Origin of the sequence: Notoacmeibacter marinus, assembly GCF_002238045.1 — a bacterium.
GTDB classification, from domain to species: domain Bacteria; phylum Pseudomonadota; class Alphaproteobacteria; order Rhizobiales; family Rhizobiaceae; genus Notoacmeibacter; species Notoacmeibacter marinus.
Map to the genome: position 1 here is coordinate 565,648 of NZ_NBYO01000003.1, position 55,311 is coordinate 620,958.

Annotated in this window: 55 protein-coding genes, 1 tRNA gene, 1 pseudogene and 1 riboswitch (2 of these 58 cut by a window edge); of the genes and pseudogenes, 25 read left to right on the top strand and 32 right to left on the bottom strand. The window is 61.9% G+C overall.

Translation table 11 applies throughout. The annotated features are described in order from the left end of the window. The 9 genes from B7H23_RS15050 to B7H23_RS15090 form a co-directional block, all read right to left on the bottom strand. Positions 1-182: the start of a helix-turn-helix domain-containing protein gene (locus B7H23_RS15050; protein ID WP_240535136.1), read on the bottom strand. It extends 241 nt beyond the left edge of the window; only the first 182 of its 423 coding nucleotides appear in the window; its start codon is at positions 180-182; its stop codon lies off the left edge, out of view. Positions 183-341: 159 nt separating this feature from the next. After that, positions 342-767, bottom strand: coding sequence for a Ros/MucR family transcriptional regulator (locus B7H23_RS15055; RefSeq protein ID WP_094078242.1), 426 nt, complete (start codon positions 765-767; stop codon positions 342-344). Positions 768-957: 190 nt separating this feature from the next. Next, on the bottom strand, positions 958-1,320 hold the full coding sequence (gene mnhG / locus B7H23_RS15060) for a monovalent cation/H(+) antiporter subunit G (protein WP_094078243.1): 363 nt from the start codon (positions 1,318-1,320) through the stop codon (positions 958-960). After that, positions 1,317-1,649, bottom strand: coding sequence for a cation:proton antiporter (locus tag B7H23_RS15065; RefSeq protein WP_240535137.1), 333 nt, complete (start codon positions 1,647-1,649; stop codon positions 1,317-1,319). Before B7H23_RS15065 ends, mnhG begins: the two co-directional genes overlap by 4 nt. Beyond that, positions 1,646-2,119 (bottom strand): Na+/H+ antiporter subunit E, encoded by a 474-nt coding sequence (locus B7H23_RS15070; RefSeq protein WP_094078244.1) that lies wholly within the window; start codon positions 2,117-2,119, stop codon positions 1,646-1,648. The genes B7H23_RS15065 and B7H23_RS15070 overlap by 4 nt, the downstream gene beginning before the upstream one ends. A gap of 3 nt (positions 2,120-2,122) precedes the next feature. Then, positions 2,123-3,682, bottom strand: coding sequence for a Na+/H+ antiporter subunit D (locus B7H23_RS15075; protein WP_094078245.1), 1,560 nt, complete (start codon positions 3,680-3,682; stop codon positions 2,123-2,125). A 3-nt stretch (positions 3,683-3,685) separates the two neighbouring features. Then, positions 3,686-4,063 (bottom strand): Na+/H+ antiporter subunit C, encoded by a 378-nt coding sequence (locus B7H23_RS15080; protein WP_094078246.1) that lies wholly within the window; start codon positions 4,061-4,063, stop codon positions 3,686-3,688. After that, positions 4,063-4,482, bottom strand: coding sequence for a Na(+)/H(+) antiporter subunit B (locus tag B7H23_RS15085; protein WP_094078247.1), 420 nt, complete (start codon positions 4,480-4,482; stop codon positions 4,063-4,065). The genes B7H23_RS15080 and B7H23_RS15085 overlap by 1 nt, the downstream gene beginning before the upstream one ends. Beyond that, on the bottom strand, positions 4,482-6,818 hold the full coding sequence (locus tag B7H23_RS15090; protein ID WP_094078248.1) for a putative monovalent cation/H+ antiporter subunit A: 2,337 nt from the start codon (positions 6,816-6,818) through the stop codon (positions 4,482-4,484). The genes B7H23_RS15085 and B7H23_RS15090 overlap by 1 nt, the downstream gene beginning before the upstream one ends. A 172-nt stretch (positions 6,819-6,990) precedes the next feature. Between B7H23_RS15090 and msrB the strand changes: the two genes are divergently transcribed. Further along, positions 6,991-7,404, top strand: a complete 414-nt coding sequence (gene msrB / locus B7H23_RS15095; protein WP_206608913.1) for a peptide-methionine (R)-S-oxide reductase MsrB — start codon at positions 6,991-6,993, stop codon at positions 7,402-7,404. 30 nt (positions 7,405-7,434) lie between these two features. Here msrB and B7H23_RS15100 read toward each other — a convergent pair whose 3' ends face one another. Beyond that, positions 7,435-8,070, bottom strand: a complete 636-nt coding sequence (locus B7H23_RS15100; RefSeq protein ID WP_094078249.1) for a glutathione S-transferase family protein — start codon at positions 8,068-8,070, stop codon at positions 7,435-7,437. Positions 8,071-8,276: 206 nt separating this feature from the next. Here B7H23_RS15100 and B7H23_RS15105 point away from each other — a divergent pair, with 206 nt between their 5' ends. Continuing rightward, complete coding sequence (locus tag B7H23_RS15105; RefSeq protein ID WP_094078440.1) at positions 8,277-10,397, top strand: S9 family peptidase; 2,121 nt, start codon at positions 8,277-8,279, stop codon at positions 10,395-10,397. On the opposite strand, the gene B7H23_RS15110 is transcribed toward B7H23_RS15105, so the two are convergent. The 3 genes from B7H23_RS15110 to B7H23_RS15120 all read right to left on the bottom strand — a co-directional run bounded on the left by B7H23_RS15110 (position 10,387) and on the right by B7H23_RS15120 (position 11,810). Beyond that, positions 10,387-10,707, bottom strand: a complete 321-nt coding sequence (locus B7H23_RS15110) for a type II toxin-antitoxin system RelE/ParE family toxin (protein WP_094078250.1) — start codon at positions 10,705-10,707, stop codon at positions 10,387-10,389. The genes B7H23_RS15105 and B7H23_RS15110 overlap by 11 nt on opposite strands. Then, entirely contained in the window at positions 10,704-10,982 is a 279-nt protein-coding gene (locus B7H23_RS15115) for a ribbon-helix-helix domain-containing protein (protein WP_094078251.1), read from the bottom strand. The genes B7H23_RS15110 and B7H23_RS15115 overlap by 4 nt, the downstream gene beginning before the upstream one ends. 72 nt (positions 10,983-11,054) lie before the next feature. Next, complete coding sequence (locus tag B7H23_RS15120) at positions 11,055-11,810, bottom strand: sulfite exporter TauE/SafE family protein (RefSeq protein WP_094078252.1); 756 nt, start codon at positions 11,808-11,810, stop codon at positions 11,055-11,057. A gap of 279 nt (positions 11,811-12,089) precedes the next feature. Here B7H23_RS15120 and B7H23_RS15125 point away from each other — a divergent pair, with 279 nt between their 5' ends. Then, positions 12,090-12,671 carry a YceI family protein gene (locus B7H23_RS15125; protein ID WP_206608914.1) on the top strand — a complete coding sequence of 194 codons (582 nt, stop codon included), beginning with the start codon at positions 12,090-12,092 and terminating at the stop codon, positions 12,669-12,671. A gap of 92 nt (positions 12,672-12,763) precedes the next feature. Here B7H23_RS15125 and B7H23_RS15130 read toward each other — a convergent pair whose 3' ends face one another. Continuing rightward, positions 12,764-14,080: a cytochrome b/b6 domain-containing protein gene (locus B7H23_RS15130; protein ID WP_094078253.1), complete on the bottom strand. Its 1,317-nt coding sequence runs from the start codon at positions 14,078-14,080 to the stop codon at positions 12,764-12,766. A gap of 196 nt (positions 14,081-14,276) precedes the next feature. Next, positions 14,277-14,879 (bottom strand): superoxide dismutase, encoded by a 603-nt coding sequence (locus B7H23_RS15135; RefSeq protein ID WP_094078254.1) that lies wholly within the window; start codon positions 14,877-14,879, stop codon positions 14,277-14,279. Between the two features lie 278 nt (positions 14,880-15,157). Here B7H23_RS15135 and B7H23_RS15140 point away from each other — a divergent pair, with 278 nt between their 5' ends. After that, positions 15,158-15,916 carry a L,D-transpeptidase gene (locus tag B7H23_RS15140; protein ID WP_094078255.1) on the top strand — a complete coding sequence of 253 codons (759 nt, stop codon included), beginning with the start codon at positions 15,158-15,160 and terminating at the stop codon, positions 15,914-15,916. A 100-nt stretch (positions 15,917-16,016) separates the two neighbouring features. On the opposite strand, the gene B7H23_RS15145 is transcribed toward B7H23_RS15140, so the two are convergent. The 3 genes from B7H23_RS15145 to B7H23_RS15155 form a co-directional block, all read right to left on the bottom strand. Then, positions 16,017-16,259 (bottom strand): NINE protein, encoded by a 243-nt coding sequence (locus tag B7H23_RS15145; protein WP_094078256.1) that lies wholly within the window; start codon positions 16,257-16,259, stop codon positions 16,017-16,019. 63 nt (positions 16,260-16,322) lie between these two features. Beyond that, a complete protein-coding gene (locus tag B7H23_RS15150; protein WP_094078442.1) occupies positions 16,323-17,900 on the bottom strand; it encodes a helicase HerA-like C-terminal domain-containing protein in 1,578 nt (525 codons plus the stop codon). A 112-nt stretch (positions 17,901-18,012) separates the two neighbouring features. Continuing rightward, positions 18,013-18,771 (bottom strand): hypothetical protein, encoded by a 759-nt coding sequence (locus B7H23_RS15155; RefSeq protein ID WP_143534791.1) that lies wholly within the window; start codon positions 18,769-18,771, stop codon positions 18,013-18,015. A gap of 55 nt (positions 18,772-18,826) precedes the next feature. On the opposite strand from B7H23_RS15155, the gene B7H23_RS15160 reads away from it, so the two are divergent. From B7H23_RS15160 to scpA, 3 genes are all read left to right on the top strand, one after another. Beyond that, positions 18,827-19,033 carry a hypothetical protein gene (locus tag B7H23_RS15160; RefSeq protein ID WP_094078258.1) on the top strand — a complete coding sequence of 69 codons (207 nt, stop codon included), beginning with the start codon at positions 18,827-18,829 and terminating at the stop codon, positions 19,031-19,033. A 196-nt stretch (positions 19,034-19,229) separates the two neighbouring features. Further along, positions 19,230-20,669, top strand: a complete 1,440-nt coding sequence (locus tag B7H23_RS15165) for a methylmalonyl-CoA mutase family protein (protein ID WP_094078259.1) — start codon at positions 19,230-19,232, stop codon at positions 20,667-20,669. Then, on the top strand, positions 20,666-22,801 hold the full coding sequence (gene scpA / locus B7H23_RS15170; RefSeq protein ID WP_094078260.1) for a methylmalonyl-CoA mutase: 2,136 nt from the start codon (positions 20,666-20,668) through the stop codon (positions 22,799-22,801). Before B7H23_RS15165 ends, scpA begins: the two co-directional genes overlap by 4 nt. Positions 22,802-22,837: 36 nt before the next feature. Here the strand turns inward: scpA and B7H23_RS15175 are convergent, their stop codons facing one another. Next, positions 22,838-23,359, bottom strand: a complete 522-nt coding sequence (locus B7H23_RS15175) for a hypothetical protein (protein WP_094078261.1) — start codon at positions 23,357-23,359, stop codon at positions 22,838-22,840. 122 nt (positions 23,360-23,481) lie between these two features. Between B7H23_RS15175 and B7H23_RS15180 the strand changes: the two genes are divergently transcribed. From B7H23_RS15180 to B7H23_RS15190, 3 genes are all read left to right on the top strand, one after another. Further along, on the top strand, positions 23,482-23,703 hold the full coding sequence (locus tag B7H23_RS15180; protein ID WP_094078262.1) for an AbrB/MazE/SpoVT family DNA-binding domain-containing protein: 222 nt from the start codon (positions 23,482-23,484) through the stop codon (positions 23,701-23,703). After that, the gene (locus B7H23_RS15185; protein ID WP_094078263.1) at positions 23,700-24,098 is read left to right on the top strand and encodes a type II toxin-antitoxin system death-on-curing family toxin; all 399 of its coding nucleotides are present in this window, start codon (positions 23,700-23,702) and stop codon (positions 24,096-24,098) included. Before B7H23_RS15180 ends, B7H23_RS15185 begins: the two co-directional genes overlap by 4 nt. Positions 24,099-24,171: 73 nt before the next feature. Beyond that, positions 24,172-25,563 carry a TIGR03808 family TAT-translocated repetitive protein gene (locus B7H23_RS15190; protein ID WP_094078264.1) on the top strand — a complete coding sequence of 464 codons (1,392 nt, stop codon included), beginning with the start codon at positions 24,172-24,174 and terminating at the stop codon, positions 25,561-25,563. 12 nt (positions 25,564-25,575) lie between these two features. Here B7H23_RS15190 and B7H23_RS15195 read toward each other — a convergent pair whose 3' ends face one another. Continuing rightward, the gene (locus tag B7H23_RS15195; protein WP_094078265.1) at positions 25,576-26,586 is read right to left on the bottom strand and encodes an asparaginase; all 1,011 of its coding nucleotides are present in this window, start codon (positions 26,584-26,586) and stop codon (positions 25,576-25,578) included. Positions 26,587-26,720: 134 nt separating this feature from the next. Between B7H23_RS15195 and B7H23_RS15200 the strand changes: the two genes are divergently transcribed. From B7H23_RS15200 to B7H23_RS15210, 3 genes are all read left to right on the top strand, one after another. Then, the gene (locus B7H23_RS15200) at positions 26,721-27,467 is read left to right on the top strand and encodes a DUF3750 domain-containing protein (protein WP_094078266.1); all 747 of its coding nucleotides are present in this window, start codon (positions 26,721-26,723) and stop codon (positions 27,465-27,467) included. Between the two features lie 62 nt (positions 27,468-27,529). Continuing rightward, a complete protein-coding gene (locus B7H23_RS15205; protein ID WP_094078267.1) occupies positions 27,530-28,705 on the top strand; it encodes a DUF3616 domain-containing protein in 1,176 nt (391 codons plus the stop codon). 78 nt (positions 28,706-28,783) lie between these two features. Continuing rightward, positions 28,784-28,860, top strand: a tRNA-Pro gene (locus B7H23_RS15210). Positions 28,861-28,944: 84 nt separating this feature from the next. Here the strand turns inward: B7H23_RS15210 and B7H23_RS15215 are convergent. Continuing rightward, positions 28,945-29,379: a helix-turn-helix domain-containing protein gene (locus B7H23_RS15215; protein WP_094078268.1), complete on the bottom strand. Its 435-nt coding sequence runs from the start codon at positions 29,377-29,379 to the stop codon at positions 28,945-28,947. A 71-nt stretch (positions 29,380-29,450) separates the two neighbouring features. On the opposite strand from B7H23_RS15215, the gene B7H23_RS15220 reads away from it, so the two are divergent. The 3 genes from B7H23_RS15220 to B7H23_RS15230 all read left to right on the top strand — a co-directional run bounded on the left by B7H23_RS15220 (position 29,451) and on the right by B7H23_RS15230 (position 32,520). After that, a complete protein-coding gene (locus B7H23_RS15220; RefSeq protein WP_094078269.1) occupies positions 29,451-30,704 on the top strand; it encodes an MFS transporter in 1,254 nt (417 codons plus the stop codon). 122 nt (positions 30,705-30,826) lie between these two features. Further along, on the top strand, positions 30,827-31,762 hold the full coding sequence (locus B7H23_RS15225) for an ABC transporter ATP-binding protein (RefSeq protein WP_094078270.1): 936 nt from the start codon (positions 30,827-30,829) through the stop codon (positions 31,760-31,762). Next, a complete protein-coding gene (locus B7H23_RS15230; protein WP_094078271.1) occupies positions 31,759-32,520 on the top strand; it encodes an ABC transporter permease in 762 nt (253 codons plus the stop codon). The genes B7H23_RS15225 and B7H23_RS15230 overlap by 4 nt, the downstream gene beginning before the upstream one ends. Here the strand turns inward: B7H23_RS15230 and B7H23_RS15235 are convergent. Then, complete coding sequence (locus tag B7H23_RS15235) at positions 32,517-33,818, bottom strand: amidohydrolase family protein (RefSeq protein WP_094078272.1); 1,302 nt, start codon at positions 33,816-33,818, stop codon at positions 32,517-32,519. The genes B7H23_RS15230 and B7H23_RS15235 overlap by 4 nt on opposite strands. Positions 33,819-33,910: 92 nt before the next feature. Next, a riboswitch (cobalamin riboswitch) is annotated at positions 33,911-34,122 on the top strand. Positions 34,123-34,153: 31 nt separating this feature from the next. Between B7H23_RS15235 and B7H23_RS15240 the strand changes: the two genes are divergently transcribed. Next, on the top strand, positions 34,154-34,339 hold the full coding sequence (locus B7H23_RS15240; protein WP_094078273.1) for a CbtB domain-containing protein: 186 nt from the start codon (positions 34,154-34,156) through the stop codon (positions 34,337-34,339). A 3-nt stretch (positions 34,340-34,342) separates the two neighbouring features. Beyond that, positions 34,343-35,047 (top strand): CbtA family protein, encoded by a 705-nt coding sequence (locus B7H23_RS15245; RefSeq protein WP_094078274.1) that lies wholly within the window; start codon positions 34,343-34,345, stop codon positions 35,045-35,047. A gap of 6 nt (positions 35,048-35,053) precedes the next feature. On the opposite strand, the gene B7H23_RS15250 is transcribed toward B7H23_RS15245, so the two are convergent. Both B7H23_RS15250 and B7H23_RS15255 read right to left on the bottom strand, forming a co-directional pair. Next, positions 35,054-36,157: a cobalt-precorrin-5B (C(1))-methyltransferase gene (locus B7H23_RS15250; RefSeq protein ID WP_094078275.1), complete on the bottom strand. Its 1,104-nt coding sequence runs from the start codon at positions 36,155-36,157 to the stop codon at positions 35,054-35,056. Between the two features lie 40 nt (positions 36,158-36,197). Then, positions 36,198-37,169 carry a D-2-hydroxyacid dehydrogenase gene (locus B7H23_RS15255; protein ID WP_094078276.1) on the bottom strand — a complete coding sequence of 324 codons (972 nt, stop codon included), beginning with the start codon at positions 37,167-37,169 and terminating at the stop codon, positions 36,198-36,200. 177 nt (positions 37,170-37,346) lie between these two features. On the opposite strand from B7H23_RS15255, the gene B7H23_RS15260 reads away from it, so the two are divergent. Then, on the top strand, positions 37,347-38,327 hold the full coding sequence (locus tag B7H23_RS15260; protein WP_094078277.1) for an NAD(P)H-dependent flavin oxidoreductase: 981 nt from the start codon (positions 37,347-37,349) through the stop codon (positions 38,325-38,327). Positions 38,328-38,453: 126 nt separating this feature from the next. Then, complete coding sequence (locus tag B7H23_RS15265; protein WP_094078278.1) at positions 38,454-39,494, top strand: PLP-dependent cysteine synthase family protein; 1,041 nt, start codon at positions 38,454-38,456, stop codon at positions 39,492-39,494. 30 nt (positions 39,495-39,524) lie between these two features. Here the strand turns inward: B7H23_RS15265 and B7H23_RS15270 are convergent, their stop codons facing one another. From B7H23_RS15270 to B7H23_RS15290, 5 genes are all read right to left on the bottom strand, one after another. Then, complete coding sequence (locus tag B7H23_RS15270; protein ID WP_094078279.1) at positions 39,525-40,646, bottom strand: ABC transporter ATP-binding protein; 1,122 nt, start codon at positions 40,644-40,646, stop codon at positions 39,525-39,527. A 23-nt stretch (positions 40,647-40,669) separates the two neighbouring features. Continuing rightward, the gene (locus B7H23_RS15275; protein ID WP_094078280.1) at positions 40,670-42,340 is read right to left on the bottom strand and encodes an alpha-glucosidase; all 1,671 of its coding nucleotides are present in this window, start codon (positions 42,338-42,340) and stop codon (positions 40,670-40,672) included. A 7-nt stretch (positions 42,341-42,347) separates the two neighbouring features. Beyond that, positions 42,348-43,505, bottom strand: a complete 1,158-nt coding sequence (locus B7H23_RS15280; protein ID WP_094078281.1) for a carbohydrate ABC transporter permease — start codon at positions 43,503-43,505, stop codon at positions 42,348-42,350. Further along, positions 43,505-44,737 (bottom strand): carbohydrate ABC transporter permease, encoded by a 1,233-nt coding sequence (locus tag B7H23_RS15285; protein ID WP_094078282.1) that lies wholly within the window; start codon positions 44,735-44,737, stop codon positions 43,505-43,507. The genes B7H23_RS15280 and B7H23_RS15285 overlap by 1 nt, the downstream gene beginning before the upstream one ends. Before the next feature lie 87 nt (positions 44,738-44,824). Further along, positions 44,825-46,183 carry an ABC transporter substrate-binding protein gene (locus B7H23_RS15290; RefSeq protein WP_094078443.1) on the bottom strand — a complete coding sequence of 453 codons (1,359 nt, stop codon included), beginning with the start codon at positions 46,181-46,183 and terminating at the stop codon, positions 44,825-44,827. Between the two features lie 219 nt (positions 46,184-46,402). Here B7H23_RS15290 and B7H23_RS15295 point away from each other — a divergent pair, with 219 nt between their 5' ends. Continuing rightward, positions 46,403-47,431, top strand: a complete 1,029-nt coding sequence (locus B7H23_RS15295) for a substrate-binding domain-containing protein (protein WP_094078444.1) — start codon at positions 46,403-46,405, stop codon at positions 47,429-47,431. 11 nt (positions 47,432-47,442) lie between these two features. After that, positions 47,443-48,750, top strand: a complete 1,308-nt coding sequence (locus tag B7H23_RS15300; RefSeq protein WP_173861922.1) for a GH1 family beta-glucosidase — start codon at positions 47,443-47,445, stop codon at positions 48,748-48,750. Positions 48,751-48,775: 25 nt separating this feature from the next. Here B7H23_RS15300 and B7H23_RS15305 read toward each other — a convergent pair whose 3' ends face one another. The 3 genes from B7H23_RS15305 to B7H23_RS15315 all read right to left on the bottom strand — a co-directional run bounded on the left by B7H23_RS15305 (position 48,776) and on the right by B7H23_RS15315 (position 51,816). Beyond that, the gene (locus tag B7H23_RS15305; protein WP_094078284.1) at positions 48,776-49,729 is read right to left on the bottom strand and encodes a calcium/sodium antiporter; all 954 of its coding nucleotides are present in this window, start codon (positions 49,727-49,729) and stop codon (positions 48,776-48,778) included. A 99-nt stretch (positions 49,730-49,828) separates the two neighbouring features. Next, a complete protein-coding gene (locus tag B7H23_RS15310) occupies positions 49,829-50,692 on the bottom strand; it encodes a class I SAM-dependent DNA methyltransferase (protein WP_338044360.1) in 864 nt (287 codons plus the stop codon). Further along, complete coding sequence (locus tag B7H23_RS15315) at positions 50,689-51,816, bottom strand: DegT/DnrJ/EryC1/StrS family aminotransferase (protein WP_193791516.1); 1,128 nt, start codon at positions 51,814-51,816, stop codon at positions 50,689-50,691. The genes B7H23_RS15310 and B7H23_RS15315 overlap by 4 nt, the downstream gene beginning before the upstream one ends. Positions 51,817-52,155: 339 nt before the next feature. Between B7H23_RS15315 and B7H23_RS15320 the strand changes: the two genes are divergently transcribed. The 3 genes and pseudogenes from B7H23_RS15320 to B7H23_RS15330 form a co-directional block, all read left to right on the top strand. Beyond that, positions 52,156-53,148, top strand: a complete 993-nt coding sequence (locus B7H23_RS15320) for a BMP family lipoprotein (protein WP_094078286.1) — start codon at positions 52,156-52,158, stop codon at positions 53,146-53,148. An 87-nt stretch (positions 53,149-53,235) separates the two neighbouring features. Further along, a pseudogene (locus tag B7H23_RS15325) lies at positions 53,236-54,771 on the top strand (ABC transporter ATP-binding protein); the annotation flags it as partial. A gap of 151 nt (positions 54,772-54,922) precedes the next feature. Then, positions 54,923-55,311: the 5' end (the start) of an ABC transporter permease gene (locus B7H23_RS15330; protein ID WP_094078287.1), read on the top strand. Its footprint extends 736 nt past the window's final position; 389 of the gene's 1,125 nt are visible here — the first part of the coding sequence; it begins with the start codon at positions 54,923-54,925; its stop codon lies off the right edge, out of view.

Consider the following 55,311-nt stretch of genomic DNA (forward strand, 5'->3'; position numbering starts at 1 on the left):
GTTGGCTTGCGAATATCGCGGCCGTCGACGGCGAAGATCGCGGCGATCAGATCGATTGCAGCGTCGCCCTGCTGCATGGCCCAGGCCTTGCGATCACCGGGGTGGCAACGCGTGCCGCGCACTCGGACCTGTTCCACGGTCTGTTCGTCGATCTGATGCAGATGAAGCGGCGCGACAGTCATAAAAACACCCCCTTGAGGAATGTTTTCTTATACCAACTCTCGCTCCCGAGTGGAACAAAAAAAGAACATCTGAGATGTTACGCTGGGGGCATTTTGACCCTCACGACGAAAAAGGGCTGCCGAAGCAGCCCTTTAGAACGTCTGAATATCCAAAGGCGATCAGGACTTCGCCTTGCGACCCAGACCGGTCTTCTTGGCCAGCTTGGACCGTGCGGCCGAGTAGTTCGGCGCGACCATCGGATAATCGGCCGGCAGGCCCCATTTTTCGCGATACTGCTCCGGGGTCATGTTGTAGTGGGCCGAAAGGTGCCGCTTCAAAGACTTGAACTTCTTGCCGTCTTCAAGACAGACAATGTAATCGTCATTGACCGAACGCTTCGGGTTCACGGCAGGCTTGGGCTTCTCGGTTTCGGCTACGGCCTGACCAGTACCCTGAATACGGCTGAACGCACCGTGAATTTCAGAAATCAGGCTCGGCAGCTCAGTTGCCGGCACGGGGTTATTGCCCACATAGGCGGTGACGACTTCCGCCGTAAGGTCAATGAGCTGTGCGTCCTGGGCGGTTTTATTTTCAGACGGTTCCATAACAGTGCCTCAATAAGTCTTGTTATCTTACAATAAACCTGGATTGGTTTTGGGAGCGCCTTTCACACGTAGGATGCCCCGTGTCAAGGTAAAGTTATAAGAATAAATTCTTTGGCGCAAGTTGTCGCACTTTGTCAAAACATTGAAGACTGACGTTATTGGCGCCCGGATGTTACGCCTTGCCCAAATTTTAGTAAAGCTGGTCGCTTTCGCCGTCCGTATCTTTTGCTCTTTTCTCGTCACCGAGCGATTTCGACCAGAGCGGATACCCCATATCGTGGGCGGCCTTGGCAAGAAGATGCGCCGAGATCGGCGCCGTCAGCAGGAAGAAGACGACGCCGGCAAGCGCTCTTGTCGCATCGCCAAGATCGCCCGAATGGATGGCCATCGCAATCAAGGTGAGGCCCGAACCCACGGTGCCGGCCTTGGATGCCGAATGCATGCGGCTGTAGATGTCAGGCAGGCGAAGCAGTCCGATCGACGCGGCGAGCGAGAACAACGCACCCGCCAACAACAGCAGCCCCACAAGAATGTTGAGAATGGCTTCGATCATGGCGCGGTCTCCTGCGCCTGTTCCTGGGCGTCGTCATCGTCACCGATATGGCCCCGCATCATGACGAATCTGGCGAAGGCCACGGTTGCAAGAAATCCGACCAGGCCGAGCGCGATCGCGATGTCGATATAGAGGGTGAAGCCCGAGCGAATCCCGATCACCGCGATGAACCCGATCACCACGGAGACAAGCATGTCGAGCGACAGGATCCTGTCCGGCAGGGTCGGACCCAGAATAACGCGCATGACGGTCAGCAGAAACGATGCGCTGAGCAGATAAAGCGCGATCAGTTCCGCCTGATCGAGGAACATTGCACCGAACTCGCTCATTCGAACGCCTCCATGATGCGTCTCTCAAACATGCGCGCAATATCCTGCCGGGTGGCTTCCGGATCGGAACAGTCCAGCGCATGGACCCACAGGGTGCTGTGATCCTCGGATATGTCGACGGATAGGGTTCCGGGCGTCAGCGTGATCATGTTGGCCAGCAAGGTGATCTGCATGTCGCTGCGAACCCGCAGCGGATAGGCGAAAATACCGGGCTGAACATCAAGCCTGGGCGTCAGAACCAGAGCGGCCACACGCCATGCGCTGAACAGCAACTCGCGCAGAAAGACCAGCATCAGCGTACCGATCCGCCAGAGCCGCCGGAAATAGCCGAGCGAGCCGACCTGCTCGCGAATGAAATACATGACGAGCGCGCCGAGTACGAAGCCGAAGATGAGGTTGGCCAGCGTGAAGGAACCGGTGACCGCTGCCCATGCCAGCGCCAGCAGAATATTCATAAGCTGAAGATTCATGCGTTATCCCTCCGGCAGCACGGCGTTGATATAGGTGGCCGCGTCGAGAAGTCCCGCTGCGGCCTGGCGGGAAGCGGCGAGCCACGGTTCCGGATAGAGCCCGCCGGCAAGCGAAACGATGGCGATAGTCGCGACCGGGACGATACGGCTTTTGGACAGGAGCGGGAATGGCGCCAATTCGGACCGTTCCATCTGCGCCGCACGCCAGAAGCCGAATGCGAACATTCGCCCAAGCGCGATCGTCGTTAGCAAGCCGTTCACGAGAATGATTCCGACCGTCACATAGGCCGCCTTCGACAGGGCGGCTTCGACCAGGATCGCTTTCGGCCACAGGCCCGAAAATGGCGGCAGGCCTGCAGTCGCCAGCACGATCCCGAGGCCGCAGAGAAGAAGCGCTGGGGAATGGACCGCAAGCCCGCCCATTTTGAACAGCGAATCGGTGCCAGCCAGCCAGCTCATCGCTCCTGCCAACAGATAAAGCCCGGCCATGACAACCATCGAATGGATGGCGTAGGCGATCGCGCCGCTCAACGCTGCTGCTTCACCGAGCCCGAGACCGACCAGGATGACGCCGATGCCGGAGATGACGGCCCAGCCCACCATCCGGCGGATATCGTTGGAAGCGAGCAGACCCAGCGCACCGGCGATCATGGTGCTATTGGCGACGATCAGCAGGACGGGCGCGAAGGTTTCTCCAAGTTCGGGAAAGACCAGTACAAGCGTGCGCAACAGCGCGTAGACGCCGACCTTCGTCAGCAACGCCGCGAACAGGGCGGAGGAAGCGGAACGGGTGACATGATAGGAGGCCGGCAGCCAAGCGTTGAGCGGAAAGGCGGCGGCCTTCATCAGGAACGCAAAGGTCAACAGGACGCCGAAACTCATGACAGGCGCCCCAAGGTCGCCGCTTCGCGCCTTGATGGCCAGATCCGCCATGTTGAGCGTGCCGGCAATGCCGTAGATGAGACCGACAGTAATAAGGAACAGCGTCGTGGCGACGAGATTGAGTATGGCGTATTTGAAGGTGCCGTCGAGCTGAATCGGGTTGGACCCGAGCGCCAGAAGGCCAAAGCTCGAAATCAGAAGAACCTCGAACCAGACATAGAGGTTGAAGACGTCGCCTGTCAGAAAGGCGCCCGTCACGCCGGCGAGCATCAGAAGATAGAAGGTGAAGTAGCCGTAGCGATATTCAGTGGTGTCGATCTCCGCGGTCGCATAGACCGCGCAAACGAGCCCGATAAAGGCAGTGATCGTTGCGAAGACCGCGCCAAGCGTGTCGACGGCGAAAATGATACCGAAGGGCGGCAGCCAACTGCCCATCGCCATGTGAACGGGGCCTTCGTTCCAGACCCGAATCAGCAGTCCGACATCGGCAGCCAGCATCAGCAGCATGATGGCGATGGAGGCTGGAGCGTGCCAGGCGATCCGTTTGCGTATGAGTAGAAGCGCGGCGGCGCCCAGAAGCGGCAGCGCGACCGGCGCGATCACCAGCCAGTCCCACGCGCCAAGCGCTTCGGTGACCATTGCGAGGGAACGGTCGACTTTGGTTACGCCGGTCGCGGCCATCGATTAGTATCCCTGCGGTGGCGTGTCGTCTCCCACTGGCTCGGCCAGGCGCATCTTGTCCGAATCGTCGGTGCCAAGATCCTGATAGGCGCGGTAAGCCAGCACGAGCAGGAAGACGAAGAAGGAAAACGAAATTACGATTGCCGTGAGGATGAGAGCCTGCGGCAGCGGATTGGCGACATCCGTGGTCGGCACATAGGAATCGATCGGAATGATGGGCGGCACGTCCGATCTGAACCTGCCCGCCGTGAAGATGAGCAGATTGACGGAATTGCCGAGCAGAACCACGCCAAGCAGGATGCGGATCGTATGCAGCGAAAGCATCAAATAGACTGCCGAGGCGAAAAGGAGGCCCACAACGATGCTTAGAGCGGTTTCCATTACTCCATCTCTCTTTCCTCGAGCGCCAGCCCGATCGATGAGAAGGTGCCCAGCACGACCAGATAGACGCCGATGTCGAAGAACAGCGTGGTCGAAAGATCGATGGTCTGGCCGAACAGATTGACCGTCGTCCAGAGGCCCGTCAGGAAACCGGCCTGGGCGAAGATACTTGCCATACCCGCCAGCGTCGCAATGAACAGACCGGCGGCGGCGATCGTCATGGGGTGGAATTTCAGAGATCGGCGCACCGGCGAGACCCCGCACGCAATGCCGTACACCGCATTGGCGGAAGCGGCGATAAGCCCCCCGATGAAGCCGCCCCCCGGCTCGTTATGGCCACGCAGAAGAATGAAGATCGAAAAGATGATCATCAGCGCCGTCAGAAAGGGCGCGACCGTGCGAAAGATGACAGTGCGCATCAGGAACGGTCTCCGGTTGGCGTTGCGATATCCTCGATTCGGGGCCGCCTGATGCGGATCAGACCAAGCACGGCCAGTCCGGCAACCATCACGACGGCGATCTCGCCAAGCGTATCCAGGCCACGGAAATCGACGATGATGACGTTCACGATGTTGCGGCCATGCGCGATCGTTCGTGAGAACTGTTCGTAGAACTCGCTGAGCCGGCCGTCGAACGGCGTCTGCGTGACCGACAGAAGCAGCGCACCGATACCAATGCCGCAAAGAATCGCGATGCCGCCATCCACCAGCTTCTCCGGATTGGAGCGATGGTCGGTCTTGGCCAGGGGAATGCGTGTCATAACAAGGGCGAGAATGACGACGGAGAGAGTTTCGACCATGAACTGCGTAAAGGACAGATCGGGCGCGCCCTGCAACATGAACAGCACCGCGACCCCGAAACCCTGAATGCCGAGCGAGACGATGGCGGTCAGGCGGTTATGCGCCATGATGACCGTGCCTATGCCCACAACGATGATCAGCAGAATCGTCCATTCATGGATCGCCAGGGCCGGCCATTCCGGCAGCGCCGGGGTTTCGGCGAAAAAGCTGAGCGAGAACAGAACAGTAAAGGCCAGCGCGCAGAAGACCGTCGTCATGTAGATATCGAGACGGCCATTCTGGAAGAAATAGGTGATGCGGTGCGATACGGTCGTCAGTCCCGCAATGGCCTGGTCGAAACCGCGGTCCGGTCCCCAGCCCAGCGCCGTCAGCGTGCGGTCCACGCCGGCGCGCAGACTGTCCTGAAGCAGGTAGATGCCGACGCCGAGCGCAATCGTCAGAAGGGTCAGATAGAAGGCGATGGACAGGTGCGGAATGGGAGAAATCTCGACCGGCACCGGCTGGCCCGCAATGGCGGAGGCCATGGGGATCGAGATCATCTCGTGGAAGAAGCGGTAGAGAATACCGGCACCCAGACCGCAGACCGCCAGAACGGCGGGGCCGATCCAGAGATCGAGCGGGCCCTCATGCGCTTTTTTGGGCGCCTTCATGTCCTTGCCGAGGAAGGGGCGCAGACCGACGATGAAGCCGAGCGCCAGCATCAGCCCGTTGCCGATAACCGCCACGGCAAGCAGGGCCATCGACCACGCATCGTCGCCGACGAGGCCGTAATACAGCTCTTCCTTGGCCAGAAAGCCGACGAAGGGCGGCAGCCCTCCCATCGACAGCGCGCACAGCAGGGCGATGGCGAAGGTGAGCGGCATGCCGTGGCGCAGGCCCGACAGCTGGCGCAGGTCGCGCGATCCGGCCTCGTGATCGATGCCGCCCGCCACCATGAAGAGCCCGCCCTTGAAGAGCGAGTGAGCGACCAGATACAGCACCGCGCCGGCGATGGCGCCCTCCGTTCCGAAGCCCGTCAGCATGACCAGCAGGCCGAGCGAAGCGACGGTCGTGTAGGCCAGAACGAGCTTCAGATCGGTCTGGCGCAGGCCAAGGATCGTGCCGACCAGCAGGGTGATCGCGCCGAAGACGGGCAGCACCGTTTCCCAGAGGATCGTATCGCCCATGGCCGGCTGCAGCCGCATCAGAAGATAGACGCCGGCTTTGACCATGGTGGCCGAATGCAGATAGGCCGAGACCGGCGTCGGCGCTTCCATGGCGTTGGGCAGCCAGAAGTGGAACGGGAACTGCGCGCTCTTGGTGAAGGCGCCGCCAAGAACCAGAATGAAGCAGGCCAGATAGACCGGCAGGTCCCGCAGCCCGTTCTCCATCGCCAGCAGTTCGGACATGCTGGATGCGCCGCTGGCGTACCGGATCAGCAGGAAGCCCGCCAGAAGCGACAGCCCGCCCAGGCCCGTGACGACCAGCGCCTGGATAGCGGCGCGGCGCGAGGCCATCCTCTCCCGCTCGAAGCCGATCAGCAGGAACGAACTGATCGAGGTCAATTCCCAGAAAACAAAGAGCATGATGAGATCGTCGGCCAGCACCAAGCCCTGCATCGCGCCCATGAAGAGGAAGAGATAGCAAAGGAACCGCGGCAGCCGCTCATCGCCCTTTAGATAGGCGCCAGCGAAAAGGACGATCAATGTGCCGATCCCGCTCACCAGAAGCGCGAAGGTCAGCGATAATCCGTCGAGCAGGACGGAAAACTCCACGCCGAAACTGGGTATCCACGGCACGCCGATCGACTCCCTTTCACCGCCCGTGAAGAAGGGAACCAGGCGCAACCAGAAAAGAAACAGGACGAGCGGAAAGAGCGAAAGCACAATCGCCAGCCAGCGACTGAGAAACCGGCCCAGAAGCGGGGCGAGAACAGCAGCGACAAATGGAACCGCAAGAGCGACGAGCGCGATCAAAGCCGAATTCCCCTCTGTGCGTCCATCAAAGCCCGCTCAAATTTTCGTGTATTTGTGCGCTTTCCGTATAAGATCGCACCGGGCCGGGTCAATTGCCACAAGGGCCGCTTTTCGGTCATCCTCTCCATTTTAGCCGCCATTGGACTATATTTGCGAAGAGCAAAAGGAGCCGATGATGAGTCAGACCAAACCGCCCGCCGAGCGCACCGAGAAAGAGTGGAAGGACCTTCTGAGCCCGGAAGAGTTTCGCGTTCTGCGGAAGCACGGCACCGAGCGCGCCGGCTCTTCGCCGCTCAATCATGAGAAGCGCCACGGCGTCTTCGTTTGCGCCGGTTGCGGCAAGGAACTCTTCTCGTCCGATGCGAAATATGAGAGCGGTACGGGTTGGCCGAGCTTCTACCAGCCGGTTGGCGAAGGCGCCGTGACCACACACAAGGACCGTTCGCTCTTCATGGTGCGCACCGAAGTACGCTGCGCGCAATGCGACGGCCATCTCGGCCATGTGTTTCCCGACGGGCCGCAGCCGACCGGCTTGCGATACTGCATGAACGGTGTCGCCATGAATTTCGAGCCGGAGGATGAATAGGCGGGAAGGCTAAAAGCTCGACCCTAAGCTCTATCCGCCTTTCTGCATCTGCTCGATCAGTGCCTGATCGCGCGCTTTGGCTTTTCGATAGGCTTCCCGCTTCCGCAGGCGCTGCTGATAGGTCTTGAAGGCCGCGCGCTCCGGGATCGTGCCGAAGGCGATGCCCCAGTCTATATGGCTGCCGACATAGCAATCGGCCATGGTGAAGCGGTCGCCGCAAACATAATGCCGGCCGTTCAAATGGTCTTCGAGCGCGTCGATGGTCCGCTCATAACTGCCGAAGCCGAGCGTGCCCTGCTTCTGGGGATCGTCCGGAACATCCCAGCCCATGGCGCGGCTCGTAATGGCCTGTTCGAGCGGTCCGGCGCTGAACAGCACCCAGCGATAATAGGCGGCGCGCTCATCGTCGGTCGGCCCGAGTCGCCGGTCGGCAAAGACATCGGCGAGGTAGAGACCGATGGCTGCCGCTTCCGTCACCACCCGCCCGTCATGAACAATGGCCGGCACCTTCGCCATTGGATTGATCTTGCGGTAGGTTTCACCCGCCATGCCAGCCGGCCCGTAAGCCAGAATCTGCTCGTTATAATCGACGCCCGCCTCTTCCAGCATCCAGCGCGCGATCTGCCCACGGCTCATTGGATTGGTATAAAAGACGATCTTCGACATGGCCGACATCCTTAGAACATAAATGGAACACTAGTGCCGCTCCCCTACCGGCGTCAAGGCGATCGCATTTTCGCCAGCCCGCAGTCCGATGGGTCAGCGTCACCGTTCCCGGTTCGGTTTGTCGTTTCGGTACCACTACGCCCTTGCCGCGCGGCGCAAAGCACCGCACATGAACGGCCATGACCCATCAGGACCGATCCGAAACCATGAACCGACCGAACCCTTTCCCGTCCGCAGATGCCACGCCGCCGGAAGCGCAGAAGTCGCCGCAGACCGAGACGCGGCATGGCGTCGCGCGCACCGACGATTACGCTTGGATGCGAGCCGACAACTGGCAGGAAATGTTCCACGATCCGAGCCTTCTGGACCCGGCGATCCGCACCCATCTGGAAGCGGAGAACACCTACGCGCTGAGCCTGATGGCGGATACGGAAGAGCTGCGGCAGACGCTGTTCGCCGAAATGAAGGGGCGCATCAAGGAAGACGATTCCTCGGTTCCGTTGCCAGACGGCCCCTATGCCTACGGCACGAAATATGTGACCGGCGGCGAGCACCCGAAATTTCTGCGCACCGCGCGCGATGGCGGCGAAGAGACCATCCTGATCGACGGCGACGCCGAAGCGGACGGGAAGGCCTATTTCCGCCTCGGTGGCGTCGACCATTCGCCGAACCATCGGCGCATTCTCTGGGGCCAGGACAGCAAGGGCTCGGAGTTCTACAGCCTCGCCGTGCGTTCGGTCGGACGAGACGACGATACCGACCGGATCGAAAAGACGGGCGGCTCCGGCACCTGGGCTGCTAGGTCGAACGGCTTTTTCTACACCCGCCTCGACGACAATCACCGACCGAAGGAGATCCTGCTGCACCGGCTCGGTGATCCAGCGTCCGAGGACGTCTCGATCTATACCGAGGACGATGACGGCATGTTCATGAGCGTTGACGGCACCCGCCTGAACGACTGGATCATGATCTCGGTCCACGACCACGAGACCACCGAATATCGGCTACTGCCCGCCGATCTCTCCGACCTGACGCCGAAGATCGTGCATCCCCGTGAGGAGGGCCTGCAATATGATCTTGAGGAAGGCGGCGACGTCTTCTTCGTGCTGACCAATGCCGATGGCGCGAAAGACTTCAAGATCATGGAAGCGCCGGTCTCCGATCCGTCGAAGGCGAACTGGCGCGAGATCGTGCCGCATGAATCCGGACGGCTGATCCTCTCCATCGCGTCCTTCTCCGGCCACCTGGTTCGCCTTGAGCGAAAGGACGGACTGCCGCGCATCGTCATTCGCGATCGCAAAACCGGCGACGAACACGCCATCGCTTTCGACGAGGAAGCCTATGCGCTCGGCCTCGGCGGTTCCTACGAGTACGACACGACGAAAATCCGCTTTTCCTATTCGTCGATGACGACGCCTAGCCAGCTCTACGAATACGATATGGCGACCCGTGAGCGCCGGCTGCTGAAAGAGCAGGAAGTGCCCTCCGGCCATGACTCGTCCCACTATGTCACGCGGCGCCTGCAAGCGCGCAGCCATGATGGGGAGATGGTGCCGGTCTCGATCCTCTACCACAGGGACACCCCGCTCGACGGCACCGCGCCATGCCTTCTCTATGGCTACGGCTCCTATGGCATCTCGATTCCGGCCGGCTTCAACACCAATGTGTTCAGCCTGGTCGATCGCGGCTTCGTCTTCGCCATCGCGCATGTTCGCGGCGGCAAGGACAAGGGCTGGGACTGGTACGAGACCGGCAAGCGGGCGCAAAAATCCAACACGTTCCACGATTTCATCGCCGCGGCGGCGCATCTCGTCAGCCATGAATTCACGTCTCACGACCGGATCGTCGCGCAGGGCGGGTCGGCCGGCGGCATGCTGATGGGCGCGGTGGCCAATATGGCGCCGGAAAGCTTCGGCGGCATCGTCGCCGAGGTGCCGTTCGTCGACGTGCTGACCACCATGCTGGACGACACGCTGCCACTGACGCCGCCGGAATGGCCCGAATGGGGCAATCCCATCGCAAGCGCCGACGACTATGCCACCATCGCGGCCTATTCGCCGGTCGATAATGTCGCGGCCCTGCCCTACCCGCCGATCCTGGCGCTGGCCGGGCTGACCGATCCGCGCGTGACCTATTGGGAGCCGGCAAAATGGGTCACGAAATTGCGCGAATATTCAACGTCGGACGCGCCGGTGCTGTTCAAGATCAACATGGATGCGGGCCATGCCGGCGCGTCGGGCCGGTTTTCGCGGCTGGAAGAAGTCGCCTTCTCCTACGCCTTCGCGCTGAAAGTGGCGGAGAAAATGGATACGGAACTCAAGGGCTAGGCGGGGTGCCGATCAGCGCGGCGTAGTCCCTTCCGCCATAAATGACCGTCTCGATCAGCACCTGATCGTCCTCGATTCGATAGAGGATCACGGCGGAACGCTCGAACGGCACGAGGCGAATGCCTTCGCCGAGATCGGACCGTTCCACGCCGCCTCGCGGTGCATCACCGATTGTCCGGCAACGCGCGCGAATTCGCTGAAGATACCGCACTGCTACGAGCGGATCGGCACCGTTATCGATTATCAGATGGCCGATTGCAGCCAGATCGTCTTCGGCTGTACGCGCCAGAAAGACAGGTAGCCGTCTCATTCGTCAGGCATTGTCCCGGCTATGCCAGCAAACTCGGCTTCAAGCCTGTCGAACGCTTCATCGATAGGCACGGCCGGCCGGGGATCGACGCGAGAAATTTGGACCCGTTCGCGTATGACAGCGAGACGTTCTTCATGTTCGGCCTCGTTGCGCATCCACATGCGCATGGCTTCACGCAGAACTTCGCTCGTCGAAGCATAGGCTCCCGACGCGACCCGCTCCTTGATGGTGGTTACCATTTCCGGCGGCAAGGTGATGCTCAGCTTTTCGGCCATCAATCCATCCGATCCTGTCTGCCGGCTAAAGTAGGATAAAATCCCACCAGCGACAATGTGGTCAAGCTTCGATCACCCCCGCCAGAAGTAATAGCCTGCCAGAAACAGCCCCACGGCGATGACGAACAGGCGGACGGCCGTCTGTGGCACGCGCTTCGCCGCCCAGACGCCTCCATAGCCACCGAGCGCAACACCGGGGATCATGGCCAGCGCGCCGGGCCAGGAAATTACCCCGCCGGAGACGAACACCACGATGGCGACGATGGCGATGACGTTGGAGAGGAGATTCTTCAGCGCGTTGAGACGGTGGTAGTCGCCGCCTTCCGTCAGGCCCAGCGTCGCCAGCATCATAATCCCCATGCCAGCGCCGAAGAAGCCGCCATAGATCGAGGTTACGAACTGCACGGCCGCGCTCGCCAGGCTGTTTCGTTCCGGTTCCGCACCCGGCTCAACAGGCTGCGGCTTCAACCATGGACCGGCGGCGAACAGAGCGGTCGCCGCCAGGAGCAGCCAGGGCACTAGGGCCGCGAAACGGTTGTTGGACAGCCAGAGCAGGAAGAGCGCACCGCAGAGGGAACCGACCACCGACACGGCGGCAAGGATCGTGGCGCTGCGCAGCACCTTTCGGATCGACGACCAATAGGCCAGCGTCGAAGTGAAATAGCCCGGCAGTTGCGCGATGGACGAGGTCGCATTGGCGGAGATCGGCGGTACGCCCAGCAGCGATAGCGCCCCGAACGCTATGAAGGTGCCGCCGCCCGCCACGGCGTTGATCGCACCGGACAAAAACCCTGCCACAAACAGCAGGGCGATCTCGATCGCACCCATAAGCTTGTCCCCACCCCTTTCAAACGAAGGGGAGTTAGCGGGGCAATGGCCCTTCTGACAAGCCGGCCGGTGCGATTAGCCGAAGCGCCGCATCCCGGAAATGTGAACGGATTGTCATCAAATGCGTGCTTGTGGTGAACGATGCCAGCCTTAGTCTTTATGGCGATGAGAGACCGGCGGTTTGTCAGCGCCGTTCAATTCCCAACGCCTGGACGGAATTCTTGTCCGATTTGGCCATTTCGATCGTCGATCCCACGAGCCTTAGAAAGGAACACGCCAATGATACGTTCGCTCAGCCTCGCCGCCGCAGCTTCCCTGCTCCTTGCCACCGCCGCCACTGCCGAGCCGGTGAAATACACGCTCGATCCGAGCCACAGCCAGGTCGTCTTCACCTATGACCATCTGGGCTTTTCCCAAACAACCGGCATGTTCAGCGGCTTCGAGGGCGAGATCATGTTCGATGTGGAGAACCCCGAGAGCTCCTCGGTCAATGTCGAAATTCCCGCATCCTCCATCCTCACCGGCTGGGACAAGCGCGACGAACATTTCAGCAGCGACGATTTTCTCGGCATGGAAGCCAATCCGGTCGTGACTTTTACATCGACAGAGATCAAGACGACCGGCGAAGACACAGCCGAGATCACAGGCGATCTGACCATGAATGGCGTGACCAAGCCGGTGACGCTGGACGCCAAGCTGAACAAGACCGGCGACCACCCGATGGCCAACAAGCCCTGGGCCGGTTTCGATGCAACCGCCACGATCATGCGCAGCGAATGGGATATGGGCAAATTCGCCCCGAATGTCTCTGACGAAGTGGAACTGAAGATTTCCATCGAGGCTCAGCAGGCCGACAGTTAAAGCGTCGCCCCAACCTTCACCTAGAAAAACGAAGAACCCGCCGGCAGATGCTGGCGGGTTCTTTTTATACGGCAACGAAGCTCGCCCGGTGTTCAATTCTGGCGGGTCGCCGTCAGTTCGATTTCAAGCGTGACATTCAGACCAACGGTTCCGCCATCGGGGTAGTCGCTTGCTCCGACGCCCCAGTCCAGACGCTGAATAACCATCTGCGATTGCATGGTCGCCCGGTCGCCGTCGATTTCCAGCGTGAAAGGCAGCGTCAGCGGGGCGCTCTGGCCGGCGAGTTCCAGCATACCCGACGCCTCATAGCCATTATCCGCGACGTTCCTGAATTCATCGGCAGACCAGATGGCCGTCGGCTGTTCGCCGGCTTTCAGCAAACCCAGCGCGGTGGAGCTGACATCCCCCATAGAGAGGCTGCCCACCGCCACCTCAACCCGGACCGAGGAGCGGTCGAGCGCCTCCGGGTCGAACCGGATCGTCGCCGCCCAGTCCTGGAAAACGCCGCTGGCGGGCGAGCCGTTCTGATCGACGACAATGGACAGTTCGCTGGCCTGTCGATCCACAGTCCAAAGCGGGGTTGCGCCATTGGGCCCATCGCCAAGCGCCGCATTGTCGGCGGTCGGCGCGGGAGACGTCACCGCATCCAATGCGACTGCCCCTTCAGCCGCATTCTCATCGGTGACAGCGAGGGGCGCATGATCGTGATCGTTATAGTTCTTGACGATGAATGCCGCGCTGGCGGTAATGACCAGAACGACCAGCCCCGATAGGAACGCCGGTACGTGGCGGCGGCCGGATCGACCCGACACGCGGGCGCGGGCTGCGCTCTCGCTGCCCATCGACCAGCCCGGCACCATGCGCGCCAGTGTTCCGTCGCGGTCGATCGCCGTATGTTTGAGGGCACCGGCGACATGCAGGCCGATCAGCCCGGCCATGGTGACGGCAAGACCTCCATGAACCGTTTTCAGAATGTCCGCCAGCGCCGCATCATTGCTCGGAATAAAAGGCAGGTCCTGACCGAAGGGCCACCAAATCGGGGCAAAACCTTCTGTCGCTACATGATAGAGCCAGCCTGCAGAAGGCGTCGCCAGAATGGCTGCGTAAAGCGCCCAGTGCACCGTTTCGGCAAGAAAGGTCTCCCCGCGCCGTTCGGGATGCAGGGGCGCAGGTCGTCGGTTGAAGACGGCCCAGACGATCCGCAGGACAGCAAGACCGAGGACCGAAATGCCAAGCGTTTTGTGCAGGCTGTAGAGCCAGATCTTCTGCTCCACTTCCGCGCCTGTCACCTGCGGCAAACCGTGCATATAGACGCCGAGCGGAAGCAATGTGAGGATCAGCAGCGCCATGATCCAGTGCAGCAGCGCGGCGACAAGCCCGTAGCGCTCTACCGTATTGAAAACCCGCATCGATATCCGCCCCAATTGTTCGTCTGCCGGGTATTATGACGCATTGCACCGTTATGGACAGTGAACAGGCTGTCATGCATTCGGGTCACAATATCCGCCTTCTGGCCTGTCGCCAGGACGGCAATTGCGCAGCTGGAATAAAAAAACCCGCCCGGCTGTCTGGCCGGACGGGCGGAGTATACGAAAGTGCCTTCGCTCAGCTCGTCGCTACCTCGTAACGTTCCAGCACGTAATCCCAGTTGATGAGATGGTCGACGAAGGCCTCCAGATATTTCGGCCGCGCGTTGCGGTAGTCGATGTAATAGGAATGCTCCCAGACATCGACGCCGAGAATAGGCGTGCCGCCCATGATCAGTGGGTTCTCGCCATTCAGGCCGTTATCGATGTGCAGCTTGCCGTCCTTGACGAAAACCCAGGCCCAGCCGGAGCCGAACTGGGTCTTGCCGGCATTGATGAAATCCTCGCGGAATTTGTCATAGCCGCCAAGATCGCTTTCGAAGGCCTGCTGCAGCTTTTCAGGCAGCTGCTTGCCGCCGCCCTCCGGCTTCATCCACTTCCAGAAATGGACGTGATTGTAGAACTGAGCAGACTGGTTGAAGAGCTTGGAATCGTCCTTGTGGCTCTTCTTGACGATCTCCTCCAGCTCCATCGATTCGTAATCGGTGCCTTCGATGATGCCGTTCATCGTCTCCAGATAGGCGTTGTGGTGCTTGTCGTGGTGATACTCCAGCGTCTCGGCGCTCATATGCGGCGCCAGAGCGTCATAGGCATAGGGAAGATCGGGAAGTGAAAAGGCCATAAGTGTCTCCTTCATTGGCAATAGATTGTCGCACGGCTGCGAAGCCGAACTCTCGATGAACACAACGTCCGGGGGCCTGGTTCGTTCACCGCGCCTCACATCGCAAACATGCGCTTTCGCCTTCGACCTAGGGTCTGACGCGCGCGCTGCAAGACGCCGACGGCTGTAACAAATGGGCCACTATGAGCGAGATCTGAAGGAAGACCGGAACGCAGTGACTATTCGGGCGTTAGGGTTTGCAAGTAAGTAGGGGCCTTCCAGTATATGCGCGGGGAATCATGCTGACCAAGACTAACAACAAAACCGATGGCCGCTCACGGCGCGCCGTCCTCACCGGTCTTGTCGCGACGGGCGCGGCTGTCGGCCTTGCCGGCTGCTCGATGAGCGGCGGAGGTACTACCGGTACACGCACCTCATTTCGCGACCGGCTGGTTGGCCGTGCCGGCGCCTTTGGACGCAACCGTGTCGACTATGCGAGCGCCTACAGCTCCGTGGTGGATGAAGGCTATGTTTTGCCCGCCGTACCGTGGCAGCAGATCGATAAGCGTTATCTTCGCAGCTATGTGAAGAACACGACTGGCGAAGGCCCGAACAATCTCATCGTCGATACGGACAATCACTTTGTGTATTTCACCCGCCCCGATGGCATGGCCTGGCGCTATGGCGTCGGTCTAGGCCGCGAGGGATTCGCATGGGCCGGCCGCGCCGAAATGCGCTGGAAGCGCAAATGGCCGACCTGGACGCCGCCGGCCGAAATGATCGCCCGTGAGCCGGAACTGGCGAAATATAGCGCCGACAATGGCGGCATGCCGCCCGGTCTGACCAATCCGCTCGGTGCGCGCGCCCTCTACATTTTCCAGGGCGGCAAGGACACGCTTTATCGCCTGCATGGCTCGCCGGAATGGCGATCCATCGGTCGGAACGTATCGTCCGGCTGCGTCCGCCTGATGAATCAGGACATCATCCACCTTTACGATCAGGTGCCGAACGGCACGCCGATCCTCGTAACTTCGGGCCTGCGCACGCCGGTCGCGTAACAGCGGTATCGTTTGGTAATTCGCACAAAAAAGGGGCTCTCATCCGGATGGATGAGGGCCCCTTTTCCCTTGTGCGGAAACAGGCGGGCTATACTGTCGATCAGTCCAGCCGCTCACGGACTCGCTTTTCGGTTTCAAGCGCTTCCATCCGATCGTCCAGATTGGCGGCGCGGACCTGACCCGGAATGAGGAACAGGTCGACGATCTGTCCAATACCCAGCAGCCCCACCGTGAAGAACCATATAAGGCCGGTGACCCAACGTCCCGTATAAAAGCGGTGCGCGCCACATATGCCGAGAAGGCACAGCGCCCATAGCAGATAAGCGATACCCTTGGTTTTCATCGATTTTCCCTGCAGTTGCCGTTGGCTTTCATATGGGGAGTCGATGGCGTCATGGCAAACGCGTTACCGCCGAAGGCCACCCAGAATACCCCGCACCACGGCCCGGCCGATCTGCCGGCCGACCTGACTGGAGACCGACCGGATGACGCTTTTTGCCGCGGCTTCCGCGTAGCCTTGCCGCTTGTAACCACTACGTTTGGACGAACGGGTGCCGAACACGTTCTCGAACCAACCCGTTTTTTCCTCGCGCTGCTCTTTGCGCAGTTCGTCGTCTCGGTCATTTTCGGCTTCGTCGCGTCGCGCGGCTTCCGCTTCGTCGAGGGCAGCCTTTTTCGCCCGCTCTTCAAGGATTTCATAGGCGCTCTGCCGATCGATCGGTTGATCGTAGAGGCCGGCGACGGGGCTGCCGCCCATCGCCATGGCGCGCTCCTGATCGCTCAACGGCCCGATCCGCGACGAGGGCGGGCGAATCAGCGTCCGCTGGACAACGGACGGCACGCCCTTGCTTTCCAGCGTGGAGACCAGCGCCTCGCCGACGCCTAGTTGGGTGATCGCTTCGTAGCAGTCGAAATCGGGATTGGGACGGAACGTCTCAGCGGCCACCTTCACCGCCTTCTGCTCGCGCGGCGTATAAGCGCGCAGTGCATGCTGAATGCGATTGCCGAGCTGCGACAGAACCGTGTCGGGCACATCCAGCGGGTTCTGCGTGACGAAAAAGACGCCGACGCCCTTGGAGCGGATCAGCCGCACCACCTGCTCGATCCGTTCGATCAGAATGTCCGGCGCGTCGTCGAACAGCAGATGCGCCTCGTCGAAGAAGAAGACGAGCTTCGGCTTGTCCGGATCGCCGACCTCGGGCAGTTCCTCGAACAGTTCGGAGAGCAGCCAGAGCAGGAAGGTGCCGTAGAGGCGCGGATTCATCATCAGCCGGTCGGCCGCCAGAATGTTGATCATGCCACGGCCGTCGCGGTCGGTGCGCATCAGATCGGCGATCTTCAGCGCCGGCTCGCCGAAGAAATGCTCGGCACCCTGGCGCTCCAGGACGAGCAGCGAGCGCTGGATAGCGCCGACGCTCTGGGCGGCCACATTGCCGTACTGCGCCGACAGTTCCTTTCGGCGTTCGGACACCACGGTCAGAAGCGATTGCAGATCCTTCAGGTCCAGAAGAAGCAGGCCTTCCTCATCGGCCAGTTCGAAGGCGATATTGAGAACGCCTTCCTGGGCATCGGTCAGGTTCATCAGCCGTGACAGAAGGAGCGGCCCCATCTCGGAGACCGTTGCGCGGATCGGATGGCCCTGCTCTCCGAACAGGTCCCAGAAGACGGTCGGGAACCGCTCGAAACTCAGGCCGCCCTGCTCCTCCATGCGAATATCGGCGACGCGCCGGTCGATGAACGCTTTCGCTTCGCCCGGCGCCGCAATGCCGGACAGATCGCCCTTGATGTCGGCTGCGAAAACCGGCACGCCAGCCCGTGAAAACCCTTCCGCGAGCACCTGAAGCGAAACGGTCTTGCCGGTGCCAGTCGCGCCGGTGATCAGCCCGTGGCGATTGGCATAGCCGAGCTTTAGCACCTCCGGTTTCTGATAGGCGTCGTCGGCCGTTCGGCTGGCGCCGAGAAAGAGTTCGTCCGGTGCGATCATGAAATGAAGTCCCCTGCCCGATTGACCGATAGCGCCCATCGGTCTTTTCAAAGGCTATAGCACCGCCAGCACCGCTCTCTCAATGCGCGCGTTCGGGACACTGAAAGATCATTCATAGATCGCGGAGGGCAGAGCCGTCCTTCAGCGGCGGCGCCGGACATGACGGTGTCGCCTCCAGCACGAAGTCCAGATCGCGGCGCGCGATCGCAGCGTCGAGTTCGGCGATCCGTTCTTCGGACAGTTCGGGCAGAAGGTGGCCGACGGGCCAGTCGGCGTGGAAATCGCCGGACTGCCGCAATGCCGTGCGCAGAAAGTATTCGACGTCCGCATTCAGCCGAACCGCGTTCACCTTGGCCACTGTCAGGAAGTGGAAAAGCATGTCGGAACGCATCGTTTCGACATAGGGCAGGCCCCATTCGACCGCTGCCTGAAAACGTTTCTCAGCAGGGGAAATGGCCGGACGCGACCAGCGCCCGCAATAGAAGAAGCCGCCGAAATTGCTTGTCCAATACCGCCTCAGAAGCGCAGAGCTCCAATCCCGTACAACGCAGCTGAACAAGGGGTAGGGATAGGTGGCGATTGCCTCGATCTGCCAAAGCTGCAACCGTTCGCGCCTGTCCGGCACCGCTTTTTCGAACTCGGGATAGCGGCGCTCGTAAATGCCGAAGTAGAGTTCGCTGTCGCTTTTACAGTCGAAAGGGCCATTCATTCTCTTCTTGTCCTCGAGTAGCGCCCATTCCTCCTCAGCAAACTGCATTCGCGCTGGCACCGTATTCTCTTCGAAAGACCAGCTTGCGCCCAGCGCTTGGCTACCGAATGCGCTGAAGAGAAACCCCATCGCTGTCGTCAACGCTACTGTCGCCGTCCGCAAATTATTCCCGCCTCCTGGTCCGAAGGTATGATTTTCTTCCATTGAGGAGACAATCATGAATGAAAGCAACCCGGCACGATGTCGCGATCTCCGTCAAATCGAGCATGGTATTCGACAGTCTCAACAAGAAAACCGCTCGAAACGGCAGCGCTTTCGTCAGGACATCGAACGGCTCCGCCGCGAGATCGGACCGGTGTTCACTGGCGTTCAGAACTTCAAAGACACTGGCGAGATGACATCGCTGAACTGCGTGCGGCCGTGAACGCCGGTTCCTGACGCTCTGCATCACTTCGATAGCGCGGTCGCCGGAAGCGGCGCCTCTCCCCACCAGGCGGCAAGCCGGACTTTCAATTTTATCCTTTGAGACCAAATATAGTCTTGCCGGATCTGATGCGGCACGCGAAAACGGCGCGCCGAACACAATCAGGCCAATGCCGTTCCAGCATGGTGGGAGACATATGGACGCCGCACTTCTTCGCAAAGCCGAATTTCCATCCGTCGACATGGAAGCGTGGCGTTCGCTGGCCGAGAAGGCCCTGCGCGGCGGATCGTTCGAAGACGAGCTGATCAATCGGAGCGATGACGGGATCGCACTCGGCCCGCTCTTCGAACCGGCCGAGCCGCGGCTCCTCACACGCGCGAAGCCGAACCGGAACTGGTCGATCGTCCAGCGTGTCGACGATCCGGACGTCAAACGCGCAAGACAGCAGATCGAAACCGACCTGAAGGGCGGCGCCACTGGGCTCGCTCTCGTCTTCGAAGGCGCGCCAAATGCGTTCGGCTATGGCCTGCCGGCGTCCGAAGAGACGCTCGCGACACTGCTCGAAGGCCTGCCGGTCAACGATATCGCGCTGCGGATCGACGTGCATCCGGCCTCGCGCAAATCGATGGACTGGCTGGTTTCCAACCTCACCGGCCGCCCGATCGACCCGACAAAGCTGGATCTGTCTTTCGGCATCGATTCCGCCGCCGTCTTCGGCGGCACGGGCCGCCTTCGCATGAGCCTGGAAGCGCTGGCCGCCAGCCTGCCGCAGTCGCTCGCCCATTTCTTCGCCATGCAGGTGCCGGGCGTGTTGCTGGAGGCCGATGGCCGGGTCTATCACAATGCCGGGGCGACCGAGGCGCAGGAACTGGGAGCGATGGCGGCAACGGCCATCGCCCATCTCGGGCTGTTCGAGGAAGCCCGCCAGCCGGTCGCCCATGCCGCGCCGCATATCGGTTTCGCGCTGTCGGCCACGCATGATCAATATCTGACCATCGCCAAGATCCGCGCGCTGCGCCTCATTTGGGCGCGGCTTCTGGAAGAATGCGGCGTGGCGCCGATCCCGGCGCATATCCATGCCGAGACCTCGTTCCGGACACTCGCGACGAAGGATCCCGAAACGAACATTCTGCGTAATACGGTGGCAGCCTTTTCGGCTGCGGTGGGCGGCGCGGACAGCGTCTCGATCCTGCCGCACACGATCACCCACGGCCTGCCCGATGCGTTCGCGCGCCGGTTGGCGCGGAACACGCAGCTTCTGCTGCGCGACGAGAGCCATCTCGGCTTCGTCTCCGATCCGGCGGCCGGCTCCGGCGGCATGGAGCGTTTGACGGACGAACTGGCGGAAGCCGGGTGGGACGAGATGCGCAAATTGCAGAGCGAAGGTGGTTTGTTGTTCTCGCTGCGCGACGGCGTCTTCCAGAAGCGCGTTATCGAAGCCCGCGACGAGCGGGCAGCGGCCTACCGGCAAGGCGAGCAGACCGTTGTCGGCACGACGCTTCACCCGCTCAAGGAGGAACGGTCCGTTCAGACCCTCTCCGCCGAACGCCAACCCGTGCCGGAGGATGGTGCCGTGTTCTGCGAACGGCTGATGCCGCTTCGTATCGCCGAAACGCTGGAGGGGAACGCAGCATGAAACCCGATTTCTCGAAGATCGCATGGTCCAAGCCATCGAACCTGCCGGAGCGCGAACTGGAAGGCAAATGGACGACGCCCGAAGGCATCGCGGTCGAACGCGCCTATGGCGCGGAAGCGCGGGAGGGCCTGTCCTTCTTGAACACGATGCCCGGTACCGCACCGTTCCTGCGCGGCCCCTATCCGACCATGTATGTTCAGCGGCCCTGGACGATCCGGCAATATGCCGGCTTCTCGACAGCAGAAGAGTCCAATGCCTTCTATCGCCGCAACCTCGCCGCCGGGCAAAAGGGTCTGTCCGTCGCCTTCGATCTGGCGACCCATCGCGGCTATGATTCCGACAGCCCCCGCGCGGCAGGCGATGTCGGCATGGCGGGCGTCGCCATCGATTCCATTCTCGACATGCAGACGCTGTTCGACGGCATTCCGCTGGACGAGATGACCGTATCGATGACCATGAACGGCGCGGTGCTGCCGATCATGGCGCTCTATATCGTCGCGGCGGAAGAACAGGGCGTCAGTCAGGACAAGCTGGCAGGCACCATCCAGAACGACATTCTGAAGGAGTTCATGGTCCGCAACACCTATATCTATCCGCCGAAACCCTCGATGCGGATCGTCTCGGACATCTTTGCCTATACGGCGGAGAACATGCCGCGCTACAACTCCATCTCGATTTCCGGCTATCACATGCAGGAAGCCGGGGCGACGGCGGACCTGGAACTGGCCTACACGATCGCCGACGGCATCGAATATGCCCGCGCCGGCGTCGCTGCCGGTCTGGACATCGACAAATTCGCGCCGCGCCTCTCCTTCTTCTGGGCCGTCGGCATGAACTTCTTCATGGAGGTCGCCAAGATGCGGGCCGCGCGGCTGCTCTGGGCGACGCTGATGAAGAAGAATTTCTCTCCGAAGAGCGACAAGTCGCTGAGCCTGCGCACCCATTGCCAGACCTCCGGCTGGTCGCTGACCGCTCAAGATCCCTACAACAACATCATGCGCACCATGATCGAGGCGATGGCGGCGACGCAGGGCCATACCCAGAGCCTGCACACCAACAGCTTCGACGAGGCGCTGGCCCTGCCGACCGATCATTCGGCGCGCATTGCCCGCAACACGCAGCTTCTGCTTGCCGAGGAAAGCCGAACCACGGCGATGATCGATCCGTGGGGCGGCTCGGCCTATGTGGAGAGCCTGACGCACGATCTGGCGGCCCGCGCGCTCGCCCATATCGAAGAGGTCGAGCAGCTGGGCGGCATGGCCGCCGCCAACGAAAAGGGCATTCCGAAAATGCGGATCGAGGAGGCCGCTGCCCGCACCCAGGCGCGGATCGACTCCGGTCAGCAGGCGGTCATCGGTGTCAATGTTCACGCGCCGGAGAACGATATCGAAGTCGATGTTCTCAAGGTCGACAATGCAGAGGTTCGCGCCCGCCAGCTCTCCAAGCTACAGGAGCTGAAGGGCACGCGCGATGTCGCGGCGGTGGAAGGCGCGCTCGATGCGCTGACCAGGGCCGCCGAGGGCGACGCCAACCTTCTGGAATACGCCGTCAGGGCTGCGCGGGCACGCGCCACTGTCGGCGAAATCTCAATGGCGCTCGAAAAGGTCTTCGGCCGGCACATGGCGGAGATCCAGACCATTTCCGGCGTCTATCGCAAGGAAGCAGAGGCCGATCCGGCGTTCGACAAGGCGGCAGAACGCGTTCTCGCCTTTACCGAGCACCATGGCAGCAAGCCGCGTATTCTCGTCGCGAAGATGGGCCAGGACGGCCATGATCGCGGCCAGAAGGTCGTCGCCACGGCCTTCGGCGATCTCGGCTTCGACGTCGTTGTCGGCGCCATGTTCCAGACGCCGGAAGAGGTCGCCGAACTCGCCATCAGCCACAATGTCCATATTATCGGCGCCTCGTCACTCGCCGCCGGGCACCTGACGCTGGTGCCGGAACTGCGCAAGGCGCTCGACCGTGGCGGGCGAAGCGACATTCTGATCATTGCCGGTGGTGTCATTCCGCCGGGCGATTACGATGCCGTGCGCAAGGCCGGGGCGTCGGCGATTTTCGGACCGGGTACGAAGATCTCCGCCGCGGCAACGGATCTGATCGACATGCTGGAAGACCGCGAAAAAGCCGCCTGACGTCGGGCTGCGTCTTTCGGAGAAAAGGCTCTTTCGTCAGGTTGGCTGATAGGCGGCGGGATCGGTCAGTTCGCGTTCCAGAAGGCCAGCCAGCCGCGACGCTTCAGCGCGAACCGTCATGTCGCCACCGACTTCGCTGCTGGTGCCGTCGGCAAAACGCAGCAGGACATGGAACGTCTCCAAGCCTTCCATCCAAGGGCGGGGGACGACATCCGCCCGCACGACGTCGCCGCGTTTAATCCAGTCGAAATGCCTTTGAAACGGCGTGCTGTGTTCGATCACGGCGCGGTGATGCCACAGTTCGAGGTTCGAGACCGGCACGAACCAGAACTGGCGGACGACGAATGCGATGAAGAAGCATCCGCCCAGCACGATGCCAAGGGTGGTGATTGCGACATAGGGCCGAACGGATTCCGGCACCATCGCCAGATCGTGCCCCCAGAACCATGGCAGACCGGCTATGACGCTGACGCCGATGGCAAGCGGAACCAGCCCGATAATGAAGTGCAGCAGCCTGGTCAGCGCCAGATTGGATTGCTGATAGATCGGCTGTTCCATAGCCAATGCCAGTGCCGTTTCCGAGTACCTCTTATATTAGCGCAATCGGCGGCCGTTACAACGTCCGTTGCAACAAGGCCGAACCGATGTTATATCATGCGTTATAACATCGGGAGCCCACTATGAACGTCACCATCCGCAAGATCGGCAATTCGGAAGGCATCATCATCCCGCGCGAGGTGCTGGCTGAACTTGGACTAACCGCCGGGGACGAATTAAGCCTTGTTCGCAACGGTGACGGCGTCCGTCTGGAACCCGTCAAAGCTGATCTCGATAGACAACTCGAAGTGGCTCGCGAAGCCATGGCGAAATACCGGATCGCCTTGCGCGAACTGGCAAAATGACCGACTGGCAATGGCTTTCCAGACAGGCCATCGAAATCGTTCATGACGAGCAGCTTCGCGAGCATGGAGGCCTGCCAGGGCTGAAGGACGAAAACGCACTGGAAGCGTCGCTCGCCCGGCCGATCAACAAGGCAGCCTATCGCGACCCCGACGCTTTCGAACTGGCGGCCTCCTATCTCTATGGCCTTGCGAAGAACCATCCGTTTTCGGATGGCAACAAGCGCATCGCCTTTTTGGCGGCCTACATGTTTCTTCGGTTGCACGGCTATCGAATCGAGGCCAGCCAAGCGGTTGTCATCGCGTTCGTTCTCGGCGTCGCCGCCGGAGAGATCGACGAGGAGGGGGCGATGCGTTTTCTGCGCGATCACGCCGTGACGGTGGAAGAGAGCGAATAGCATCCGACATTAAAGGCGGCACGTTTCGTGCAGCGCATTCTCCAAACCGGTGAAACCGACGGAGACTGTGCCAATGCTGAACAGGCGACGTTTCATTGCGGGGTTTGGTGGCCTTTCGGCCGCGGCCCTTGGCGGAATGAACAGCGCCCGATCCGCAACCGGCCCGATGCTGACGAATGCCGGTCTGCGCGGCGGGATCGATGCCGGCGAATTCGGCGTTCGCCCTGATGCCACCGACGATCAGAGCGGCGTCTTTCAGCGCATGATCGACGAGGCGAGCCGGCGCAACCTGCCGATCTCCCTGCCGCCGGGCCATTATCCTCTGTCCGATATCCGCCTGCCGGAGCGCCTTCGCCTGTCCGGCACGCCTGGCGCGACCCGGATACGCTATACGGGGCGCGGCTTTCTGATGCGCGCCGAGAACACCGAACGGATCGAACTGGACGGCCTTTCCATCGACGGCGAGAACCGCTGGCTGTCCGACGATAGCGAAGCGTTGCTCGAACTGCGCCAGCCCGGGCGGATCGCCATCACCGATTGCGAAATTGCGGGTGCGCGCAAAACCGCCCTGCAACTGGACGGCGCGGAAGGCCTCGTCCGGGACAATCGCATCAGCGGTGCGGGCGCCGTTGGCCTGTTCGCCCGGCAATCGCGCGGCCTCTCCATCCATGCCAACATGGTCGAGCGCTGCGGCGATGGCGGCATTCTGGTGCATCGTTGGCAGAATAGCGAAGACGGAACGCAAATCCTCGCCAATCGCATCTCGCAGATCAGCGCAGTATCGGGCGGAACCGGACAGAACGGCAATGGGATCAACGTCTTCCGCGCCGAAAACGTAACCATCGCCGACAATCTGATTGCCGATTGCGCCTTTTCGGCCATTCGCGGCAATGGCGCGTCAGGCCTGATCGCCCGCGGCAATCAATGCCTGCGTTCCGGCGAAACCGCACTTTACGCCGAATTCGCCACGACCGGCTCGGTCATCACCGGCAATCTGATCGATCGGGCAGCCAACGGCATCTCGGTCGTCAATTTCGATTCCGGCGGCAGACTGTCGACGGTTTCGGCCAATATCGTTCGCAACCTTGTCGACTCCGGGCCTTACGCGCCCGAAAGCGGTGGATTCGGGCTCGGCATCAGTGTGGAGGCCGACACCGCCGTGACCGGTAATGTCGTCGAGAGCGCGGCCCGATTCGGCATGATCGTCGGTTGGGGCCCTTACCTTCGAGCGGTAACGGTCAGCAACAATGTTATCCGCCAGGCGCCGGTTGGGCTCGCCGTCAGCATCGCAGAAGGAGCGCGCGATGCGCTCATCACCGGCAATTTGTTCGATGCGGTGCCGGAAGGCGCGATCCTTGGCTATCGCTGGCTGGAACGGGCGACGGACGATCTGGCCTTAATGGATGAGAACGGAGTGCGCGCCCGCCATGCCCATCTGACGGTCGCGCGGAACCGGGTCAGCTAGAGCAGGAACGCCTTAGCCGAGCGGACCTGTCGGCCGAACGTCGCCAACCACCGCGCCGATCCGAGTTTTGATAGGCGTCCTCGCCATGGTCGCCATTTCGTCGGCGAGCCAATCTGAGGGCAGCAGTTTCGCAACAAGCCCGGCCGCCATAGCCTCAGCGGCGCGGGTCGTGCCATCATCGCATTTCAGCGCGAAGCCGATGCCCAGTTCCGGGATCGCGCCGCAATAGACGCCCTCCGCCCCGGTCTTGGCGTAGAGGCGGCCCGCGGCGGCCTTCATCATCGCCGTGCAGGCCCTGTCCGTGCCGGCGACATACCAGGGCTCGGCCATCGCGGCCTTCATCAGCCGGGCGGCGGCTCCGGCGCGCTGCGGCTCCAGTCCATGGCCGCTCGCCATCTTCGCCATGCCGCGCGCCATGGCCGTGAGGCCGATCGCGTAAGTGGGGATCGAGCAGCCGTCGATGGCCATGTTGTCCGGTCCGTGCGCCGCGCCTGTCACTTCCGTCATCACGTCGCGGATCGCCGCCTGCATCGGATGGTCCGGCTGCACGTAATTTTCGGTCGGCCAGCCCTGCTTGCCGCAGGTGCAGAGAAAACCGGCATGTTTGCCCGAGCAATTGTTGTGCAGCACATTCGGCTGGACGCCCTCGCAGAAAAGCCGGCGGGCAGCATCTTCGCCCATGGGCCAATGGCATCCGCATTCCAGCGCGGCGGGTGCAATACCGGCCTTGGTCAGGATGGAGGAGGCCGCCTCGACATGGCCGGGTTCGCCCGAATGGGACGCGCCGGTGATCGCCAATTCGCTATCGCCCAGCCCGCAATCGTCGGCTGCGCCGGTTTCGATCAGCGGCAACGCCTGGATCAGCTTGATCGCCGAGCGTGGAAAGATGGGACGGTCCACATCGCCAGCCATCATGACGACCGTGCCATCGGCGTCAACTGCAACGAAAGCTCCGCGGTGAAGACTCTCGACACGTTCGCCGCGCGTCACTTCCACCAGGACCGGATTGTCGACCGACGCCATCTCACACTCTCCCATCGCACGGCACGCCTGGCCGCTCATCCTCAGGCGGCCCGTCTCGTATCACGCTCACTCCCTATCCGCATTCTCGCCAAAAAGACATGCGCTAACCGATCATCCCCTCTCTCGATCGAGACATCCGTTTGATCCGCTTTCTTCTGGTCTTCGTCCTGCTCGTCTTCGCACTGCCTGCAGGCGCATCGCTCCTTCACTGGCAGTTCAGCGAGCGGCCCGGCAGTTGGCGGCAGGCCGATTGGGGCAGTTCCGGCCTTTTGCCACCGGCAAGCGAGGCGGAGGATGCGGCGATCTACATTCTGGCGGCGCGAACCGGCGGCCTGAAAGGTGCGCTCGCCGTCCATAGCTGGCTGGTGACGAAGGCGCCGGACGCAACTCGCTACGACCGGTATGAGAAGGTCGGATGGGGCCAGCCGGTCCGGCGCAACAGCTATCCGGCGGATGGCCGCTGGTACTCCAACGATCCATTCATCGTCGCTTCCTTTCACGGTGAAACAGCGGCGCGCCTTCTGCCACGGATCGAAGCGGCCATCGCCGCCTATCCCTATCGCAATCGCGGCGATTACCGGATCTGGCCGGGGCCGAACTCCAACTCCTTCATCGCCCACGTACTGGATACGGTGCCGGACCTTCAAACCGCCCTGCCGTCCAATGCAGTAGGACGAGATTTCCGCCCGGGCCTCTTTGCATTCGACATCGCGCCGGACCATCGCGATCTGCACGTGACGCTTGGCGGACTGGCCGGGTTCGCTATCGGAGCCCGTTACGGGCTGGAGCTTCAGTTTCTCGGTTTGGTCGCCGGCTTCGACTTCGCCCAACCCGCCATCAAGGTGCCGGGCTGGGGGCGGCTCCCGCTCTCGGCCTCCTGATCCGCCCTTCTTTGCGATCGCCCGCGCCCTACCCTCTTCATTCTGATGGGAAAGGCGCAACAATGAACGACAAAGCGACGACGACCGCCGAGGACGACACGCCCCATCGCGACGATCCCGCCGACGATCCGGCGACCGGCCAATCATTGCCCCTGTCGGGACCGCCGGACGAGCGCCTGCCGTTGATCTTCCAGAATCAGGACAGGCTGGCCCATGTCGACGATCCCATCCACCGGGACGTGTCCGCGCTGGCCGTTTCGGGCCGCACGCTCTTCGCCACCTGCGACGAGACGGCATCGATCGAACGGCTCGTCTTCGACGCCGATAAAGGCGCGTTCACCGACCATGTCTCCTTCCCGCTCGGTGCGATCTTCGACCTGCCGGACGGCGTCGATGGCGAGATGGACATTGAAGGGCTGGAAATCGCCGATGGATGGCTCTGGATCTGCGGCAGCCACAGCCTCAAGCGCGATGGACCGGACGGCGAGGGCCTTGCCGGCCTCGACGATATCGACTGGGACCCGAACCGCGCCTTTCTGGGCCGGCTGCCGCTGCTCGACCGGGGCGACGGCGTGTTCGAACCTGTCGCCCTCGTCGAGCCGGTGGGCGGTGAACGGCGCGAAGCAGCCGCGCTGAAAATGAACGATAAGGGCGGGCCGATGCGGCGGCGGCTGGAGGACGATCCGCTGCTCGGGCCGTTCATGTCGCTGCCCTGCAAGGAAAACGGCTTCGACATCGAAGGGTTCGCCGCCCATGGCGAGACCGTCTGGATCGGCCTGCGCGGGCCGGTGATCGGCAGCCACGCTATCATCATCGAACTGCAGTTGAAGGAAAAGAAATCCAAGGGCCGGCGCCTCAAACCCCAAAAGATCGATGGCCGGCGGTATCGGCTCTATGGAATCGATCTCGATGGCCAGGCCATTCGCGATCTGCGGTTCCGCGAGGGCGTGCTTTATCTTCTGTCCGGCGCGACAACCGATCTGGAGGCCATGCAGTCGGTCTATCGCATCGAGCAATGGCCGCCGGAAACCGATATCGTACCGGCCCACAAGGTCGAGCGGGTTCTCGACCTGCCCGTACTTCGCGGATCGGACCATGCCGAGGGACTTTGCTTCTTTCGGCGACAGGAAGGCTGGGACATGCTGATCGCCTATGATTCGCCAGATGACGACCGCATCGACGACGACAACTGCATGGTCGAGGTCGACGTCTATCCGATGCCGTCCGCCGGGAAATGATCGCGGGGCGCATAAAGGCTCTTCGGCCCTCTTGCAGCGGCTGGGCCGCAAAGCTATACAGCCGCCCGAACTGGTCCACGGAGTGTAGCGCAGCCTGGTAGCGCACCTCGTTCGGGACGAGGGGGTCGCAGGTTCGAATCCTGCCACTCCGACCAGTGTTCAGCGCATTTTCAGCGCCTCTTCTCCCGTCCGCCTTTATCCGTCGCTGCCTAGGCAGGGTGGCAGTGAGCGCCATGCCATCACTCCGACGATGCCCGTTCTTTCGATTGCTGCGACGGGTCGCGCCGGCGCTTCGCAAGGCGCAGGAGCTTCTGGAAGGACGGGCATTCCATATGCGAGGGTGCCCGGCACTCGGCGACATGGCGCAGCGCATCGCGCAACGTTGTCAGATTGCCGATCTGCCTGTCGATCTCATCGGCACGAACCAGAAGATCGCCTCGCGGCAGATCGGGCTGGCCATCCGCGCCGAACATGCCGGCGATGTCCTGAAGCGAGAAACCGGCCGACTTGCCGAGCGCCACCAGTGAGAGCTGCGTCAGGGCGAGAGGCTCGAACTGACGCCGAAGACCGTGACGCGCAACCGATCTGATCAGTCCGATCTCGTCATAATAGCGCAGGGTGGAGGGCGGCACGCCGCTGCGCTGCGACACTTCGCCGATATCCAGCAATTTCATGGTTGACCTCAAGTTGACTTGAATTCGTAGGCTGCGGCCAATCGAGATGAATTGCAAGGAACCAAACGGTCATGAACAGCAACAGAGTGGCGGCGTCCCGACCCGTCATCAACGATCCGCGCGCCATCGCCCTGCTTCTGGCGGCCAGCCTCACGACGATGGCCAATGCCACGATCAGTCCGGCGCTCGCGGGACTGGCAGAGGAATTCGCGGCCGATCCGAACGCCCTTTACCTGACGCGACTTTTGGTTCCCGCACCATCGATCAGCGTCATTGTCTGCGCGCCGCTGGCAGGCATGGCGGTCGACCGTATCGGACGACGCTCAGTGCTTCTGCTCGGGGTCGCGATCTTCGTTCTGGCGGGGGTCGCCGGGGGGCTTCTGCCAAGCCTGAATGCCATCTTCGCCAGCCGGCTGGCGCTCGGTGTCGCGGTCGCGTTCATCATGACGGCCCAGACGGCGCTCATCGGCGACTATTTCACCGGGCGGCAGCGCAGCGACATGATGGGGCTGCAAATATCGGCGCGCAATTTCGGCGGTTTCGCCTTCATCTCGCTGGCCGGACTGCTTGCGACCTATTCGGCGCGCTGGCCCTTTGCCATCTACGGTCTGGCGGGCCTGTTTATGCCCTTCATCTGGTTCGCCATCGTGGAATCGAAGCCGATGAAGAGCGCGGGCAGCACATCCTCGACCGCGGTGGCAGGCGACGGCATCGCCAATTGGAAGCCCGTTCTCGCCGCCATCGCCTTTCTGCAAATGGCCACCAGCCTGATCTTCTTCATCATGCCGACGCAGCTGCCGTTCTTCTTCGACGCGGCCGGCTATTCCAGCGCCTCCATGACCGGGCTCGGGCTCGGCACGTTGACGCTGGCAGGCGGCTGCACCGCGCTTCTTTACGGACAGTTGAACCGGCAGATCGGCGCTGGTGGAGCCTTTGCCGCCGGCTACGGCGCGATGGGTGCCGGTTTTGTCGTGCTGGCCTTTAACGGGCCATCCACCGCCCTTCTCGTCGGCACCAGCCTCATCGGTATCGGTTTCGCCATGGCCATGCCGAATTTCGTCGCCATCGCGCTTCATATCGTGACGCCGAACCGGCGTGGCCTGGCCGGCAGCATTCTGACCAGCTCGGTCTTTCTCGGCCAGATCCTTTCGCCTTTCCTCAGTATTCCGATCATCGAAGCCTTCGGCTTCGCGGCGCTCTTCGCCGGCGTCGCTCTGGTGCTGGCAGGAGCTTCGGTCACCGCTCTTATCATAGCAGTTCGCACGGCTCTTCGTACCCGTAGGGAGGCAGCTATTGCGGAGGGGAGCAGCGCCGCTGACCTTTAGAACCGGGTGCGTCGGAGCAGACTTGGCGGCCCTTCGACACTGACAGCACCGTTCGCGGCGCTTGAGCCCGGCCCGGCGCACCATACATACCAGCCCTCACAACCACGGGACCGACGGAGCGCATGCAGGACCCCATCATTTCCATAGAGGGCCTGCACAAGGTCTACGATTCGGGTTTCACCGCTCTGGCCGATGTCGATCTGGAGATCCAGCGCGGCGAAATCTTCGCGCTGCTCGGCCCGAACGGCGCGGGCAAGACCACGCTGATCTCCGCGATCTGCGGGCTGGTGCGCCAGACCAGCGGCAAGATCGCCGTCGACGGGCACGACACGCTGGAGGATTTTCGCAAGGCGCGCGGCATGATCGGCCTCGTGCCGCAGGAGGTCTCGCTGGAGCCCTTCGAGAAGGTACTGAACACGATCCGCTTCTCGCGCGGGCTCTTCGGCAAGCCGGCAGATGAAAGCCATCTGGAAAGCATTCTTCGCGAACTTTCGCTGTGGGACAAACGCGATTCGCGGACCAGCCAACTTTCCGGCGGGATGCAACGGCGCGTCCTGATCGCGAAAGCCTTGGCGCACGAGCCGGAGATCCTGTTTCTGGACGAGCCGACCGCCGGCGTCGATGTCGAACTGCGCAAGGCGATGTGGGACACGGTGAACCGCCTGCGCGAACGGGGCGTCACCATCATTCTGACGACGCACTATATCGAGGAAGCCGAGGCGATGGCCGACCGCATCGGCATCATTTCCAAGGGTCGCATTCTTTTAGTAGAGAACAAGAAGGATCTGATGGCGCGGCTTGGCGGCAAGCAGATGACCATCGAACTCGTCGAGCCGGTCGACACGATCCCGGACAACCTTGCGCCCTTCGGCCTCGGGCGAAGCGAAGACGGCCACGAACTAATCTACGATTACGATACCACCGCCGATCGCTCCGGCATCGCCTCACTCCTGTCCGCTATTTCTTCGGAGGGGCTGAAGGTCAAGGACGTGCACACCCGCCAATCGTCGCTCGAAGATATTTTCGTCGGTCTGCTGCATGAGGATGGCGCATCATGAATTTCCACGCCATCGCATCGATCTACCGCTTCGAAATGAGCCGGTTCTTCCGGACGATCGGCCAGTCCGTCGTGTCGCCCGTTCTTTCAACCTCGCTCTATTTCGTGGTGTTCGGCGCGGCCATCGGCAGCCGCATCCAGGAGGTCGACGGCCTGGATTACGGCGCGTTCATCGTGCCGGGCCTCATCATGCTGACTATCCTGACGCAAAGCGTTTCCAACGCGGCGTTCGGCATCTATTTCCCGAAATTCATCGGCACGATCTACGAGGTGCTGTCGGCGCCGATCTCCTTCGTCGAGATCGTGATCGGCTATGTCGGCGCGGCGGCGACGAAGTCGTTCCTCATTGGGGTCATCATCTACATCACCGCCAATTTCTTCGTCGATCTGCCGGTCAGCCACCCCTTCTGGATGCTGGCCTTCATGCTGCTGACCTGCATCAGCTTCGCGTTGTTCGGCTTCATCATCGGCATTTGGGCGGAGAATTTCGAGCAGTTGCAGCTCGTACCGCTTCTGGTCATCACGCCACTCGCCTTTCTGGGCGGCGCGTTTTATTCGCTCTCCATGCTGCCGCCGGTCTGGCAGACGATCAGCCTTTTCAACCCGGTGGTCTATCTGATTTCCGGCTTCCGGTGGGCGTTCTTCGACCAGGCGGACGTGCCGGTCGTCGCGAGCCTTCTGGCGGTCGCCGCGTTCATGCTGCTGTGCCTCGGCGCAATCGCCCTGATCTTCCGCACCGGGTGGAAGATCCGCGCCTAGGCCACGTTGCTCCGGCCCTCCACGGTGTGGCGGCGGCTGACGGAGGCCGGGCGACCGGGCAGCGCGAGCGTGGTGCCGCCCCTCTTTCGCCGGGCGACGATGCGGCCATTCGAGATCACCAGCAGCCGGTCGGGCCGCAGGCGGATCGCCTCGATGGGATCACCGGCATCGAGCACGACGAGGCTGGCGCGCCGGCCCTTCTCCAGGCCGAGATCGTCGAGGCCCATGATCGCCGCGCTTTCGCTCGTCACCATGTCGAAGCATCGGCGCATATCCCCCGGGCTCGTCATCTGCGCCACGTGCAGGCCCATGAAGGCGACGTCCAGCATGTCGGCGGTGCCCAGCGAATACCAGGGATCGAGCACGCAGTCCTGGCCCCAGGCCACGCGAATGCCGTGACCCAGCATTTCCGGCACGCGCGTCAGGCCCCGGCGCTTGGGATAGGTGTCGTGCCGCCCCTGCAGCGTGATGTTGATGAGCGGATTGGGAATGGCCGCAACCTCCGCCTCGGCGATCAGCGGCAAGAGCTTGGAGACGTAGTAATTGTCCATCGAGTGCATGGAGGTCAGGTGCGATCCCGTCACCCGGCCCTGCAATCCGAGGCGTTGGGTTTCATAGGCCAGTTGTTCGATGTGGCGCGACATCGGATCGTCGGTCTCATCGCAATGCATATCGACCATCAGGCCGCGTTCGGCGGCGATTTCGCAGAGTTCGGTGACACTTGCCCGCCCGTCCGCCATGGTGCGCTCGAAATGCGGAATGCCGCCGACGACATCGACGCCCATATCGAGCGCGGCCAGCGTGTTTTCCTTGGCTTTCGGCGCGCGATAAAAGCCGTCCTGCGGAAAAGCGACCAGTTGCAGGTCGAGATATGGCCTGACCGTTTCGCGAACCGCCAGTAACGCGCGGACGCCCTTCATCGCATCGTCATCGCTGGTGTCGACATGGGAACGGATGGCCAGAAGACCCATCGAGACGGCCCAGTCGCAATAGCGTAGCGCCCGCTCGGCGATTTCCTCCTCGGTCTGCTGCGCCTTCAACTCCCCCCAAAGCGCGATGCCTTCCAGAAGAGTGCCGGAGGCGTTGATGCGCGGATGGCCATAAGAAAGCGTCGCATCCATGTGGAAATGCGGATCGATGAAGGGCGGCGAAACCAGATCGCCCGATATGTCGACCACTTCGCCCGCCTCGGCATCGATCGATGGTTCGATGGCGGCGATCCTGCCATTCGCTATGGCGATGTCGGTGGTCCGGCCATCGGGCAGAATCCCGCCTTTCAAGAGAATATCGACGCTCATTTGCCTACCGCCCGTCCGATGAAGATCAGCCAGCGTAATCGCTGACTGCCGGATTCGGCCATTGGTATTTCTTGCGCCAGGCGCGCCGCTCCTCTACACAGATCGCGTTCGGTTCTCTTCCGGCCCCGTTCGGCCGAAGAGCGAAGAGGGAATGCAGCGGAAGTTCAGACTTTCGAATGCAGCCGCCCCCGCGACTGTGAGCGGTGAGCGAAGGCCAACTATACCACTCGATCTGAGAATCGGGGAAGGTGGGCCGGAGCTTCGATCCGCGAGCCAGGAGACCTGCCGGACATTATTGCAACCAATCGCCCGTCGGGTGGACGGGCCAAGGAGACATGATGATCAAAAGCAACACCCTCGCCGCGCCTGTAACGGCATCCAGCAAAACCGGTCTTGCTGCGTTACTGCTTTCGGCCGTTTTCGGCTTCGGCGTCATCTTCGCGGTGGGTCTGGCCCAGGCCGATGCGCTGCACGATGCGGCGCACGACGTCCGCCACGCCAACGGCTTTCCCTGCCACTAAACCATGTTCACACGTTTGATCACCAGCGCCCTGTTCGCTGGTGCTGCAGCCGGTCTGATCGCGGCCCTGCTGCAGCTCGTCTTCGTGCAACCGGTTCTGCTACACGCCGAACTCTACGAATCGGGACAGCTGGTCCATTTCGGCGCCGCTGAAATCAGCGCCCATCAGGATGTCGGCGGGCTCGATCCCATGAGGGACGGGCTGAGCGTCGTGTTCAGCATGCTGCTCTATAGCGGCTACGCTTTGATCCTGCTTCCACTGATGAGCTTTGCCGAACAGCGCGGCCAATCGCTTTCCGGCAAGAACGGCCTGATCTGGGGCGCTGTCGGCTTTCTGGTGATCCAGTTCGCGCCGGGCTTCTCGCTCGCGCCAGAGGTGCCGGGCGTTGCCGCGGCCGATGTCGGTATACGCCAGATCTGGTGGGCAGGGACGGTCATCGCAGCCGGAATTGCCGCCGGTTTGATCGCATTTACACGAAGCTGGATAGCCTGGGTCGGCGCCGCCGCGTTGCTGCTCGCGCCGCATTTGATCGGAGCCCCCGAACCGGAGAGCTTTGTCGGCCCCGTGCCGCCGGAAATCGCCGCGCTGTTCGCCGTGCGGGCTCTCGGCGTCGGCCTTATCGGCTGGTCGCTGCTCGGCGCGTTCGCCGCCTATTTCTGGCGGACGAGCGGCGTCACGGCGTCCGCGCCGCAGACCAGCAAGGCCTAGAAAACCCTACGACATGGCCGGATCGATTTCGGCCATGTCCGCCTTGCCCCGCAGCCGCCCTTCCCGATCGAAGATCAGAAGCTGAAGCTGCCCCTGCCGCAGGATTTTCGCGGCCGTTCTCCACGCCTGCGCCGCCAGATGATCGCCGAGCGGTAGGCCCGCCTTCGTTGAATGATCAAAAGCTTCAGCCACCGTGTTGGAGCCGGCAATACGGACCGCCAGCTCGTCATCGCCGCCCAGATCGCGCGCCGCTATGGCCAGCGCGTCCAGATCGGCGCGGCCATGCTTGGAGTGGAGGTCGCGCCGGCCCTGCGCCAGTTTCGTCATCTTAGCGACACCCCCGGCAACCGTCACTTTCGGGACCGGATGAACGCGCAGATATTTCAACATGCCGCCGACGAAATCGCCCATATCGATCAATTGCTGCTCGGCGAAACCGCAATGGGCCGCCATCGCCTTCTCCGAGGCATCGCCAGTGGCTCCTCCGACATGATCGAAGCCGGCGGCGCGGGCCACGTCGATGCCGCGATGGATGGAGTGAATCCAGGCCGCGCAACTATAGGGCACCACGATGCCGGTGGTGCCGAGAACAGAGAGGCCGCCGACAATGCCGAGGCGCGGGTTCATCGTCTTTAACGCCAGCTCCTGCCCGCCATCGATACCGACGGTCACGTCGAAATCCGCCGCGACGCCATGCGCCCGGGCGACCTCCTCCAGCGCGGCAGCGATCATCTTGCGGGGGACGGGATTGATGGCGGGTTCGCCCGGCGGAACAGGCAGACCAGCCAGTGTCACGGTGCCGACGCCGGCGCCCGCATGAAAGCGGACGCCGGCTCCAGATTCGCCACGCCGAACGGTCGCGCGCACCAGCGCGCCATGGGTCACGTCGGGATCGTCGCCGGCATCCTTGACGATGGCGACCTCGGCGAAGTCAGGGCCGGACCGTTCTTCGGCAAGCGCGAAGGCGGGCGTTTGTCCGCCCGGCAGCGTAATCGTCACCGGGTCGGGAAAGTCGCTACCGAGGAGGGCGGTGGCGGCGGCCTTGGCCGCAGCGGTCGCGCAGGCGCCCGTGGTCCAGCCTCGGCGAAGGTTCGTCCGGTCACTCGGGATCTGATCGGGTTGCGAGCCGATGGTTTTGCCTCCCCGTGATCTACGTCACCACCCGGATCGGCGATCCGTCCAGAAACGCCTGGATGTTCTCGATGGTCTGCCGCCAGACTTCACTTTGCGCACTCTCCGAAGCCCAGGCAATATGCGGCGTGATGATGACATTCGGCCGATCCGCGATAGCCAGAAGCGGATTGCCGTTCTTCGGCGGCTCCTCGCTCAGCACATCGAAACCGAGACCGGAAACATGGCCCTGCTTGACCGCCCGCACCGCCGCATCCTCATCGACGACACCGCCGCGCGCCGTGTTGATCAGGATGGGCTTGCGGTCCATCGCGGCAAATTCCGCGTCGCCGATCAGGCCCCTGGTCCCGTCGGTCAGCGGACAATGCAGACTGATCACATCAGAGCGGGCGATCAGATCGTCGAACGCCACCCTGCCCTCGCCCGGTTCGCTATCGTTCTTCCGACCGCCATGGATCACCTCCATCCCGAAGGCTTCGCCGAGTCGGCCAACGGCCCTGCCAAGCGTACCCGAGCCGACAATGCCAAGCGTCGAGCCGGCCAGATCGTGGATCGGGTGGTCGAAGAAGCAGAACTGCCCGGCTTCTTGCCACCGTCCGGCGATCAAGTCCTGCCGGTACGGCACCAAACTGCGCCGAAGCGCCAGCATCAGCGCGAAGACATGCTCCGGCAGAGTTTCGGTTGCATAGCCCTGAACGTTCGAGACGGTAATATCCGCCTCGCGACAGGCTTCCAGATCGATGACGTTATAACCCGTTGCGGCCACGGCGATCATCTTCAGATCGGGCAGGTTCCAGATCGCCTCACGCCCGATCGGGACTTTATTGGTCACGGCAATGGATGCGCCTTCGAGGCGCTCGGCGATGTTCCGCTTGTCGGTCGCGGCATGTTCGACCCATTCATGATCGACCGATGGCCGGCGGCGTTCGATGGAGCTTGCGAAAGTGTCGCTATCGAGGAAGACGATCTTCGGGGTCTGTCGATCACTCATTCGTCCAGCGCCTGTTCTGTTCTCCACAAGTGGCGGTACGGCAATTCGCCCGCTACGACAAGCAATTGACTGTTCTGGCCGCAGGCTACACCCTCTCGCAAGCGATCTCCTGTATTGACGTTTACGTCAAAATCGATCAGGTCGTTTCACGCTCAATTTTCGGGAAGAGGAAATTTCATGGCCCTGCCGTCCGTTCTGCAGAATCTGCGCCTGCCGATTATCGGTTCTCCGATGTTCATCGTCTCCGGACCGGAGATGGTCATCGCGCAGTGCAAGGCCGGTATCGTCGGCTCCTTCCCGGCGCTGAACGCACGGCCCGCCGAAGTGCTGGACGAATGGCTCGACCGCATCACGACCGAACTGGCCGAACATGACGAGAAGCACCCGGACCGGCCGTCGGCGCCCTTCGCTGTCAACCAGATCGTCCATAAGAGCAATGACCGGCTGATGGCCGATGTTCAGATGTGCGTGAAGCATAAGGCGCCCATCGTCATCACCTCGCTCGGTGCGGTGCCGGAGGTGAACGACGCCATCCATTCCTATGGCGGCATCGTCTTGCACGACGTCATCAATACGCGCTTTGCCAAAAAGGCGCTGGAAAAGGGCGCCGATGGTCTGATCGCCGTCGCAGCCGGTGCGGGTGGTCATGCCGGCACGCTGTCGCCCTTGGCGCTTATTCAGGAGATCCGCGAATTCTTCGATGGACCGGTGGCGCTTTCCGGCGCGATTTCGACGGGACAAGCGGTCGCCGCAGCGCAGGCCATGGGCGCCGATTTCGGCTATATCGGCAGCGCCTTCATCGCCACCGACGAAGCCAATGCCGTCGACGGCTATAAGGATATGATCGTCGACAGCAGCGGCGAGGAGATCGTCTACACCAACCTCTTCACCGGCATCCACGGCAACTATCTGCGCGGATCGATCGAAAAGGCAGGTATGAACCCGGACGATCTGCCCGAAAGCGATCCATCGACCATGAACTTCGCCTCTGGCGGCGGCTCCAAGGCGAAGGCCTGGAAGGACATCTGGGGCTCCGGCCAGGGCATCGGCGCGGTCAAATCACGCGGGCCGGTTTCGGCCTATGTCGACCGGCTCGAAGCGGAGTACCATGCCGCGCTGGATAAGCTGGAAGCCGGACGGCCGAAGCGCTGGAGCTGAAGGCTTCCATAGCACTGCGGTATCGGCCTGTCGGGTGAGATGCGATAGGCCGGCTGGCGCCACTTATGGACAGGCCGGCTGCGCCGATGATACTGCCTCTGCCTTCGGAGTGACGGGAGGCGGAAGATGGGCCGTTGGGTGTTCGATGCAATCGGCAAGATCGAAGCGGACCATCAGCGGTCCGCCGATACCCATCTGTTCAAGCTGACGGTACCGCAGCTGGAGGGTGTCGATCTTTACCTGAAAGATGAAAGCACCCATCCGACCGGCAGCCTGAAACACCGGCTGGCGCGGTCGTTGTTTCTCTACGCGCTGTGCAATGGCAAGCTCGATGAGGGCATCCCCGTGATCGAGGCCTCTTCCGGCAGCACGGCGGTGTCGGAAGCCTATTTCGCAAAGATGCTTGGGCTACCCTTCATCGCGGTGATGCCGCGTTCGACCGCGCAGAGCAAGATCGACACGATCACGCATTATGGCGGACGCTGCCATTTCGTGGATTCAGCGCCCGACATGCACGACGCCGCCACTCGGCTTGCCGGGCAAACCGGCGGTTATTTCATGGATCAGTTCCTCTATGCGGAGCGGGCGACCGACTGGCGAGGCAACAACAACATCGCCGAAAGCATCTTCGAACAAATGCAAAAGGAGCCCCACCGCGTGCCGCATACGCTGGTCATGAGCGCCGGCACGGGCGGCACTTCGGCAACGCTTGGCCGCTATATCCGCTACAAAGGCTATGAAACGCGCCTGATGGTGGTCGATCCGGACAATTCGGTTTTCTATGACAGCTTCATGCGGAACGATCCGACGCTGACGGCAAACTGCTCCAGCCGGATCGAGGGGATCGGACGGCCACGCGTGGAGAAGTCGTTTCAGCCCGACGTGATCGACGACATGATGAAAGTGCCCGATGGCGCCAGCATTGCCTGCATGCAATGGCTGGCACGGCTGATCGGCCGCAAAGCCGGCCCCTCCACCGGGACCAATCTTTGGGGTGCGCTCCATGTCGCGCGAGGGATGGCGGAACGGGGCGAACGCGGTTCGATCGTCACGCTGATGTGCGATAGCGGCGAACGATACCTCAATACCTATTACAACCCCGAATGGGTCCGCAGCACGTTCGGCGATATCAGCACTTATGAAAAACAACTGCGCGTCTTTGCCTGAGCGTCGAACCTGCCGTGCGGCTCCCGACCCTCAGTGTGTGCCGACGGCGATCTTCTTGATGGGCTGATCGCGATAGAGCAGCGACTGCGTGTTGTGGAACAGGTGCACCTTCGAAGGATCGGCGGTTAGCGCGACCTCCCGGCGCTTCACGTCCGCATGAACGCCGGGCAGTTTGGCGATCACGGGATCGCGCTCGCCTTCAGGCGCGAAATAGAGCAGCGTCACCTCACCGAGCGCTTCGGTGATTTCGACCTTGCCCTTGTAAATGAATTCGCCCTGGGCTTCGACGAAATCCTCTGGGCGCACGCCGACATTGACGGCCTTGTTCTTGTCGCCTGGCTGGGATGGTATGGTTGAAACCGCCGTTCCGCCGCCATCGAGGGCGACCGTGGTCGTTTCGCCCGTGCCGGTGATCCGTCCCGGCAGCAGGTTCATGGCGGGCGAGCCGATGAACTGTGCGACAAACTCATTTTCCGGCCGTTCGTAAAGCTCCAGAGGCGTTCCGACCTGGGCGATGCCGCCCCCAGCCAGGACAACGATGCGCGAGGCCAGCGTCATCGCTTCCACCTGATCGTGGGTGACGTAGATCATGGTGCTTTCCGGCATCGCTTCCTTCAATTGCGCGATCTCGATGCGAGTGGCCACACGCAGCGCGGCGTCGAGATTGGAAAGCGGTTCGTCGAAGAGATAGACCTTAGGATCGCGGACGATCGCCCGGCCAATGGCGACGCGCTGGCGCTGGCCGCCCGAAAGCGCTTTCGGCAGGCGATCAAGAAGATTGTGCAGTTGGAGGATCTTCGCCGCCCGGTCCACACGTTCGTCTATCTCGCTCTGGCTCATCTTCGCAATCTTCAGGGCAAAGGCCATATTGTCGCGCACGGTCATATGCGGGTAGAGCGCATAGGACTGGAACACCATCGCGATGCCCCGCTCCGAAGGCGGTATGTCGTTCACCCGAACCCCGTCGATCTCCAGATCGCCGCCGGTGATGCGCTCCAGGCCAGCGATCATGCGCAGCAGAGTGGATTTACCGCAGCCGGATGGACCGACAAAGACGATCAGTTCGCCCTGCTCGATTTTCAGATCGATATCGCGAAGCACTTCGACATCGCCATAGGCCTTGGCGATGTCCGTCAGATTCAGGTCTGCCATTTCGTCCTCCCTGCCCTCGCTCCTCAGCGCGGGTTTGTCACAATCCCGAGCGCCACCTGCCATGGTCCCAGATGCAATGTTTCACCGGCAGCGAGCACCACTCCTCCGAGCGCTTCTCCCAAAGGCTGCCAATTCCCATCCGGCAGCGTCATTTCTGACGTGGTATCCGAAAGGTTGAAAGCGCAGAAGATGCGCTCGGCCTCATTCTCTCTCGTGAACCACAGCACGTCGCCCTCGGCCCGAACGACCGATTGATCACCCGTGCGCAGCGCATCGTGCCGGGATCGAAACGCGATGGCCCGGCGGTAATGGTGAAGCAGCGCCGACGGGTCCGTTTCCTGCGAGGAAACGGCCATCTCCCTATGCCCATCCAGCACCGGCAACCAGGGCTGCGTCAGGGAAAAGCCGGCATGGGGCGCGTCCCGATCCCAGATCATCGGCGTGCGGCAGCCATCCCGCCCACGATATTCGGGCCAGAACGCTATGCCATAGGGGTCCCGCAAATCTTCGAAGGCCAGTTCCGCTTCCGGCAGTCCCAATTCCTCGCCCTGATAAAGGCAGACCGAACCGCGCAGGCATAGCAAAAGCAGGCTGTAACAGCGCTGTGCGGCCAGTTGCAGATCCCAGCGGCTCGAATGGCGCATGACATCGTGGTTGGAGAACGCCCAGCAGGCCCAGCCGTCTGCCGCCACCTTGTCCAGTTGCGCGAACACTTTAGCGACCTTCTCGGCTGGCAGGCTTTCGCCCGACAGGAACTCGAAGGCATAGCACATGTGAACGCCCTCTGTGCCGCGCGTATATTCGCCCAGAAGAGAAAGGCCGCTTTGCGCGTCGCCGATCTCACCGACGGCCGCCGCGCCGTATTCGTCCAGCAAAGCGCGGAACCGGGCCAGGAATTCCAAATTCTCCGGCTGGTTCTTGGAATGAATGTGCCGTTGGTGGTTGTAGGGGTTCACCGCCGGCGCAATCGACGCATCGCGCTCTTCCGGCGGCAGCGCTGGATTGTCGCGCAGATGGCGGTCGGCGAAATAGAAATTGATCGTATCCAGACGGAAGCCGTCGACGCCCCGGTCCAGCCAGAACCGCGTCACGTCGAGAAGCGCGTCCTGCACATCCGGGTTCCAAAAGTTTAGATCCGGCTGCTCGGCCAGAAAATTATGCAGGTAATATTGACAGCGCCGGCTGTCCCAGTGCCATGCCGGGCCGCCGAAGATGGAGAGCCAGTTGTTTGGCGGCGTACCATCGGGCTTCGGATCGGCCCAGACGTACCAGTCGGCTTTGAGATTGTCGCGCGACCGACGGCTCTCCACGAACCAGGGATGCTCGTCCGAGGTGTGCGAAAGCACCAGATCGATCATGACCTTGAGGCCGAGATCGTGCGCCCTGGCGATCAGAAGATCGAAATCTTCGAGCGAGCCGAACAAGGGATCGACATCGCGATAGTCCGAGACATCGTAGCCGAAATCCTTCATCGGCGACGTGAAGAAGGGCGAAATCCAGACAGCATCGACACCGAGCGACGCGACATAGCCCAGCTTGTCGACGATCCCCAGAAGATCGCCGCAGCCATCGCCGCTGGAATCGTGGAAGGAGCGTGGATAGATCTGATAGATTACCGCGCCACGCCACCAATCGGCTTCGGATTTGCGCCGTGCGATCTTGTCGCTCAGCGGTGTGTGAATATGCACGTTCATGAGTGTCCTATTTAACGGAGCCGGCCAGCAGGCCGCGCACGAGGTAGCGTTGCATTGCGAAGAAGACGATGAGCGGCACCGCGATCGACACAAAGGCGGCGGTGGCCAGAATTTCCCAGTTCCCGCCGCGCGTGCCCAGAAGCTCCACGATCTGGTTGGTCATCACCGTGGTTTCGCCCGTCGCATCGATGAGGAAAACCTTTGCGACAAGAAGGTCGTTCCAGGTCCACAGGAACTGGAAGATGGCGAATGAGGCGAGCGCGGGGAAGCTGAGCGGCAGGATGAGCCGCGTGAAGATTTGAAACTCGGTCGCCCCGTCAACGCGGGCATTCTCGATCAGGTCGCGTGGCAGGCCGACCATATAATTGCGCAGCAGATAGATCGCGAGCGGCAGGCCGAAGCCGGTATGGGCGAGCCATGTGCCGAGATAACCCTTGCCGATGCCGATTCCGAGATGCAGCTTCAGCAGCGGTATCAGCGCAAGTTGGAGCGGCACGACGAGTAGCGCCACCACCGTCGCAATCAGCAGCGCGCGGCCCGGAAACTCCATCCAGGCCAGCGCGTAAGCCGCAAACGCCGCGATCACGATCGGGATGATGGTTGCCGGAATGGTTACCGTCAGCGTGTTGAAAAATGCCTTGGTCATGCCGTCGGTCGCGTTGCCGGACAAAAGCACGTTCTCGTAATTGTCGAGCGTGAACTCCGGCGGGGCGGTCACGGTGGCGAAAATGCGCTGGCCGCGGCCGGAGATCTGGTCGTCATTGCCGCGCCATTCATAGGCGCCACCTTCGCCAAGCGTCAGGGTTTCGCCGTCGCCGAGATCGGCGGTCTCCCCGGCTTCATAAGCGCTGATCTCACGGGAGGACGTGCCCCAGACCGATATCGTCTTTTCCGATGCGCCAGCCTCTTCGAACACATTGCCGGACACCACGAAAACGTCGCCATCCGCCACGCGGTTATCGTCCGGATCGGCGGCGCGGTAGACCTCGTTCTGCTCGGTCGGAAAGAGCGCCGCCCACCAGCCGGACGACGAAATCTGATCGGCCGTGCGGAAGGACGAGACGAACAGCCCCACGGTCGGAAACAGCCAGGCGAGGACGAGGATCAGCACCGAGATATGAACCGCCCATGTGAGCGCGGGCTTGTGGCCGGCAATATTATCCATCAGCGCATCTCCTTTCTGGCCGTGTAGACGTTCCAGACCAGGATGGGCGAAACGAGCAGCATGATGATGATGGCGGAGGCCGAACCGACGCCCCAATCATTGGCGCGGAAGAGCTTGTCGAACATGTAGTTGGCCAGAACCTGGGTCTCCCACTGGCCGTTCGTCATCGCGTAGACGATGTCGAACACTTTCAGCACAACGAGCGTGATCGTTGTCCAGACCACCACGATGGTCGGCATGATCTGCGGCACCTTGATCTGGAAGAAGATTTCGAACGGGCTTGCGCCGTCGACGATGGCCGCCTCGATGGTCTCCTCGGGAATACCACGGAGCGCGGCCGACAGGATCACCATGGCAAAGCCGGTCTGAATCCAGATCAGCACCACCATCAGGAAGAAATTGTTGTAGAAGGTCAGCGTCAGCCATTGCTGCGGCTCGCCGTAGTCGAGTTCGGTCGTCAACACCGTCGCGATCGTCGTTACCGCCTCCCAGACCAGCCATGCGGCGACAAGGGCCACGAAGACACGCCCGACGACAACGAGCGCACCGCCCGTCCGACTGCCCTTCACAAGCGGGCGGATGAAAATCCAGCCCGTATAGGCCACGATGCCGGCAAAGCCGAGAACGATGATGGCGGGCAGGATCTTCAGCAGAAGGAGCGAGCCGAAGCCGCCCTCGAACTGCATCCAGACCGCATTCAACACGCCAATCTGTGCGCTTTCTGCGGGGCGCGCATCGTAGATCAGCTTGAAGATCACGGACGCGCCGACGAAGGAGATCGCCATCGGCATGAAAATCAGTGACTTGGCGATATTGCCCCAGGCGATACGGTCGGTCAGCTGCGCGGCGAGCAGGCCGAACGCCGTGGACGCCGCCGGCACCACGATCAGCCAGAGCATGTTGTTGCGCATCGCTTCGCGGAATTTCGGTTCGCCGAACATCTGCCAGTAATTGTCGAGGCCGACGAATGCCCCGCCGGCGAAACGGTCGGTCAGCGACAGGCGCAGCGTTTCGACGACCGGATAGCCGAGATAGAGGCCGAGCGCGGCGATGGCCGGAAATAGAAAGAGCCAGGGGCGCACCATATTGGCGCGGTTGATGTTGCGTCCGGCATTCTCACCCTTCGCCGGAAAGATGAAGCGGTCCAGAACGACGTTGGAAAAGTAGAAATAGGCGAGGCAGCCGCCCACGCCCAAAACGATCGTCACCAGTCCCAGTAATGCCGGATGCATGGCCGTCCCCTCCTACCGGTTTGGAAGAGCGCCCCGCGAGAGACGGGACGCCCAGGCTCTATGCGAGGCGCGGTTGCACCCCGAACGCTATTTCAGCGAATCCCAGCTGTTCTGGATTTCCTGCGCGACCTTGCCGGCATCTTCGCCTCCGGCATAGTCGACCATGCCGGTCCAGAACGAGCCCGCGCCGACGCCGCCCGGCATCAGGTCGGACCCATCGAAACGGAAGGTCGTCGCGTTGAGCAGAATGTCGCCGAGCGCTGCGCGGGTCTTGTCGACATAGGCCTCGGTATTCACGCCGGTATGTGGCGTCAGAAAGCCGCCCGCCTGCTGCGCCATGAACACCTCGTGGGCGATGGGCGTCTGCAGGAAGTCGATCAGCGCATGGGCGCCCGGGCTGTCATTGGTGATCGCGAAGAGAGTGCCTGCGCCAAGCACCGGCGATCCCAGATCCTTGTCCGCATAGGACGGAAGATAGAAGAAATCGGCATCGACGCCGACCTCGATCCCGTCCGGGAAGAAGGCCGGGATGAAGGATGCCTGGCGATGCAGATAGCATTGCGGCGGCGACTGGAAGAGGCCTTTCGGGCTATCGCGAAAATCGGTCGAGGCGACCGCGCCGGCCCCGCCTGCGACATAATCGTCGTTGCGCGCGAAATGGCCGAACTCCTCGATTGCACCGACAACACGCTCATCGGTGAACGGAATCTCGTTCTTCACCCACTGGTCATAGACTTCCGGCGGCTGAGTGCGCAGCATCATGTCTTCGACCCAGTCGGTTGCCGGCCAGCCGGTCGCACCGCCGGAACCGAGGCCGATGCACCAAGGCGTTTCGCCATCGGCAACGATCTGATCGGTCAGTTCCTTCAGCGCTTCCATCGTCTCCGGCACTTCATAGCCGGCATCCTCGAAATTCTCCGGCACGTACCAGACTAAGCTCTTCACATCGGCCTTGTAAGGAAAGGCGTAGAAGGCCGTCTCGCCCTTGTCGTTTTCGTAGGAACCAAGATCGACCCAGGATTGCCCCGCCGCATAATTCTCGGCCATCCAGGAGGCGGTGTCTTCGCCGAGCGGCGTCAAAAAGCCACGCTTTGCCATATCGGACGCCAGGCCCGGCTGGGGAAACACCGCAATATTCGGCGCGGAGCCCGCCTCGGCATCGACCACGATCTGCTGCTCGAAACTGTCAGACCCGGTGTAGCGAACATCGGCGCCGGTCGCTTCGGCGAAATAGGCCAGCACTTTCTCGACCGCCGCCTGGTCCGGCCCAAGCCATGGACCGAAGACGGTAACCTGCTCGCCGGACAAATCGTTGGCCTCGGCAAATGCCTCGTAACTATCCCAACTAAACGGACCTTCGCCCGGTGGGAACGCCAGATGATTGTCCGCCTGCGCGCCCAACGTCATGGCGAGCGCAGCGACGCCGCCTAGAAGCAGAGTTTTCATTGTTTCCTCCCAGAAAACCACCGCGTATTCGCGGCTCAGTCGCGCTTCGAACAATTGCCCAAAGCGCTTTCAATATCTCAACCATACGATCATTGTCGGACGTGTCAAGTTGGGATCGACGAACCGGGAAGATCGTAAATAGTCTCCTCAAAGCGAATCGAACGGGAAAGCAGAACCCCGCGGTTGACCGTTAAAGCGCTTTCGAGTTTTGTCGCAGATATGAACCTGAAAGAGTTTGCCCGGACGCTCGGGCTCAGCCAGACCACGGTCAGCCGCGCACTGGGCGGTTACCCGGAAGTCAGCGCAGCCACGCGCAAACGTGTTCAAGCCGAAGCCGTGCGGCTTGGCTATGCGCCGAACCGTGGTGCGCAGCGACTTGCGACCGGTCGCGCCATGGCGATCGGTCACGTCGTGCCGCTCGGCCCCAATCCGGATATCGTCAACCCGATATTCGCGGACTTCCTGGCTGGGGCTGGCGAGACCTGCGCGGCGGCGAAGTACGAAATGGTTATCGCCGTCACCCGCCACGGCGAAGAGGCCGACGCCTACCGCGAGATGGCAATGAAGGGTTCGGTCGATGGCGTCATCGTCCACTCGCCGCAGATCGAGGATGGCCGGATCGCGCTTCTTCGCGACATCGGCCTGCCGTTTCTGGTTCACGGCCGGTCGAGCGGCGTGGATGCGCCCTATTCCTGGTTCGACGTGAACAATCGCCGGGCCTTTTTTCGCGCCACCCGCTTTCTGACCGATCTCGGTCATGAGCGCATTGCACTCATCAACGGACCGGAGGAGATGGATTTTGCCCATCGCCGCCGCCTCGGTTACGAGGAGGCGTTGCTGGAAGTCGGCCTGACGGTCGATGAAACCATCATGACGAGCGACGAGATGACGGAGCCCTATGGCTACCGGGCCGCCTGCGCTGCGCTTCAGACAGCCGTCCGCCCGACAGCCTTTCTCGTGTCCTCGATCATCTCCGCCATGGGCGTGCGGCGCGCTATCGTCGATGCCGGCCTCGCGCCTGGTCGCGACGTCTCCATCGTCACTCATGACGACGATCTCAGCTATCTGTCGAACCGCGGCGACGTGCCGCTCTTTACCGCTACCCGCTCCTCCATCCGCGCAGCCGGGCGCCGCTGCGGCGAATTGCTGATCCGCATGATTGCTGCGGGAGAAGGCGCGCCGCCCGTCACCGAACTCTGGGAATCGGAACTGACACTCGGCGTCAGCACCGGCCCCGCGCCGCAATAGGAACTTCGATCTTGGACCACAAACGCAGCGATTTTCCCGGCGATTTTCTCTTCGCGACGGCAACGTCCGCCTATCAGATCGAGGGGCATTCCTTCGGTGGCGCAGGTCCCTGCCAGTGGGACAGTTTTGCCGCGACGCCCGGCAATGTTGTCCGGCAGGAGAACGGGGCCGTCGCCTGCGACCATTACCACCGATACGAAGCCGATCTCGATCTTGTGGCGGCTGCGGGCCTCGACGCCTACCGCTTTTCGACCTCCTGGGCGCGTGTTTTGCCGGAAGGCACCGGTGCGCCCAATCAGGAGGGTCTGGATTTCTACGACCGGCTGGTCGACGCGATGGCGGCGCGCGGCATCAAACCGATGGCGACGCTCTATCACTGGGAACTGCCGCAGGCGCTGCGCGACCGTGGTGGCTGGACCAATCGCGACATTGCCGGCTGGTTCGCCGATTTCGCCGAGACCGTGATGGGTCGGATCGGCGACCGGGTGCACATGACGGCGACGATCAACGAGCCGTGGTGCGTCGCCTGGCTCAGCCATTTCATGGGCCATCATGCGCCGGGCCTGCGCGACATCCGCGCCGCCGCGCGGGCGATGCATCACGTCCTGCTGGCGCATGGGAGCGCCATCGAGGCGATGCGGGCCATGGGCCTGTCCAATCTCGGCGCGGTCTGCAACCATGAATATGCCGAACCGGCGGATGACAGCAAAGAAAGCCGCGCGGCTGCCGAAACCTACAATGCCATCTACAATCAGTGGTTCCTGTCCGGCCTTTTCGGCAAGCGCTACCCCGACGCCGCGCTCGAGGGGCTGGAGCCGCATCTGCCGGCGGGCTGGCAGGACGATTTCGCGATCATCGGCGCGCCGCTCGACTGGATCGGCGTCAATTACTACACGCGCAAGCTGATCGCCCATGAGGACGGCGCATGGCCGAACCTGAAGGAAGTCGACGGCCCCCTTCCGAAAACCCAGATGGGCTGGGAGATCTATCCGGACGGGCTTCTCCATTTCCTGCGCCTTGCCGCAAGCTATGCCGGCGACACGCCGATCTACGTCACCGAGAACGGCATGGCCAATCCCGATCTGCCGGGCAAGCCGGATGAGGCCCGGATCGACTATCTCAACGCGCATCTCGCCCGCGTCCGCCAGGCGCTCGATGACGGCATCGACGTGCGCGGCTATACGGTCTGGTCGCTGCTCGACAATTACGAATGGGCGCTCGGCTACGAGAAGCGCTTCGGCCTCGTTCATGTCGATTTCGACACGCTGGAGCGCACTCCGAAAGCATCCTACGAAGCGCTGAAACAGATGCTGGGCTGAGGAAGCTGTGGTGGCGCGAGACCTTTCAGACCAGCAGCCATGTCAGATACGCCCCATAGCATAGCAGCATGACGCCGCCTTCGCGCCGGCCGATCCGCCAGCCCGTCCGCGCGAACAGCACAAGCAGCGCCGTCGCCGCGCCCATCACCCAGATATCGAGGCGCAAGATCTGCGCGGGAACGTCCATCGGCTGCACGATGGCAGTGGCGCCCAGAATACAGAGAATGTTGAAGATGTTGCTGCCGAGCACGTTGCCGAGCGCCACCTCGCCCTGCCCCTTCCGAACCGCGATGACCGACGTCACCAATTCGGGCATCGATGTGCCGATGGCCACGATCGTCAGGCCAATCACCGTTTCCGACATTCCGACAAGTTCGGCGGCGGAAATGGCGCCGGACACCAGATACCGTGCGCCGACAATCGTCAGGATCAAGCCGGCGACCGTCAGCATCAGGGAAACACCCAGCGCGTGATCGGGACCGGGTACGGCCCCCGCTTCGGCCTCGTACATCGCGGAGGCCGGAGAATTTGTGGTGTGCTTTTCTGAAACGAAGGTGTAGGTCAGGTAGGCAATCAGAAAGGCGATGAAGACGGCGCCGGTGATGCGCCCGACTTCGCCCATCAGAACGATCGCGACACACAGGCCGGTCGCCAGCACCATGACGGCGCCATCCCGTCTGAACGCTTTCGGATCGACGGCGATGGGCGCTAAAAGCACGGCGATCCCCATAATTAGCAGGATATTGCTGATATTGCTGCCTACCACGTTGCCGATTGCAATGCCCGGCGAGCCGGAAAGCGCAGCCTGCAGACTGGTAACGAGTTCCGGCGTCGATGTGCCGAACCCGACTATGGTCAGTCCGATGACCATGGGTGAAATGTGAAAGGCACTGGCAGTCGAGACCGCGCCCCGAACGAGGAGTTCACCCCCGATAATCAGACCGGCCAACCCGAAAACGATGAAGCCGAATACCGCCACTTTCGCCGCCCTTCAGTATGAGGTCGGCATTAGATCATGAGCGGCTCGATACCCTGCAAGTGGCCGGCCCATCAATATTTTCGATTTGCTCGGTCTTTGCTAAGATTTCCGCGCAAGAAACAGATAGCCCGGCGCGGGGTTGCCTTGCTCCATGCGCACGGTGATGACAGGGTTGTAGAGAAGGTTCAGCCCCGCCTTTTCAAGCTCTTCGGCGATATAGTCCGGATCGTGCGCATAACGGTGGGTGGGCAAAACGCGATAGCCCGGCTCGTCCTCGCCCGCTTCGAAGCTTTCCGTCGAAAAGCCGATAATTGCGCCGGCCGCGGCCTTGCCGGCCATGGCGGAGAACAGTCGCGACGGATCGCCGATATAGGGCAGGACGTCGGTGGCGACGATCAGGCCGAAATCGTCCTCGGCCTCGCCGATATTTTCCAGAAAATCCTCCGCTTCGGCGACGTAGAGCCCGTCATAGACGTCGCGCTCGTCGGCTTCGGCGACCATGGCTTCCGAAATATCGAGGCCAATAAAAGTCTCGACGAACTCGGCCAGCGCGCCGCCCGTCAGACCCGTGCCGCACCCGAGATCGAGTCCGCGCGCATAGGGTCCCGGCGCCGCCTTGCGCAGCGCCTCCGCCAGAAGCACCGGCACGGTATAACCGAGCTGCTCGACAAGAATGTCGTCGAAGGCCGCAGCATGCTGGTCGAACAGGGTTTCGACATAAGCGTCGGGCATTCTGCGCGGCGGAGTCTCCGCCCCAAGCGCGGCAAGCCGGATCGTCGCTCCACCGTGATCGGCTGGGTCCAGCGCCAGAACGTCGCGCCAGGCGGCGATGGCCTCGTCGCGCTCTCCCGCCTTTTCCAGCATCAGCGCGCGGCCATAAGCGTCGGCAAGCGCATCATTGTCGATGGCGCGCCCGGTCTCTTCAATCTGGGTCGCCGGCACGCCATTCAATTCATCGCTCACGCAGCGAGCGCGCCTTTCAACGCATCGGCGATCCGGTCCTGATCGGCGGCTTCCAGATAGGGATGCATCGGCAGGGCAAGAACGCTCTGCGCCGCTTCGTCCGTGGCCACCATGCCGGCCGGATCGTGCGGCCAGTGGCGATAGGCGGTCTGCTGGTGGAGCGGGATCGGATAATAGATCGCCGTGGGCACACCGGCATCGCGCAGGCTGGCCTGCACGCCTGGGCGATCGGCGCCGTCGGGCAGGCGCACTGTGTATTGCGCCCAGGTCGAGGTCAGGCCATCAGGCACGGTTGGAACCGTCACCGTCTCTGCCAGGCGTTCGGCATAACGAGCTGCAATTTCCTGGCGCTTTTCGATCTCCTCTTCGAAGACCGACAGCTTGACCGAGAGGATAGCGGCCTGGATCGAGTCCAGCCGGCTGTTCATGCCGATATGAATATTGTCGTATTTGTCGCTGCCCGCGCCGTGATTGCGCAGCGAGCGCAACCGGTCCGCCAGCTTGTCGTCGGAAGTGGTGAGCGCACCGCCGTCGCCATAGCAGCCAAGCGGCTTGGCCGGGAAGAAGGATGTGGTCGCCAGATCGCCCATCGCGCCAGCAATGCGACCATGATAGCGACCGCCGAAGCCCTGCGCCGTGTCGCAGACAATCGCCATGCCGTTTTCGCGGGCAATGGATTCGATGGCGTTCATGTCGGCCGGCAGGCCGAAGAGATCGACCGGAATGATCGCCTTGAGCGGCATACCGTCTCGGGCAGCCTTCTCGATGCAGCGCTTCAGGCTTTCCGGGTCCATATTGAACGTCGTCGGATCGATGTCGACGAAGTAGGGAACGGCGCCGAGGCAGGGCACGATCTCGGCGGTCGCGGCGAAGGTGAAGGACGGCACGAAGACCGCATCGCCCGCCTTGACCTCCAGCGCCATCAGCGCGAGCAGAAGCGCATCGGTGCCATTGGCGCATGAGACGGCGTGACCCGCACCGCAAAAGGCCGCCAGTTCCTGTTCGAACTGGCCGACCGCCGGGCCGAGAATATACGCCCCGCCATCCAGCACCTCGCCGATCGCTGCATCGATCCGGTCACGAAGTCGGGATTGCTGGGCGGCGAGATCGATAAAGGGCAACATGGGGCGTCTGATTCCTTTTGAAAATCGGTACATGGCGGGCAATTCGCACGGCCTGCGCGCCTCCATAGACGATCGGCCGCGCCAGGCGAAGCGCCGCGCCTTCACTTCGCGTTTCGTTATGGCGCGAAGCGTGAGTTTCCGGCACCGCGGTTACCAGCTCGTGAGAGTTTCCCCAATTGCCCATACGGCAAGGGGTTTTCGCCATGGTCAAGCTTCAACCACTGTGCAAAAGTGCGGCCATAAAGGCCGGTCCGGCGATGGCATCATCATTCGGGCCGACCGCAGGAAGGCGCGCCCTTCCCATAATGAAGAACACGATCGATGCACAGGGAAACGTCCATGAAACGTACCATCCTCGCCCTTGCCACGCTGATGGCAACCACCGCATTCGTAGCCGCCGCCGATTCCACGCCGGCCGTGGTTTACGATATGGGCGGTAAATTCGATAAATCGTTCAATGAAGCTGCCCATAGCGGGGCGGAAAAATTCAAGGAAGAAACCGGCACGGACTATCGCGACTTCGAAGTGGAGAACGAGCAGCAGCGTGCGCAGGCGCTGCGTCGCTTCGCCGAGGACGGCAACAATCCGATCGCCGCCATCGGCTTCAGCCAGCAGGCCGCCGTGGAACAGGTCGCGAAAGAATTTCCCGACACCAAATTCGTCATCATCGACTCCGTGGTCGATCTGCCGAATGTGCGTTCGGTTCTCTTCAAGGAGCATGAAGGCTCCTATCTCGCCGGCATCATGGCCGCGATGGCGTCCGAAAGCGGCAAGGTCGGCTTTGTCGGCGGCATGGACATCCCGCTCATCCGTAAATTCGCCTGCGGCTACAAGGGCGGCGTCAAGAGCGTGAAGCCGGACGCCCAGGTCATGGAAAACATGACGGGCTCCACCCCCACCGCATGGAACGATCCGGTCAAGGGCGGCGAACTGGCCAAAAGCCAGATCGAAAGCGGCGCCGACGTCATCTTCCACGCGGCAGGCGGCACGGGTATCGGCGTGATGCAGACCGCCGCCGATGCCGGCAAGCTGGCCATTGGCGTCGATTCCAACCAGAACGGCGTTCAGCCCGGCAGCGTCCTCACCTCGATGATCAAGCGTGTGGACAATGCCATTTTCGATGCGTTTACCGATGCGCAGAGCGGCGAATTCGAGACCGGAACGGTCGCCCTCGGTGTCAAGGAGGACGGTGTCGGCGTAGCGATGGACGACAACAACAAGGATCTCGTCAGCGAAGAGATGATGGCTGCGGTCGACGAGGCCAAGGCCAAGATCGCGTCCGGCGAACTGGAGGTCCACGACTACATGGCGGACAATACCTGCACCTACTGACGCAGCGATAGAGGCCGGAGCGGATTGTCGTCCGCTTCGGCTCTTCCGAACTGCAATGCAACGCTTTCAGTCAGGGCTGATCTGACCATGGCCGATACTGCCGCCGAACAGCGCGTCCGCGCCCATCCCGCCATTCGCCTGTCTGGCATTTCGAAGAGTTTCGGGGCGGTTCGCGCCAATCGCGATATCGACCTCACCGTTCGCAAGAGTTCCATCCACGGCATCGTCGGCGAAAACGGCGCCGGCAAGTCGACCCTGATGAGCATTCTCTACGGCTTCTACCAGGCCGATAGCGGAACGATCGAAGTGGACGGCAAACAGGTCTCCATTCCGCACAGCCAGGCGGCGATCGATCTGGGTATCGGCATGGTCCACCAGCACTTCATGCTGGTTCACAATTTCACCGTGCTGGAAAACATCATGCTCGGCGCCGAGGGCGCGGCCCTCCTCTCCGGCGGTATGGCGCGCGCGCGGGCCGAACTGAAGAGAATCGAGAAAGACTATCAGCTGGAGGTCGATCCCGATGCATTGACCGAGGACCTGCCGGTCGGCCTGCAACAACGCGTCGAGATTCTCAAAGCCCTCTACCGGGGCGCCGACATACTGATACTGGACGAGCCGACCGGCGTGCTGACGCCCACTGAGGCCGACCATCTTTTCCGCATTCTTCAGAGGCTGCGCGAAGAGGGAAAAACGGTTATTCTCATCACGCACAAGCTGCGCGAAATCATGGCAGTGACGGATACGGTGTCAGTCATGCGGCAGGGCCAGATCGTCGATACCGAGCCGACGGCACAGACATCGGTCGAGGCCATCGCCGAAAAGATGGTCGGCCGGCGCGTCCTGCTGCGCGTCGACAAAAAGCCGCCCCGGCCAGGCCCGGTCAAGCTGTCCGTTCGCGATCTGACGGTCGTGGACAGCCGCAAGGTGCCGATGGTCAAGAATGTCAGCCTCGATGTGCGCGCTGGAGAAATCGTCGGCATTGCCGGCGTGGCCGGCAATGGCCAGTCTCACCTGATCGAGACCATCGCCGGCATCAGACGACCGACGCAGGGTACGGTCGAAATGAACGGCAAGACACTCGACTATGACCGTCTCGACCCGGCGAGCCTGCGCGAAGAGGGCATGGCGCACGTGCCCGAAGACCGACATAGAATGGGCCTCGTTCTGGCCTTCGAGGAGAACGAGAATGCCATTCTGGGCTACCATAACAGCGCTGCGTTCGGGAACGGTCCCTTCCTTTCCATCTCGGCGATGCGGGAGCATGCGCGCGAGCGGATCGAGCAATACGACATCCGGCCGCCGGACTGCCGCCTGAAGACGGCCAATTTTTCGGGCGGCAATCAGCAGAAGATCGTGCTCGCACGCGAGATGGAGCGCGACCCCGACGTCCTGCTGATCGGCCAGCCGACACGCGGCGTGGATGTCGGCGCTATCGAATTCATCCACCGCCGCATCGTGGAGATGCGCGACGCCGGCAAAGCGATCCTTCTGGTCTCGGTCGAACTGGACGAGATCCGCGCCTTGTCGGACCGAATCCTCGTCATGTTCGACGGCAAGATCGTCGGCGAGCGCGGAGCCGAAGCAACGGAAGGCGAACTCGGTCTTCTCATGGCCGGAGTGACCGACGCCGAAAGCGACCGGCCTGCCGCGCCAGACTTGTCCATGATCGACACCACACCCGGACAGGCGCCTGCCGAAACTCAGATTCCGGGGGAGCGCCCATGATCGGCTCGAACGCACGAATGGCCGGCACGCCAACGGAGGCAGGCGCATGAACAATACGCTGCCTCCCTGGGCCAATTATGTGCTGCTGCCGGCGATCAACCTGCTCGTCGCCTTCATCGTGTCGGGTCTGGTGGTCGTGGCCGTCGGCGAAAACCCCTTCAAGGCCGCCTGGCTGATGATAGACGGGGCTTTCGGCTCCGGCCGCGGCATCGGCTTCACCCTGTTCTACGCCACCAATTTCATCTTCACCGGCCTCTCGGTCGCCGTCGCCATTCATTGCGGCCTTTTCAATATCGGCTCTGAGGGTCAGGCGCTGGTCGGCGGGCTCGGCGTGGCGCTCGCCTGCCTCTGGCTCGGCGCTTACATTCCCTGGTGGATGGTGCTCCCGGTTGCGATCGTCATGGGCGCCAGTTTCGGCGCGGCATGGGGGTTTCT

Bases quoted from the DNA above. Each gene is read 5' to 3' on its own strand.
- B7H23_RS15075 (WP_094078245.1), bottom strand. From the start codon at position 3,682: ATGGCCGCGACCGGCGTAACCAAAGTCGACCGTTCCCTCGCAATGGTC.
- B7H23_RS15260 (WP_094078277.1), top strand. From the start codon at position 37,347: ATGGCCCTGCCGTCCGTTCTGCAGAATCTGCGCCTGCCGATTATCGGT.
- B7H23_RS15255 (WP_094078276.1), bottom strand. From the start codon at position 37,169: ATGAGTGATCGACAGACCCCGAAGATCGTCTTCCTCGATAGCGACACT.
- B7H23_RS15120 (WP_094078252.1), bottom strand. From the start codon at position 11,810: ATGGGTGCGATCGAGATCGCCCTGCTGTTTGTGGCAGGGTTTTTGTCC.
- B7H23_RS15055 (WP_094078242.1), bottom strand. From the start codon at position 767: ATGGAACCGTCTGAAAATAAAACCGCCCAGGACGCACAGCTCATTGAC.
- B7H23_RS15110 (WP_094078250.1), bottom strand. From the start codon at position 10,707: ATGAGACGGCTACCTGTCTTTCTGGCGCGTACAGCCGAAGACGATCTG.
- B7H23_RS15270 (WP_094078279.1), bottom strand. From the start codon at position 40,646: ATGGCAGACCTGAATCTGACGGACATCGCCAAGGCCTATGGCGATGTC.
- B7H23_RS15160 (WP_094078258.1), top strand. From the start codon at position 18,827: ATGAATGAAAGCAACCCGGCACGATGTCGCGATCTCCGTCAAATCGAG.
- B7H23_RS15190 (WP_094078264.1), top strand. From the start codon at position 24,172: ATGCTGAACAGGCGACGTTTCATTGCGGGGTTTGGTGGCCTTTCGGCC.
- B7H23_RS15135 (WP_094078254.1), bottom strand. From the start codon at position 14,879: ATGGCCTTTTCACTTCCCGATCTTCCCTATGCCTATGACGCTCTGGCG.
- B7H23_RS15215 (WP_094078268.1), bottom strand. From the start codon at position 29,379: ATGAAATTGCTGGATATCGGCGAAGTGTCGCAGCGCAGCGGCGTGCCG.
- B7H23_RS15185 (WP_094078263.1), top strand. From the start codon at position 23,700: ATGACCGACTGGCAATGGCTTTCCAGACAGGCCATCGAAATCGTTCAT.
- B7H23_RS15245 (WP_094078274.1), top strand. From the start codon at position 34,343: ATGTTCACACGTTTGATCACCAGCGCCCTGTTCGCTGGTGCTGCAGCC.
- B7H23_RS15115 (WP_094078251.1), bottom strand. From the start codon at position 10,982: ATGGCCGAAAAGCTGAGCATCACCTTGCCGCCGGAAATGGTAACCACC.
- msrB (WP_206608913.1), top strand. From the start codon at position 6,991: ATGATGAGTCAGACCAAACCGCCCGCCGAGCGCACCGAGAAAGAGTGG.
- mnhG (WP_094078243.1), bottom strand. From the start codon at position 1,320: ATGATCGAAGCCATTCTCAACATTCTTGTGGGGCTGCTGTTGTTGGCG.
- B7H23_RS15230 (WP_094078271.1), top strand. From the start codon at position 31,759: ATGAATTTCCACGCCATCGCATCGATCTACCGCTTCGAAATGAGCCGG.
- B7H23_RS15280 (WP_094078281.1), bottom strand. From the start codon at position 43,505: ATGGATAATATTGCCGGCCACAAGCCCGCGCTCACATGGGCGGTTCAT.
- B7H23_RS15125 (WP_206608914.1), top strand. From the start codon at position 12,090: ATGATACGTTCGCTCAGCCTCGCCGCCGCAGCTTCCCTGCTCCTTGCC.
- B7H23_RS15225 (WP_094078270.1), top strand. From the start codon at position 30,827: ATGCAGGACCCCATCATTTCCATAGAGGGCCTGCACAAGGTCTACGAT.
- B7H23_RS15130 (WP_094078253.1), bottom strand. From the start codon at position 14,080: ATGCGGGTTTTCAATACGGTAGAGCGCTACGGGCTTGTCGCCGCGCTG.
- B7H23_RS15150 (WP_094078442.1), bottom strand. From the start codon at position 17,900: ATGATCGCACCGGACGAACTCTTTCTCGGCGCCAGCCGAACGGCCGAC.
- B7H23_RS15285 (WP_094078282.1), bottom strand. From the start codon at position 44,737: ATGCATCCGGCATTACTGGGACTGGTGACGATCGTTTTGGGCGTGGGC.
- scpA (WP_094078260.1), top strand. From the start codon at position 20,666: ATGAAACCCGATTTCTCGAAGATCGCATGGTCCAAGCCATCGAACCTG.
- B7H23_RS15065 (WP_240535137.1), bottom strand. From the start codon at position 1,649: ATGAGCGAGTTCGGTGCAATGTTCCTCGATCAGGCGGAACTGATCGCG.
- B7H23_RS15235 (WP_094078272.1), bottom strand. From the start codon at position 33,818: ATGAGCGTCGATATTCTCTTGAAAGGCGGGATTCTGCCCGATGGCCGG.
- B7H23_RS15195 (WP_094078265.1), bottom strand. From the start codon at position 26,586: ATGGCGTCGGTCGACAATCCGGTCCTGGTGGAAGTGACGCGCGGCGAA.
- B7H23_RS15100 (WP_094078249.1), bottom strand. From the start codon at position 8,070: ATGTCGAAGATCGTCTTTTATACCAATCCAATGAGCCGTGGGCAGATC.
- B7H23_RS15105 (WP_094078440.1), top strand. From the start codon at position 8,277: ATGAACCGACCGAACCCTTTCCCGTCCGCAGATGCCACGCCGCCGGAA.
- B7H23_RS15165 (WP_094078259.1), top strand. From the start codon at position 19,230: ATGGACGCCGCACTTCTTCGCAAAGCCGAATTTCCATCCGTCGACATG.
- B7H23_RS15220 (WP_094078269.1), top strand. From the start codon at position 29,451: ATGAACAGCAACAGAGTGGCGGCGTCCCGACCCGTCATCAACGATCCG.
- B7H23_RS15180 (WP_094078262.1), top strand. From the start codon at position 23,482: ATGAACGTCACCATCCGCAAGATCGGCAATTCGGAAGGCATCATCATC.
- B7H23_RS15145 (WP_094078256.1), bottom strand. From the start codon at position 16,259: ATGAAAACCAAGGGTATCGCTTATCTGCTATGGGCGCTGTGCCTTCTC.
- B7H23_RS15085 (WP_094078247.1), bottom strand. From the start codon at position 4,482: ATGCGCACTGTCATCTTTCGCACGGTCGCGCCCTTTCTGACGGCGCTG.
- B7H23_RS15290 (WP_094078443.1), bottom strand. From the start codon at position 46,183: ATGAAAACTCTGCTTCTAGGCGGCGTCGCTGCGCTCGCCATGACGTTG.
- B7H23_RS15175 (WP_094078261.1), bottom strand. From the start codon at position 23,359: ATGGAACAGCCGATCTATCAGCAATCCAATCTGGCGCTGACCAGGCTG.
- B7H23_RS15275 (WP_094078280.1), bottom strand. From the start codon at position 42,340: ATGAACGTGCATATTCACACACCGCTGAGCGACAAGATCGCACGGCGC.
- B7H23_RS15205 (WP_094078267.1), top strand. From the start codon at position 27,530: ATGAACGACAAAGCGACGACGACCGCCGAGGACGACACGCCCCATCGC.
- B7H23_RS15320 (WP_094078286.1), top strand. From the start codon at position 52,156: ATGAAACGTACCATCCTCGCCCTTGCCACGCTGATGGCAACCACCGCA.
- B7H23_RS15240 (WP_094078273.1), top strand. From the start codon at position 34,154: ATGATGATCAAAAGCAACACCCTCGCCGCGCCTGTAACGGCATCCAGC.
- B7H23_RS15295 (WP_094078444.1), top strand. From the start codon at position 46,403: ATGAACCTGAAAGAGTTTGCCCGGACGCTCGGGCTCAGCCAGACCACG.
- B7H23_RS15265 (WP_094078278.1), top strand. From the start codon at position 38,454: ATGGGCCGTTGGGTGTTCGATGCAATCGGCAAGATCGAAGCGGACCAT.
- B7H23_RS15080 (WP_094078246.1), bottom strand. From the start codon at position 4,063: ATGGAAACCGCTCTAAGCATCGTTGTGGGCCTCCTTTTCGCCTCGGCA.
- B7H23_RS15315 (WP_193791516.1), bottom strand. From the start codon at position 51,816: ATGTTGCCCTTTATCGATCTCGCCGCCCAGCAATCCCGACTTCGTGAC.
- B7H23_RS15070 (WP_094078244.1), bottom strand. From the start codon at position 2,119: ATGAATCTTCAGCTTATGAATATTCTGCTGGCGCTGGCATGGGCAGCG.
- B7H23_RS15140 (WP_094078255.1), top strand. From the start codon at position 15,158: ATGCTGACCAAGACTAACAACAAAACCGATGGCCGCTCACGGCGCGCC.